56 protein-coding genes (2 of these 56 cut by a window edge) are annotated in these 56,985 nt (G+C 63.1%); 35 read left to right on the forward strand and 21 right to left on the reverse strand.

Going from position 1 to position 56,985, the window contains the following annotated elements; all coding sequences use genetic code 11:
* From AC56LG_RS05250 to AC56LG_RS05260, 3 genes are all read left to right on the forward strand, one after another.
* Positions 1-116, forward strand: partial view of a PAS domain-containing sensor histidine kinase gene (locus AC56LG_RS05250; RefSeq protein WP_497165072.1) — the 3' portion only. The gene continues 1,354 nt to the left of window position 1, outside the view; the window shows 116 of its 1,470 coding nt (coding positions 1,355-1,470); its start codon lies beyond the left edge, outside the window; the stop codon is at positions 114-116.
* Between the two features lie 6 nt (positions 117-122).
* Positions 123-770 carry a response regulator gene (locus AC56LG_RS05255; RefSeq protein ID WP_497165073.1) on the forward strand — a complete coding sequence of 216 codons (648 nt, stop codon included), beginning with the start codon at positions 123-125 and terminating at the stop codon, positions 768-770.
* Between the two features lie 109 nt (positions 771-879).
* Positions 880-2,457: a GGDEF domain-containing protein gene (locus AC56LG_RS05260; RefSeq protein WP_497165074.1), complete on the forward strand. Its 1,578-nt coding sequence runs from the start codon at positions 880-882 to the stop codon at positions 2,455-2,457.
* Positions 2,458-2,520: 63 nt separating this feature from the next.
* Here AC56LG_RS05260 and fliD read toward each other — a convergent pair whose 3' ends face one another.
* The 3 genes from fliD to AC56LG_RS05275 all read right to left on the reverse strand — a co-directional run bounded on the left by fliD (position 2,521) and on the right by AC56LG_RS05275 (position 5,202).
* On the reverse strand, positions 2,521-3,873 hold the full coding sequence (gene fliD, locus AC56LG_RS05265; protein ID WP_497165075.1) for a flagellar filament capping protein FliD: 1,353 nt from the start codon (positions 3,871-3,873) through the stop codon (positions 2,521-2,523).
* A gap of 36 nt (positions 3,874-3,909) precedes the next feature.
* Positions 3,910-4,242 carry a flagellar protein FlaG gene (locus AC56LG_RS05270; protein ID WP_497165076.1) on the reverse strand — a complete coding sequence of 111 codons (333 nt, stop codon included), beginning with the start codon at positions 4,240-4,242 and terminating at the stop codon, positions 3,910-3,912.
* A gap of 138 nt (positions 4,243-4,380) precedes the next feature.
* A complete protein-coding gene (locus AC56LG_RS05275; RefSeq protein ID WP_497165077.1) occupies positions 4,381-5,202 on the reverse strand; it encodes a flagellin N-terminal helical domain-containing protein in 822 nt (273 codons plus the stop codon).
* Positions 5,203-5,538: 336 nt separating this feature from the next.
* On the opposite strand from AC56LG_RS05275, the gene AC56LG_RS05280 reads away from it, so the two are divergent.
* The 9 genes from AC56LG_RS05280 (at position 5,539) to AC56LG_RS05320 (ending at position 13,966) form a co-directional block, all read left to right on the forward strand.
* On the forward strand, positions 5,539-7,725 hold the full coding sequence (locus AC56LG_RS05280) for a tetratricopeptide repeat protein (protein WP_497165078.1): 2,187 nt from the start codon (positions 5,539-5,541) through the stop codon (positions 7,723-7,725).
* Positions 7,726-7,850: 125 nt separating this feature from the next.
* On the forward strand, positions 7,851-9,722 hold the full coding sequence (locus tag AC56LG_RS05285) for a putative bifunctional diguanylate cyclase/phosphodiesterase (RefSeq protein ID WP_497165079.1): 1,872 nt from the start codon (positions 7,851-7,853) through the stop codon (positions 9,720-9,722).
* A gap of 138 nt (positions 9,723-9,860) precedes the next feature.
* A complete protein-coding gene (locus tag AC56LG_RS05290) occupies positions 9,861-10,058 on the forward strand; it encodes a hypothetical protein (RefSeq protein WP_192051601.1) in 198 nt (65 codons plus the stop codon).
* 287 nt (positions 10,059-10,345) lie between these two features.
* Positions 10,346-10,795, forward strand: coding sequence for a flagellar export chaperone FliS (gene fliS / locus AC56LG_RS05295; RefSeq protein ID WP_497165080.1), 450 nt, complete (start codon positions 10,346-10,348; stop codon positions 10,793-10,795).
* Positions 10,795-11,124: a flagellar protein FliT gene (locus AC56LG_RS05300; RefSeq protein WP_497165081.1), complete on the forward strand. Its 330-nt coding sequence runs from the start codon at positions 10,795-10,797 to the stop codon at positions 11,122-11,124. The genes fliS and AC56LG_RS05300 overlap by 1 nt, the downstream gene beginning before the upstream one ends.
* Positions 11,125-11,138: 14 nt before the next feature.
* The gene (gene fliK, locus AC56LG_RS05305; protein ID WP_497165082.1) at positions 11,139-12,179 is read left to right on the forward strand and encodes a flagellar hook-length control protein FliK; all 1,041 of its coding nucleotides are present in this window, start codon (positions 11,139-11,141) and stop codon (positions 12,177-12,179) included.
* The gene (locus tag AC56LG_RS05310) at positions 12,176-12,556 is read left to right on the forward strand and encodes an EscU/YscU/HrcU family type III secretion system export apparatus switch protein (protein ID WP_497165083.1); all 381 of its coding nucleotides are present in this window, start codon (positions 12,176-12,178) and stop codon (positions 12,554-12,556) included. The genes fliK and AC56LG_RS05310 overlap by 4 nt, the downstream gene beginning before the upstream one ends.
* Entirely contained in the window at positions 12,549-13,298 is a 750-nt protein-coding gene (locus AC56LG_RS05315) for a flagellar brake protein (RefSeq protein WP_497165815.1), read from the forward strand. Before AC56LG_RS05310 ends, AC56LG_RS05315 begins: the two co-directional genes overlap by 8 nt.
* A gap of 128 nt (positions 13,299-13,426) precedes the next feature.
* Entirely contained in the window at positions 13,427-13,966 is a 540-nt protein-coding gene (locus AC56LG_RS05320; protein WP_497165084.1) for an REP-associated tyrosine transposase, read from the forward strand.
* 91 nt (positions 13,967-14,057) lie between these two features.
* Here the strand turns inward: AC56LG_RS05320 and fliE are convergent, their stop codons facing one another.
* Entirely contained in the window at positions 14,058-14,444 is a 387-nt protein-coding gene (gene fliE / locus AC56LG_RS05325; RefSeq protein ID WP_497165085.1) for a flagellar hook-basal body complex protein FliE, read from the reverse strand.
* A gap of 188 nt (positions 14,445-14,632) precedes the next feature.
* Here fliE and fliF point away from each other — a divergent pair, with 188 nt between their 5' ends.
* The 17 genes from fliF to AC56LG_RS05410 all read left to right on the forward strand — a co-directional run bounded on the left by fliF (position 14,633) and on the right by AC56LG_RS05410 (position 33,514).
* On the forward strand, positions 14,633-16,330 hold the full coding sequence (gene fliF, locus AC56LG_RS05330; protein WP_497165086.1) for a flagellar basal-body MS-ring/collar protein FliF: 1,698 nt from the start codon (positions 14,633-14,635) through the stop codon (positions 16,328-16,330).
* Entirely contained in the window at positions 16,330-17,334 is a 1,005-nt protein-coding gene (fliG, locus tag AC56LG_RS05335) for a flagellar motor switch protein FliG (RefSeq protein ID WP_497165087.1), read from the forward strand. Before fliF ends, fliG begins: the two co-directional genes overlap by 1 nt.
* Positions 17,335-17,365: 31 nt before the next feature.
* Positions 17,366-18,088: a flagellar assembly protein FliH gene (locus tag AC56LG_RS05340; RefSeq protein WP_497165088.1), complete on the forward strand. Its 723-nt coding sequence runs from the start codon at positions 17,366-17,368 to the stop codon at positions 18,086-18,088.
* Positions 18,076-19,500, forward strand: a complete 1,425-nt coding sequence (gene fliI / locus AC56LG_RS05345) for a flagellar protein export ATPase FliI (protein WP_497165089.1) — start codon at positions 18,076-18,078, stop codon at positions 19,498-19,500. The genes AC56LG_RS05340 and fliI overlap by 13 nt, the downstream gene beginning before the upstream one ends.
* A 33-nt stretch (positions 19,501-19,533) precedes the next feature.
* Positions 19,534-19,974: a flagellar export protein FliJ gene (fliJ, locus tag AC56LG_RS05350; protein ID WP_497165090.1), complete on the forward strand. Its 441-nt coding sequence runs from the start codon at positions 19,534-19,536 to the stop codon at positions 19,972-19,974.
* Positions 19,975-19,981: 7 nt separating this feature from the next.
* Complete coding sequence (locus AC56LG_RS05355) at positions 19,982-21,256, forward strand: flagellar hook-length control protein FliK (protein WP_497165091.1); 1,275 nt, start codon at positions 19,982-19,984, stop codon at positions 21,254-21,256.
* A gap of 384 nt (positions 21,257-21,640) precedes the next feature.
* Complete coding sequence (gene fliL, locus AC56LG_RS05360; RefSeq protein ID WP_497165816.1) at positions 21,641-22,153, forward strand: flagellar basal body-associated protein FliL; 513 nt, start codon at positions 21,641-21,643, stop codon at positions 22,151-22,153.
* Between the two features lie 21 nt (positions 22,154-22,174).
* A complete protein-coding gene (fliM, locus tag AC56LG_RS05365; protein ID WP_497165092.1) occupies positions 22,175-23,155 on the forward strand; it encodes a flagellar motor switch protein FliM in 981 nt (326 codons plus the stop codon).
* Positions 23,156-23,170: 15 nt separating this feature from the next.
* On the forward strand, positions 23,171-23,590 hold the full coding sequence (fliN, locus tag AC56LG_RS05370) for a flagellar motor switch protein FliN (RefSeq protein WP_192051588.1): 420 nt from the start codon (positions 23,171-23,173) through the stop codon (positions 23,588-23,590).
* On the forward strand, positions 23,587-24,453 hold the full coding sequence (fliO, locus tag AC56LG_RS05375; RefSeq protein WP_497165093.1) for a flagellar biosynthetic protein FliO: 867 nt from the start codon (positions 23,587-23,589) through the stop codon (positions 24,451-24,453). Before fliN ends, fliO begins: the two co-directional genes overlap by 4 nt.
* A 12-nt stretch (positions 24,454-24,465) precedes the next feature.
* Positions 24,466-25,209: a flagellar type III secretion system pore protein FliP gene (fliP, locus tag AC56LG_RS05380; RefSeq protein WP_497165094.1), complete on the forward strand. Its 744-nt coding sequence runs from the start codon at positions 24,466-24,468 to the stop codon at positions 25,207-25,209.
* A gap of 9 nt (positions 25,210-25,218) precedes the next feature.
* Positions 25,219-25,488 (forward strand): flagellar biosynthesis protein FliQ, encoded by a 270-nt coding sequence (gene fliQ / locus AC56LG_RS05385; RefSeq protein ID WP_497165095.1) that lies wholly within the window; start codon positions 25,219-25,221, stop codon positions 25,486-25,488.
* A gap of 9 nt (positions 25,489-25,497) precedes the next feature.
* On the forward strand, positions 25,498-26,340 hold the full coding sequence (gene fliR / locus AC56LG_RS05390) for a flagellar biosynthetic protein FliR (protein WP_497165096.1): 843 nt from the start codon (positions 25,498-25,500) through the stop codon (positions 26,338-26,340).
* Between the two features lie 181 nt (positions 26,341-26,521).
* Positions 26,522-28,156 carry a methyl-accepting chemotaxis protein gene (locus AC56LG_RS05395; protein WP_497165097.1) on the forward strand — a complete coding sequence of 545 codons (1,635 nt, stop codon included), beginning with the start codon at positions 26,522-26,524 and terminating at the stop codon, positions 28,154-28,156.
* Between the two features lie 173 nt (positions 28,157-28,329).
* Positions 28,330-30,726, forward strand: a complete 2,397-nt coding sequence (locus tag AC56LG_RS05400) for a sensor domain-containing protein (RefSeq protein WP_497165098.1) — start codon at positions 28,330-28,332, stop codon at positions 30,724-30,726.
* A gap of 71 nt (positions 30,727-30,797) precedes the next feature.
* Positions 30,798-33,257 (forward strand): putative bifunctional diguanylate cyclase/phosphodiesterase, encoded by a 2,460-nt coding sequence (locus AC56LG_RS05405; protein WP_497165099.1) that lies wholly within the window; start codon positions 30,798-30,800, stop codon positions 33,255-33,257.
* The gene (locus tag AC56LG_RS05410; RefSeq protein ID WP_497165100.1) at positions 33,254-33,514 is read left to right on the forward strand and encodes a DUF504 domain-containing protein; all 261 of its coding nucleotides are present in this window, start codon (positions 33,254-33,256) and stop codon (positions 33,512-33,514) included. The genes AC56LG_RS05405 and AC56LG_RS05410 overlap by 4 nt, the downstream gene beginning before the upstream one ends.
* A gap of 1,089 nt (positions 33,515-34,603) precedes the next feature.
* Here AC56LG_RS05410 and AC56LG_RS05415 read toward each other — a convergent pair.
* The 6 genes from AC56LG_RS05415 to AC56LG_RS05440 all read right to left on the reverse strand — a co-directional run bounded on the left by AC56LG_RS05415 (position 34,604) and on the right by AC56LG_RS05440 (position 41,841).
* Complete coding sequence (locus AC56LG_RS05415) at positions 34,604-34,867, reverse strand: PAAR domain-containing protein (protein ID WP_497165101.1); 264 nt, start codon at positions 34,865-34,867, stop codon at positions 34,604-34,606.
* 33 nt (positions 34,868-34,900) lie between these two features.
* Positions 34,901-35,893, reverse strand: coding sequence for a hypothetical protein (locus AC56LG_RS05420; RefSeq protein ID WP_497165102.1), 993 nt, complete (start codon positions 35,891-35,893; stop codon positions 34,901-34,903).
* A gap of 17 nt (positions 35,894-35,910) precedes the next feature.
* Complete coding sequence (locus AC56LG_RS05425) at positions 35,911-36,876, reverse strand: hypothetical protein (protein ID WP_497165103.1); 966 nt, start codon at positions 36,874-36,876, stop codon at positions 35,911-35,913.
* Between the two features lie 28 nt (positions 36,877-36,904).
* The gene (locus AC56LG_RS05430; protein ID WP_497165104.1) at positions 36,905-38,455 is read right to left on the reverse strand and encodes a hypothetical protein; all 1,551 of its coding nucleotides are present in this window, start codon (positions 38,453-38,455) and stop codon (positions 36,905-36,907) included.
* Entirely contained in the window at positions 38,455-41,316 is a 2,862-nt protein-coding gene (locus AC56LG_RS05435; protein WP_497165105.1) for a type VI secretion system Vgr family protein, read from the reverse strand. The genes AC56LG_RS05430 and AC56LG_RS05435 overlap by 1 nt, the downstream gene beginning before the upstream one ends.
* Before the next feature lie 105 nt (positions 41,317-41,421).
* Positions 41,422-41,841, reverse strand: a complete 420-nt coding sequence (locus AC56LG_RS05440) for a hypothetical protein (RefSeq protein ID WP_497165106.1) — start codon at positions 41,839-41,841, stop codon at positions 41,422-41,424.
* 75 nt (positions 41,842-41,916) lie between these two features.
* Here AC56LG_RS05440 and AC56LG_RS05445 point away from each other — a divergent pair, with 75 nt between their 5' ends.
* Positions 41,917-42,279, forward strand: coding sequence for a MerR family transcriptional regulator (locus AC56LG_RS05445; RefSeq protein WP_497165107.1), 363 nt, complete (start codon positions 41,917-41,919; stop codon positions 42,277-42,279).
* A 130-nt stretch (positions 42,280-42,409) separates the two neighbouring features.
* On the opposite strand, the gene flgL is transcribed toward AC56LG_RS05445, so the two are convergent.
* The 11 genes from flgL to flgB all read right to left on the reverse strand — a co-directional run bounded on the left by flgL (position 42,410) and on the right by flgB (position 53,198).
* A complete protein-coding gene (gene flgL / locus AC56LG_RS05450; RefSeq protein WP_497165108.1) occupies positions 42,410-43,633 on the reverse strand; it encodes a flagellar hook-associated protein FlgL in 1,224 nt (407 codons plus the stop codon).
* Between the two features lie 21 nt (positions 43,634-43,654).
* Entirely contained in the window at positions 43,655-45,613 is a 1,959-nt protein-coding gene (gene flgK / locus AC56LG_RS05455; RefSeq protein ID WP_497165109.1) for a flagellar hook-associated protein FlgK, read from the reverse strand.
* A 73-nt stretch (positions 45,614-45,686) separates the two neighbouring features.
* The gene (flgJ, locus tag AC56LG_RS05460; protein ID WP_497165110.1) at positions 45,687-46,616 is read right to left on the reverse strand and encodes a flagellar assembly peptidoglycan hydrolase FlgJ; all 930 of its coding nucleotides are present in this window, start codon (positions 46,614-46,616) and stop codon (positions 45,687-45,689) included.
* Positions 46,617-46,628: 12 nt separating this feature from the next.
* A complete protein-coding gene (locus tag AC56LG_RS05465) occupies positions 46,629-47,693 on the reverse strand; it encodes a flagellar basal body P-ring protein FlgI (protein ID WP_497165111.1) in 1,065 nt (354 codons plus the stop codon).
* Between the two features lie 10 nt (positions 47,694-47,703).
* Entirely contained in the window at positions 47,704-48,351 is a 648-nt protein-coding gene (locus AC56LG_RS05470) for a flagellar basal body L-ring protein FlgH (RefSeq protein ID WP_497165112.1), read from the reverse strand.
* Positions 48,348-49,130 (reverse strand): flagellar basal-body rod protein FlgG, encoded by a 783-nt coding sequence (flgG, locus tag AC56LG_RS05475; RefSeq protein ID WP_497165113.1) that lies wholly within the window; start codon positions 49,128-49,130, stop codon positions 48,348-48,350. The genes AC56LG_RS05470 and flgG overlap by 4 nt, the downstream gene beginning before the upstream one ends.
* A gap of 64 nt (positions 49,131-49,194) precedes the next feature.
* Positions 49,195-49,935 carry a flagellar basal-body rod protein FlgF gene (gene flgF, locus AC56LG_RS05480; protein WP_497165114.1) on the reverse strand — a complete coding sequence of 247 codons (741 nt, stop codon included), beginning with the start codon at positions 49,933-49,935 and terminating at the stop codon, positions 49,195-49,197.
* Positions 49,936-50,081: 146 nt separating this feature from the next.
* Positions 50,082-51,605, reverse strand: a complete 1,524-nt coding sequence (locus tag AC56LG_RS05485; protein WP_497165115.1) for a flagellar hook protein FlgE — start codon at positions 51,603-51,605, stop codon at positions 50,082-50,084.
* Between the two features lie 42 nt (positions 51,606-51,647).
* The gene (locus tag AC56LG_RS05490) at positions 51,648-52,340 is read right to left on the reverse strand and encodes a flagellar hook assembly protein FlgD (protein ID WP_497165116.1); all 693 of its coding nucleotides are present in this window, start codon (positions 52,338-52,340) and stop codon (positions 51,648-51,650) included.
* 21 nt (positions 52,341-52,361) lie between these two features.
* Entirely contained in the window at positions 52,362-52,763 is a 402-nt protein-coding gene (gene flgC / locus AC56LG_RS05495; protein WP_497165117.1) for a flagellar basal body rod protein FlgC, read from the reverse strand.
* Positions 52,764-52,775: 12 nt separating this feature from the next.
* Positions 52,776-53,198, reverse strand: coding sequence for a flagellar basal body rod protein FlgB (gene flgB, locus AC56LG_RS05500; protein WP_497165118.1), 423 nt, complete (start codon positions 53,196-53,198; stop codon positions 52,776-52,778).
* 158 nt (positions 53,199-53,356) lie between these two features.
* On the opposite strand from flgB, the gene flgA reads away from it, so the two are divergent.
* From flgA to AC56LG_RS05525, 5 genes are all read left to right on the forward strand, one after another.
* Positions 53,357-54,061: a flagellar basal body P-ring formation chaperone FlgA gene (flgA, locus tag AC56LG_RS05505; protein WP_497165119.1), complete on the forward strand. Its 705-nt coding sequence runs from the start codon at positions 53,357-53,359 to the stop codon at positions 54,059-54,061.
* A gap of 140 nt (positions 54,062-54,201) precedes the next feature.
* Positions 54,202-54,507, forward strand: coding sequence for a flagellar biosynthesis anti-sigma factor FlgM (gene flgM, locus AC56LG_RS05510; RefSeq protein ID WP_497165120.1), 306 nt, complete (start codon positions 54,202-54,204; stop codon positions 54,505-54,507).
* A gap of 6 nt (positions 54,508-54,513) precedes the next feature.
* On the forward strand, positions 54,514-54,981 hold the full coding sequence (locus AC56LG_RS05515) for a flagella synthesis protein FlgN (protein WP_497165121.1): 468 nt from the start codon (positions 54,514-54,516) through the stop codon (positions 54,979-54,981).
* Between the two features lie 521 nt (positions 54,982-55,502).
* Positions 55,503-56,528, forward strand: a complete 1,026-nt coding sequence (locus AC56LG_RS05520; protein WP_497165122.1) for a M35 family metalloendopeptidase — start codon at positions 55,503-55,505, stop codon at positions 56,526-56,528.
* 174 nt (positions 56,529-56,702) lie between these two features.
* Positions 56,703-56,985: the beginning of an acyltransferase family protein gene (locus tag AC56LG_RS05525; protein ID WP_497165123.1), read on the forward strand. The gene runs 1,670 nt beyond the window's last position; only the first 283 of its 1,953 coding nucleotides appear in the window; the start codon lies at positions 56,703-56,705; its stop codon lies off the right edge, out of view.

A 56,985-nucleotide genomic window follows, 5' to 3' on the forward strand; every position in this document is an offset into this window, starting at 1 on the left:
GGGCGCGCGCGCTGGGCGGCACATTGACCTTGTCGGCGGCGCCCGGAGGTGGCACGATGGTGACGATCAAGATCAGGCTGGCGCCGTTGACAGCTGCGCGTAGTGAAAATACATAGGGAACAATGACCGACAAAGCCACCATCCGCGTATTCATCGCCGACGACCATGCCATCGTGCGCGAGGGTTTGAAACAGATCCTGGCCGAGCAGCGCGACATCGTCGTCGCCGGCGAAGCCGAGAACGGGCTGGACGCCATCAAGCTGTTCCGCAAATCGCGCTGCCACGTGATGCTGCTCGATATCTCGATGCCGGACCGTAACGGTATCGAGGTGCTGAAACAGATCAAGCAGGAACGGCCCGACCTGGCCGTGCTGATGCTGTCGATGCACCGCGAAGACCAGTACGCGATCCGCGCCTTGAAAGCGGGCGCCGCCGGCTATCTGACCAAGCAGAGCGCGCCGCGCGAACTGGTCACCGCCATCCGCCAGGTCGCCGGCGGCCAGAAATACGTCAGCGCGACGCTGGCCCAGGCGCTGGCGAGCCAGGTCGGCACGGACCACGACGCGCCGCCGCACGACGCCTTGTCCGACCGCGAATTCCAGACGCTGACCATGATCGCCTCGGGCAAGACGGTGAGCGAAATCGCGCGCGAATTGTCGCTGTCGGTCAAGACCGTCAGCGAATACCGCGCCCGCCTGCTGGCGAAAATGAACCTCAAGACGAGTGCGGAACTGACCCACTACGCGATCCGCAACCAGCTGGTGGAGTAATCAGCTCATCCATTACCCCTAAGTAAAAGACTTTTCCGCCTCTAATCGAGCGATGACGGAATGAAAAGGTGCTTATCATTGCGAGATAGTAAATACGTGCCGTCGCATCATGCCTAACCCTCCCGTCCCGCCCGCCCAGAACCCCGTCGCGCAGAACCCTGTTGAAATCGCCAGGGAAGCCTTCCGGCGCCTGGCCACGCGCCGCATCGCGCCGACGCCCGACGCCTACCGCGATATCTACGACGAGATCGCCGGCGTTCCGAAGCCGGCGGCCGCGCCCGCCCCGGCCGCGGTCGAACTCGTCCTCGGCGACTTCGCCACCCAGCTGACCGATACCCCGGGCGAGCTGGCCGAATACGGCCGCCGCCTGAACCGTGCCGTCAAGGCGCGCGACTGGGACGGCTACGCGCGCGCCCTGTCGCAACTGGTCGAAAAACACTTGCGGCGCGGCATTCCGCCGGGCGTCACCTACGGCATGGAAAGCAACGACACCAAGCTGCTGCGCGACCTGCTCAGCCGCACGCTGGCCTTTGCGCTGGCCTCGCTGCTGCCGGCCAGCCCGACGCTGGCGAGCGAAGCCGAGTCGCTGGGCGCGGCGGTGAAGGTCGCACATGGCGAAGCGGCGCTGCAGGAAATCGCCGCGCGCCTGAAGGAACTGTGTTTCCAGATCGAGCTGCACAGCGGCGACGCCGGCGAACAGCAGGAACTGCTGCTGCGCCTGTTCAAGCTGCTGCTGGAAAACGTCAGCGAACTGCTCGAGGACGACAGCTGGATGCGCGGCCAGATCGACGCCGTGCAGGAACTCATCGCCGGCCCGATCGATACGCGCGCGCTGGAAGACGTCACGCGCAGCCTGAAGGACGTGATCTACAAGCAGGGCCAGCTGAAGCACGGCCTGTCGGACGTCAAGGCCACCGTCAAGAACATGATGATGACCTTCATCGACCGTCTCGGTTCGTTGGCGGCCTCGACCGGCGACTACCACGACAAGCTGGGCGGCTTTTCGGAGCGCATCCGCCATGCCGCCGACGTCACCGAACTGAACGGCGTGCTCGACGAAGTGCTGCGCGAGACGAAACAGGCGCAAGCTGAGGCGCTGGCCTCGCGCGACCGCATGCTGGCCGCCCACCGCGACGTGCAGGAAGCGGAAAACCGCATCCGCGAACTGGAAGCGAAGCTCCAGCACATGAGCGAACTGGTGCGCGAAGACCAGCTGACCGGCACCCTCAACCGGCGCGGCCTGGACGACGTGTTCGAGCGCGAAAGCGCGCGCGCCGACCGCCGCAACACGCCGCTGTGCGTGGCCCTGCTCGACCTCGACAATTTCAAGAAGCTCAACGATACCTATGGCCACCTGGCCGGCGACAATGCGCTACGCCACCTGGCCAAGGTGGTGAAGTCGACGCTGCGCTCGATCGACGTGATCGCCCGCTTCGGCGGCGAGGAATTCATGATCATGCTGCCGGAAACCCCGGTCGAGGCGGCGGTGCTGACCATGACCCGCCTGCAGCGCGAGCTGACCAAGCATTTCTTCATGCACGATAACGAGAAGCTGCTGATCACCTTCTCGGCCGGGGTGGCCTTGCGCCTGCCCAACGAAGACCAGGCGACGCTGCTGGAGCGCGTGGACCGGGCCATGTACCAGGCCAAGCAGAGCGGCAAGAACCGGGTCGTCGTCGCGGAATAACGCTTGCACCCATCAAAAAAAATGCCCGCATCCGCGGGCATTCTTCATTCGACCGATTAAAACTCAATACCCCGCATTTGCCGCCAGCGCCGCCAGCTGCTGCGTCATGTAGCTGCTCATGCTCTGCATGTTCACCATCGAGGTGTCGAGCGCGGTGAACTGGGCGCGGTAGCGCTTTTCGGTCTGGGCCAGTTGCAGCTCCATCCGGTCCTGGCTCTTGCCGAGGCCCTGGATCGTCGCGTTCAGGCCGTCGGTGCGGGTTTTAAAGACGCCTTTCGAGCCCAGCATCTCTTCGGTGACCTTGGCCAGGCGCGTGCCGACGCCGTCTTCCGCCGAGAACAGGCTCGAGACGCCCTCGAAATTGGTTTCCAGCGCGCTTTTCAGCTTGTCCGGCTTTTCCAGCTTGAGGGTGCCGTCGCGCTGGAAGGCGATGCCGATGTCCGACAGCGTCTTGAGGCCGCTGGCGCCGCCGACCGCCTTGCCCAGTTCGGCGCGGATGCCGGTGAGGATCGAGCGCGCACCGGCGTCGCCGTTCAGGACGGCCGCGCTCTTGGTGGTGGCGTTGTAGGCGGTCTGCTTGTTCACCGCGGTGGCCAGCGTGTTGTAGGCGTCGACGAAGGCGTTGATGCTGGCGGTGACGGCCGTGTTGTCCTTCGCCAGGCTGATCTTGACCGGGCTGCCGACGTTGGTCTGGGCCAGGTTCAGGGTCACGCCCTTGATGGCGTCGGTGACGGTGTTCGACGGTTTCGAGACGGCGATGCCGTCGATCGTCATTTCGGCGTTCTGCGCGGTTTGCGACTTGGTCATGGTGCTGCCGGCGCCGGTGGCGAACTGCGCCAGGCTGCCGGTGGCGGCAATGCTGACGCTGTTGGCGGTGCCGGTATCGTTGCCGGTGATGACCAGGCGGTCGCTGGTGCCGTCGTTGAGCACGGTGGCGGTGACGCCGGCATTGGCCTTGTTGATCGCGCTCGACAGGCTGGCCAGCGAGCCGTCGGTGAGCGTCAGGTTGGTGGTCTTGCCGCCGATCGAAATCGCCATCGAACTACCGGCGGCGCTGAAGGTGGTACCAGGGGCGACGCCGCCGGACACCAGCTTGTCGCTCTGCGCCAGCTTGCTCACTTCGATGGCATAGGTGCCGGCGGCGGCGCCGCTGCCCTTGACGGTGGAGACGCCGATCGTGTCGGTCTTGCTGGAAGTGGCCGTCAGGGCCGCCAGGGAATCGCCCGCGACGTTCTTGACCGCGGTCTGGAAGGTCGAGACGGCGCTTTTCAGGGTGCCGAAGGCGGACAGCTTGGAGTTGAAACTCGATTGCTTCGACTGCAGGTTGGCGAGCGGTTGCCGCTCGATCGACATCAGCGACGAGACGAGGCCGTCGACGTCCAGTCCGGATAACATGCCAGCAGCACTGATTGCCATCTGATTCTCCCTTCAAGTAGGCCGGGCGCTTACGCCTCAGGCCGTGTCGCGCAACATCACGCCTTGCATCTGCTCGATCGAGCGCCACAATTTCAGCGCCTCGACCGTCGGAATCTGGCGCAGCACCTTGTCGGTCTGGGTATCGACCACCTTGACCACGGTGCGGCCGGTATCTTCGTCGACCGAAAAACGCACGCCCTGCGCGGCGGCCTGGGCTACCTTGTTGAGGTCGGCCACGGCGTTGCTCAGTTCGGCGTGCCGGGGTTCCCGCTCAGGCGCCGTGGCAGGGACAGCGGCCGGGGTGGCGACTGCGCCCGTTTTCGCGGTGCCATCGACAGATGGCCGTGCGCCGTTGCCGGCGACGGCCATTGGGATTCCAGCGTTTAACGGTTGCAACATTGCGCCTCCTCAAGAACGACTATGCGGGGCTCAGCCCCGCATAGCAAGTTCGTCATCCGATTCAACGATTATACCGTTGGCTCAATCGTTGACTTCAAGCTTCGTCGATTAACCGCGCAGCAGCGACATCACGCTGTTCGGGGCCGAGTTGGCCTGGGCCAGCATCGCGGTACCGGCCTGCTGCAGGATCTGCGAGCGGCTCAGCTTGCTGGTTTCGGCAGCGTAGTCGGTGTCGGTGATGCGGCTCTTCGCGGCCGACTGGTTCTCGATCGAGGTTGCCAGGTTGCTGATGGCGTAGCCCATGCGGTTCTGGGCGGTACCCAGCGACGAACGCTCGGTGTTGAGCGACTTCAGGGCGTTGTCGATGGCGCTGATGGCAGCCGATGCGCTGGTCACGTCGGTGACGACGATCGCGCTTTCCGACAGGCCGGCGTAGGCGGTGTTGGCGCCGAAGCTGACGGTGATCTTCTGGCCCGAATCGGCGCCGACCTGGATGTCTTTCGAGACGGCGGTTGCGGTCAGCAGCGCGGTGCCGTTGAACTTGGTGTCCGAAGCGATACGGCCGATTTCGGTGTTCAGCGCTTTCATTTCGGTGTCGATGTTCGACCATTCCGACGAACCGTTGGTGGCGTTGGCGCCCTGGACCGCCAGTTCACGCATACGCTGCAGTGCGTCCGAGATGTTCGACAGCGCGCCGTCGGCGGTCTGGATCATCGAGATGCCGTCGTTGGCGTTACGCGATGCCTGCGACATGCCGCGGATCTGGGCGTCCATCTTGGTGGCGATCGACATGCCGGCGGCATCGTCCTTGGCGCTGTTCACGCGCAGGCCCGACGACAGGCGCTGCATCGAGGTCGACAGTTCGTTGTTCGACTTGGTCAGGTTACGTTGTGCGTTCAGCGAGGACAGGTTGGTATTGATGGTCGACATGGTTATTCTCCAGTGGGCAGTTCAGTTTTGGTGCTGCTATCAGGGTTCGGTTGGTTTCTTGCGTGGCGTTTTCCGCTCGCTTGAATCCTTTAACGGAGGCCTCTGCAAAACCTTGAGGAAATTTTTAAAAAAATGTTTGTGAGCAACTTTGCATTGAGGCGTTTTACTGTCCTGCCCTGCCTGCAACAAGGACGTCAACGGCAGCGCCAGCGGAATATTTAGCCGTTGTTTCCCCTTTTATTCATTGCTTCAATTCAAGACCCCCGGAGCTACACTGCTGGCCTACCAGCATGCGGATCGTCCGCATTGCGTCGTTCTACCAGCGAAAGCCGCGCCATGAAGAAAAAGCAAACTCCCGCAGACCGCCTGTTCGCCACCGGCCTGGCCGCGCACCAGAAAGGGCAATTCGATGCCGCCTTCACCAGCTACGAGGCCGCCCTGCAGCGCGATGCGCGCCACTTCGATACGCTGCACCACATCGGCATCCTCGGCTACCAGAACGGCGACCATGCGCTGGCCCTGCAGTTCATGAGCGAGGCGATCAGCGTCGATCCTGGGGTGTCTTCCGTGTACAGCAACCTCGGCAACATTTTCAAGGCGATCGGCGAGCACGAATCGGCCCTGCAGAGCTATGGCCAGGCGCTGGCGCTGTCGCCGGGCAATGTCGACGCCCTGTACAACCGCGGCAACGTGCTCGAGCGCCTCAAGCGCTACGAGGAAGCGCTGGCCAGCTACCGGCGTGCGCTCGAACTGGCGCCGCGCGACGTCGCCGCCTGCAACAATTGCGCGGCCGTGCTGCTGCACCTGAAGCGTCATGAAGAAGCGCTGGAGCACGTCGAACGCGCACTCAAGCTCGACCCCAACCACGCCGAAGCCTTGAACAATCGCGGCAACATCCTGATCGCCGCTGCACGCCACGACGAAGCGCTGGCGGCGTATGACCTGGCCTGCGCGCGCCATCCCGGCCATCTCGATGCCAAAGTGAACCGCGCCAAGGCGCTGCGCATGCTCGGCCGCCTCGACGAGGCGCTGGCCGACTACGACACCATCCTCGCGCAGGAACCGCAAGCGGCCGAGGCTTGGCACGGCCGCGCCAACGTGCTGCGCCACCTGCGCCGCCGCGCCGATGCGCTCGAGGACTACCAGCGCGCCGTCACCATCGATGCGCAGTCGGCGGTGTTTCGCGTCAGCCTGGGCCACCTCCTGATCGAACTGGGCCGGCTCGACGGCGCCCTCAAATGCTTCGACGTCGCGCTCGTGCTCGACCCGACCTTCACCGCGGCCCTGAACGGACGCGGCATCGTCCTGCAGCGCCTGCGCCGCCTCGACGACGCGATGGCCTGCTTCGCGCGCGCGGTCGAGATCGATCCGGAGTTCATGGACGGCATGCTGAATCATGCCAACGTGCTGCAGGACATGGGCCGCAGCGAGGAGGCGCTGGCCGCCTACGACGTGGTGCTGGCGCGCAGCGGCGACAGTGCCGCGACCTGGAACAACCGCGGCAACGCCTACGAGGCAATGCGCCGCTACGAGGAGGCACTGGCCTGCTTCGACAAGGCCATCGCCATCCTGCCGAACTACGCCCCGCCGCACTGGAACCGCGCCCTGCTCAACCTGCAATACGGTAATTTGCTGGAAGGCTGGCGCGGCTACGAATGGCGCTGGAATAACGAAGTGCTGAGTTGCTACGCCGAAAAGCGTACCTCTCCGGAACCGGTGTGGGACGGTAGCGCCCCGCTCGCCGGCAAGACCATCCTGCTGTACGCCGAGCAGGGGCTGGGCGACACGCTGCAGTTCTGCCGCTATGCGCCGCTGGTGAAAGCGCGCGGCGCGCACGTCGTGATGGAAGTACAGGCGCCGCTGCGCGGCCTGCTCGCCGGCCTGGAGGGCGTCGACCAGGTGGTGGCCAAGGGCGAGCCGCTGCCGCCGGTCGACTTCCAGTGTTCGCTGATGTCGCTGCCGCTCGCGTTCGGCACCGAACTCGATTCGATCCCGGCGGTCGCGCGCTACCTGCAAGCCGATGGCGAGCGCCGCGCGGCGTGGGAAGCGCGCCTCGGCCCCCGCCGGCGTCCGCGCGTCGGCCTGGTCTGGAGCGGCAACGCCCAGCATGCCAACGACCACAACCGCAGCCTGCCCTTCGCCCAGTTGGCGCACCTGTTCGACCTCGATTGCCAGTTCGTCTCGCTGCAGAAGGAATACCGCGACGCCGACCGCGCGGCGCTGGCTGCGTCTCCCGTGCTGCGCATGGATGCGCACCTGAACGATTTCGCCGACACCGCCGTCCTGGCCGACCTGATGGATGTTGTGATCGCGGTCGACACCAGCGTCGCCCACCTGGCCGGCGCGCTCGGCAAGCCGCTGTGGGTGCTGCTGCCGCAGGTGGCCGACTGGCGCTGGCTGACCGAGCGCACCGACTCGCCGTGGTACCCGGCTGCACGCCTGTTCCGCCAGGAGCGCAAGGGCGGCTGGGATGGCGTGATCGATGCCGTGCGCGGCGAACTGGCTGCCCTGCGCCTGGGGTAACGAACCGGCCTCGGCCGTAGCCGATTTCACAATTGTGCGGTAATTGCAAATTAGCGCCCGTTCTGGCGTAATGCAGGCTGGATCACGAACCCAACCGTATCGTCAAGATGCGGGTCGCCCAGTACATGATGACACCACCCATCCCGGTAGACGAGGCGCGGCGCCTGGCCGCGCTGCATGCGACAAACCTGTTCGGCACCGGTCCCGAAGAAGCCTTCGACCGCATCACGCGCATGGCGGCCAAGCTGCTCAAGGTGCCGACCGCGCTGATCTCGCTGGTCGGCAGCGACACCCAGTGGTTCAAATCGCGCTGCGGCTTCGCCGCGCAATACACCTCGCGCGACGTCTCCTTCTGCGGCCATGCGATCCTCACCGACCAGGCGATGGTGATCGAAGACGCCACGCGCGATCCGCGCTTTGCCGACAACCCGATCGTTACTGGCGAGCCGCATGTGCGCTTCTATGCCGGGGTGCAGCTGTATTCGGTCGAGCGGGCCAAGCTGGGCACCCTGTGCATCATCGACAGCGAGCCACGCACACTCGATGCGGCGGCGCTCGACGAACTGCACGACCTGGCGCGCATGGTCGAGGAACTGATCTACCACCGCCAGCTGGCGATCGCCTCGCAGCGCCTGCACGACGGGATCCAGCAGAACGTCTCGGGCGCCCAGCTGGCCGACGCCGCCGGCCAGGTCGAATTCCTGCTCACGCACGACACACTGACCGGCCTGGCCAACCGCCAGGCCCTGCTCGGCGCGATCCACGACAGCGTGGCCGGCTGGCGCCGCCGCGCCGCGCCGGCCGCGGTGGCCTGCCTGAACATCGACCGCTTCAAGCGCATCAACGATGCCTTTGGCCACGCCGCCGGCGACGAAGTGCTGGTGGCCGTCACCCGCTGCCTGCAGGCCGGACTCGACCCGCAAGACTTGCTGGCGCGCATTGGCAGCGACGAATTCGTGCTGCTCCTGAACCACCCCGGCGATGGGGGTGCGGTGCAGGCGCGCCTGCGCCGGCTGATGGACAGCGTCAACGGCAGCGTCTCGTGGGCGGGCAAGGACATTGCGATCACTTGCAGCCTCGGCTTCGCCTGCTTCCCCGCCGATGGCGAGGATGCCGATACCCTGCTCAGCAACGCCGCCACGGCCATGCGCCACGCCAAGGAAACCGGCGGCGCGCGCCTGCAGCACTTCGCGCCCGCGCAGCGCCGCGAGATGGGACGCCGCCTGGCGCTCGAACACCAGCTGCACCGCGCGCTCGAACGCGAAGAGCTGTTCCTGCAATACCAGCCGAAGATCGACCTGCACAAGGGCAGCCTGGTCGGCTTCGAGGCGCTGCTGCGCTGGCGCCATCCGCAGTACGGCGTCGTTTCGCCGGAAGAATTCGTGCCGATCGCCGAGGAGACTGGCCTGATCGTCCCGATCGGCGACTGGATCGTGCGCAGCGCCGTGCACCAGATGGCGGCCTGGCATGGCGCCGGCCTGCCCGCCATTCCCGTGGCGGTGAACCTGTCGGCGCGCCAGTTCCTGCAAGGCGACGTGGTGGCCCTGGTCGAGGAACTGCTGCACGAGGCCGGCATTGCGCCGCACCTGCTGGAACTGGAACTGACCGAAAGCCTGTCGATGGCCGACCCGGAGCGCAGCCTGGCGCTCATGCACCGCCTGCGCGCATTGGGCGTCACGCTCAGCATCGACGACTTCGGCACCGGCTACTCGAGCTTCAGCTACCTCAAGCGCCTGCCGATCGACAAACTGAAAATCGACAAGTCGTTCGTCCACGACATGGTGCACAGCGCCGATGCGCGTGCCATCGTGCAGGCGATTGTCGCCATGGCGCACCGCATGGGGCTGCGGGTGGTGGCCGAAGGGGTCGAATCGGCCGAGCAGGCGATGGCGCTGCGCGACACCGGCTGCGATCAGGGACAGGGGTACTTTTATGCACGCCCGCTCGATGCCCATGAAGCGGGCGCCTTCCCGGCGTCCGGCGCTGGATCAAGCTGATGCCTGGTCACAACAGAAACAATTTCTCACAAATGTATGTCGCACGCGGCCCCAACATGGATATCATTGTGCTAACGCGACACGGAAGACGTATATGACGTTTGGCCGGCTGTCGACAGAGTCCCTTGGCTGAGCTTTATGATGCAACGAAGAACCGACGAGCAAACGGCGCTGACTGCCGAATACGCTCTTTACCTGGTGGACATCCGCGGGGTCGAGTTCGCCCTCAACTATCTCGACACCTGTAACGTGTCGCGCTCGATCCTGACGCGCGCGCTCGAATCGCCCGACTCGCGGCGCCATCACGAGCGCCGCAAGCAACCGCGCAACGACTGATTTTCTTCAAGCTGCGCGCCGGTCTTTGCCGGCGCCGCGCAAAACGCCTCTTCCTTCTCCGTGAATCGCCCGCCGGCTTTATCCCGATCCGTTATCGGCTTGATAAAGCCTGAAAAAGCCGGGTAATCATGCCTCTCAAGTCCGGTTAGAACCTGCCGTTAAGCAAGTAAACTACCCTCGCTGAAGAATGGCAGGCCGGCAGACAAACCGCCCCGACCAGTTGCAGCACGAACTTGGAGGAACGCCCAGCGGAGCGTTCCTCGCACAATGATGTATTGGAGAGCACGATGTTTGGATCGATGCAGCGCGGCGTGAATGCTTACGCCAAAGTAGGAATGGAAACCTCGGTGATTTCGGCTTCGCCCCATAAACTGATCGTTTTGCTGTATGACGGCGCCCTGACCGCCATCAAGAATGCGGCAAACCACATGGCGGCCGGCCACATCGCCGAGAAAGGCGCCGCGATTGCCAAGGCGCTCGATATCATCAACAACGGCCTGCGTGCCAGCCTCGACAAGAAGGCCGGCGGCGAAATTGCCAGCAACCTGGATTCTCTGTACGTGTACATGACCGAACGCCTGCTCACCGCCAGCCTGCAGAACAAGACCGCCCTGCTCGACGAAGTGCAAACCCTGCTGGTCGACCTGCGCGACGCCTGGAACCAGATCGGCGAAAAGCCGCTGCAGGCGCCTTCGCCAGCAACGATGCAGAATTATCCTGTCATGGCGAGCGCCTGATGATGACCGGCCAGGAAGTCGTGCTGGAATACACCGCGGTTGCCGACCTGACCGGCCAGATGCTGGCCGCCGCCGAAGCCGGCGACTGGGACCACCTGACGGTCCTCGAGCAAGCCTGCACGGCGCACGTGAACACCTTGAAATGCCAGGAAGCCGCGATCGAACTGACCGCCTCGCACCGCCAGACCAAGATCGACTGCATCCGCCGCATCCTGGCCGACGACCGCAAGATCCGCGACCTGACCATGCCGTGGATGGCGCAGCTGTCCGCCCTGATCAGCAATTCCGGCACCCAGCGCCGCCTTGCCACCGCCTACGGCAGCGTGTAATTAGTTAGTTTCGTATGGTCGAGCGCATTCCCGGTCCCGGCCTCAAGGGCCCGCTGCCGGTCCAGCCAGCTGCGCCGCTCGAACGCGCCGGCGACGCCCGCCTCGACGCCTTCCAGCGCACGCTTGCCACCATGCTCGGCAGCCAGGTACCGGTCTCGGTGCTGGCGCGCATGCAGGACGGCAGTTTCATGGTGCGCGTCGCCGATACCGCCGTGCGCATGGCGCTGCCGCCCGGTACCCAGCCCGGCGCGCAACTGAGCATGACCGTCCTCGCCGCCACGCCGCAGCCGACCTTCGGCCTCGGCGACGCCGCCCTGCAAGGCAAGCTGATGCCGCTGTCGGCGAACGCCGCCGCGCTGGCCGCCGGCGTCGCCGCTGCCACGACTCCCCTGTTCTCCTCCGACGCCCATGCCAACGCCGCCGACCTGAGTTCGGCCGCGCGCCTGCTGGGCCAGATCCTGAAAAGCGCCGCCGGCGCACCGCTGGCTTCCCTGCACGGGACGGCGCCGCTGGCGCCGGGAGGGGCGCCCGACCCGGCGCAGCTGGCCGGCCAGTTGCAGCAAGCCGTCGCCAAAAGCGGCCTGTTCTACGAGTCGCACCTGGCCCAGTGGGCCGACGGGCAGCGTCCGCTGACCGAACTGATGGCCGAGCCGCAGGCGCAGAAAGCGCCGGGCACGCCACCGACCGATCCGGCCACCGCCCAGCTGATCAACCAGCAGCTGGCGACCCAGGAATCCGGCCAGCTGGTGTGGCAGGGCCGGCTCGGGCCGGACCAGCCGCTGCGCTGGGAAGTGCGGCGCGAGGAAGACGGCGCATCCGGCCACCGCGATGCCGACGCTCCCGGCTGGCAGAGCAGCCTGCGCCTGCGCTTCCCCCTGCTGGGCGAGGTGGAAGCGAGCGTCAGCTTGCGCGGCACACAGCTGCACATCGAACTGCTGGCGGCGCCGGATGCCGCCGGACAGCTGCGCGCCGGCGCGCCGGGCCTGCAGGACGCGCTAGCCGCTAGCGGCAACGAACTGGCGGCCTTGCGCATCAACGAGCGCGAGCGTTCATGACCGAGTCTGCGCCCGGACGCCAGCAGCGCGCAGTCGCGCTGGCCTATGCGGCCGGCTCCGCCGCACCGACGGTCGTCGCCAAGGGCCGCGGCCTGGTGGCCGAGCAGATCATCGCGCGCGCGCAGGAGGCTGGCGTATTCGTCCACGAATCGAAGGAACTGGTGGCGCTGCTGATGGAAATCGACCTCGACGGCCAGATTCCGCCCGCCCTCTACCGCGCAATTGCGGAACTGTTAGCATGGCTATATCATATTGAGTCAGCGCAACAACTCGGCCGTCCGCTTTCTGGGTCGACTCCGCCTGACAGCGCTCTCCTGATTGATTTACCAGCAGGCTCACCTGCACACTCGGCGGAACAAGATGCAAGCAATGCATGATGCGGAACCGGAAAACTGGCACGACTACGAAGTGCAGTCGCGCCGCGAGATCGTGGCGCTGCTGCGCCAGATCGGCGAAAAGAAACAGCTGATCCGCATGAAGATCAAGGGCGAGGCCGACGTCTGCGTCACCTCGATCCTGGACGTCGATGCCGACGAAGGCATGTTCGTGCTCGACCGCTCGATCAACCGCGAACAGAACGAGCGCATCGTGCAGGCCAAAAGCGTGCTGTGCGAAACCTACCTCGACAAGATCCGCATCCTGTTCAGCGTCGGCGGCGTGCAGGACACCGAGCACCGCGGTTCTGGCGCCCTGGCCGCGGCGATTCCCGACTCGCTCATCCGCCTGCAGCGGCGCGAGTTCTACCGCATGCCGACGCCGCTGACCAATCCGGTGCCGGCCCTGATCCCGCTGCCGCCGGCCCTGGGCGGCGGCAACGCCAGCTTCCCGCTGGCCGACATCAGCTGCGGCGGCATTTCGCTGCTCGACAACAAACTGCAATTGAACTCGACGGTCGGCCAGACCTTCACCAATTGCCGCCTCGACCTGCCGGACATCGGCCAGGTCACGACCTCGCTGCAGGTACGCAACGCCCTCGACCTCACCATGCTCAACAACAAGCCGACGCGCCGCATCGGCTGCATGTTCGTCGACATCTCGCGCGCCAACATGGCGGCGGTGCAGCGCTACATTACCAGGCTCGAACGTGAACGCAATGCCAGGCTTGCCGGGCTTTCGTAGGGTGGGCACTCGTGCCCACGCGGTCACACACTCTACAAACCGGCCGCTCCTGCATTCTCGCCGCCGTCCGCGTCACGATTGATCCAACACATCCATAACCGCCTGGTGCCGCACTACGATGCCGCACCATGTCACGCTACCGCCGCCTTCTCACTGGCTCTACCTACTTCTTCACGGTCGTCGCGCACCGCCGGCGTCCGATCTTCTGCAATCCGTTAATCCGATCGAACCTCGCGCAAGCAATCCGCTTTGTCCGCGGCATCCGGCCTTTCGTGATCGATGCGTGGATCCTGCTACCGGATCACATGCATTGCATCTGGACTCTTCCGGAGGACGATGTCGATTATTCGACGCGCTGGGCGACCATCAAACGCTACGTGTCGAGCTACTCCGGGCAAGTACTGCACGATGATGCGATTTCTACACCATCACGTCGGAATCGACGCGAGTCGACCATCTGGCAGCGGCGCTTCTGGGAGCATCAGATTCGCGACGACGAGGATTTTGGACGGCACATGGATTACATCCATTTCAACCCGGTGAAACATGGATATGTCGAACAGGTCGTGGATTGGCCACATTCGACGTTTCATCGGTATGTGCTCGATGGGACGTATGCGCGGGATTGGGGTGGATCGGTTGAGATTGCGGGGATGTTGATCGAATAGGCGATTGTGGTGTGCATACGTAGGACCGCGTGGGCACAAGTGCCCACCCTACAAAAGCAAGCAACCGTTTCGGATGCGTTGACTACCCGGATCACACCTGCATATTCATGATTTCGTGATACGCCGACACCAGCTTGTTGCGTACCTGCACCGTCGCCTGGAAGGAGATGCTCGATTTTTGCATGGCGATCATGGTGTCGGACAGGCTGACGCTGTCGTCGCCCATGGCGAATTTCTGGCCGAGTTCTTCGGCGTGCTTCTGCGAGTTGCTGACCTGTTCGAGCGAATTCTTCAACGCGTCGGAGAAGCTGACCTTCGACGGGCCTTCGTTGACGGCGCCGCCGCCGATGCCGCCCAGGGCGCCGGGGCCGCCGGGGGCCAGCGAAGGCGCGGCCGGCTTGGTGGCGGCAGCCTTGAGCTGGGCCATCATCGCCTCGATGCGGCTGCTGTCGATACCGCCGATTCCGCCTATGCTCATGGGTTCTCCTGTTATGTTCGTGCGTGCCCCGGCAAGGTGTACCGGAGCGATGTCAGGCTTACAGGTTACCAGCGTGCGCGCAAGCTACTGGGTCGAGCAGGAGGGGAAAGCGGCCCCTATTCCCGCGTTTGAATGTTGCCGTATGGCTTCATAATTCGGCCCTGACCTCTTCTCTCTCCTGGACAAACATGGCCGCGACCGCCGACGACCTGCTCGACAATCCTGCTGCTCCACAACCGTTCCTGAAAACCCCGATGGGCCGCAACGTGCTCATCGGCGGTGGCGTGGCGGCCGTGCTGGCCGTTGTCGTGGCGATCTGGATGTGGAGCAGTACGCCGGATTACCGTGTGCTGTACGCCAACTACAGCGACAAGGATGGCGGCGCCCTCACCGCCGCGCTCGACCAGATGGGCGTGAAGTACAAATTTTCCGAAGGCGGCACCGCGATCCTGGTGCCGGCCGAGCAAGTGCCCGACCTGCGCCTGAAACTCGCGTCGCAGGGTCTGCCGAAAGGCGGCAACGTCGGCTTCGAGCTGATGGAAAACCAGAAGCTGGGCGTCTCCCAGTTCCTCGAGCAAGTCAATTACCAGCGTTCGCTCGAGGGCGAGCTGGCCCGTTCGATCCAGTCGCTCGGCTCGGTGGCCGGCGCGCGCGTGCACCTGGCGCTCCCGAAACCGTCGGTGTTCGTGCGCGACCAGCAAAAGCCGACCGCCTCGGTGCTGCTCAACCTGCAATCGGGCCGCGCGCTCGATCCGGGCCAGGTCAGCGCCATCGTGCACCTGGTGGCGTCGAGCATTCCAGAGCTCACCATCGGCAACGTCACCGTGGTCGACCAGAACGGCAACCTGCTGTCGGAACAGCCGAAGCAGAACGGGCTGAACAAGCAGCTCGACGCGACCCAGCTGAAGTATGTCGAGCAGGTGCAGCAGAACATCATCAAGCAGGTCGAGTCGCTGATCACCCCGATCGTCGGCAAGGGCAATGTGCGCGCCGAAGCGACCGCCGAAGTCGATTTCGCCCAGGTCGATACCGCCGCCGAGATGTACAAGCCGAATTCGCCGCCGGAACCGCAGGCGATCCGCAGCCAGCAGACCTCGGAGCAGCTAGGGGCCACGACCGGCCCGGCCAACGGCATCCCGGGCGCGCTGTCGAACCAGCCGCCGGGCGTGGCCACCGCCCCGCTCGATGGCGGCGCACCAGCCGCCGCGCCGCAAACGACCACCGGCCCGGCCAGCAAGAACGCGACGACCAACTATGAACTCGACAAGACGATCCGCTACGAGCAGCGTCCGATGGGCGGCATCAAGCGCCTGACGGTGGGCGTGGTCGTGAATTACCGCCGTTCGGTCGACCCGAACACCGGCAAGATCACGGTAAAACCGCTGGCCGCGGCCGAAGTCGCCCAGATCAACGAACTGGTCAAACAGGCGATGGGCTATTCGCAGGCGCGTGGCGACACCATGAACGTGGCGAATGCCCCGTTCGACGGCGTCGACCGCCCGGACGAGAACGGCCCCGACTGGTACAAGGACCCGGCAAACCTGCCGCTGGCCATGGAAGTCGGCAAGTACCTGTTGATCGCCGCCGTGATCGCTTTCCTCTACTTCCGCATCCTGCGCCCGCTGCTGCGCCCCGTGGTGCGCAAGTTCGACGAAGCGACCGCCGAGCCGGAAGAGGAAAAGAAGGACGAGGACGAAGAAGACGAAGATGCGATCGTCGCCCTCGACGGCAAGCCGGCACTGGGACCGGACGGCATGCCGCTCGAAGAGGAAGAAGCACCGCGGGAGCGCAGTTACCGCGCCAACCTGGCGATGGCAAAAGAGATGGCGAAGAATGATCCGCGCATCGTGGCAAACGTAATCAAGGCATGGGTGGGACAGGAATAATGAGCGACAAGGACAAGGACGGCATCACCAAAGCGGCAATCCTGATGCTCGCCATGGGCGAGGAAGAAGCGGCCGAAGTCATGAAATTCCTGGGCCCGCGCGAAGTGCTGAAGCTCGGCGCGGCGATGGCGGCAATGAAATCGGTGCAGCACGAGCAGGTGGTCAGCGTGCTCGAATCCTTCCGCGACGAAGCCGACGCCCACTCGACGGTCGGCCTCGATTCGGACGAATACATCCGCGAAGTGCTGACCAAGGCACTGGGCGACGACAAGGCCGCCGTGCTCTTGAACCGCATCCTGGGCGGCAAGGACGCCTCGGGCATCGAAAGCCTGAAGTGGATGGATGCGCAATCGGTGTCGGAACTGATCCGCAACGAGCACCCGCAGATCATCGCCACCATCCTGGTGCACCTCGAGCGCGACCAGGCCTGCGAGATCCTCAGCCATTTCTCGGACCGCCTGCGCAACGACGTCGTGCTGCGCATCGCCACGCTCGACGGCGTGCAGCCGGCCGCACTGCGCGAACTGAACGACGTGTTGACCAAGCTGCTGTCGGGTAACGAGCACATCAAGAAATCGTCGCTCGGCGGCGTGCGCACCGCGGCCGAGATCCTGAACTTCATGGCCGGCGAGCAGGAAAGCGCCGTCATGGAAAACATCAAGAACTACGACAACGACATGGCGCAGAAGATCATGGACGAGATGTTCGTGTTCGACAACATCATCGACATCGACGACCGCGGCATCCAGTTGCTGCTGCGCGAAGTGCAGTCGGACATGCTGATCATCGCGCTGAAAGGCGCTTCGCAGGACTTGCGTGAGAAAATCTTCCGCAACATGAGCCAGCGCGCCAGCGAAATGATGCGGGAAGACCTGGAATCGAAAGGTCCGGTACGCTTGTCGGAAGTGGAAGCGCAGCAGAAGCAGATTCTGCAAATCGTGCGCCGCCTCTCGGACGAAGGGCAGATCGTGTTGGGTGGCAAGGGCGACGATTCCTTCGTCTAACAGGTAGATTCACGGGCAAATTCGGCTACAGATGAGCAAAGACACGCAGGGCGCCTTCAAGCGCTGGGAAATGACCTCCTTCGGCGACGAACGGCCTAGTTCGCTGGCGGCGCGCATCCAGGCCGAAGAGCGGGCGGCCGCGATCAGTGCCGCCGCCGCGGCGGCGGCCACCGTGCCGGCAGCCCCGGCGGCGCCGGCGATGCAGTTCCCCACTGCGGCCGAACTCGAAGCGCTGCGCGAAGGCGCGCGCGCCGAGGGCTATGCCGAGGGCCTGGAAGAAGGCCGCGCCGCCGGCCGCGCTGAAGCCTACGAGGCCGGCCGCGCGGACGTGGCGGCCGAGATGGACACCTTGCGCGCCATGGCCGCCAGCTTCAGCGGCGCCGTCACCGCCGCCGACGAAACCATCGCCGCCGACGTGCTCGACCTCGCCCTGCACCTGGCGCGCTCGATGGTGCGCACCGCGTTCACGGTCCGTCCTGAACTGATCATCCCGATCGTGCGCGAAGCGATCGACTACCTGCCGGTGCTGCAGCAGCCGGCGATCCTGGCGCTGAACCCGGACGACGTCGAGATCGTGCGCGCCGCCCTCTCCGACGAACTCGACAAGGGCGGCTGGCGCGTGGTGGCCGATCCGCAAATCGGCCGTGGCGGCTGCAAGGTCGATACCGCCAGCAACCAGATCGATGCCCAGGCTGCCGCGCGCTGGGAACGCCTGACGCATGCGCTGGGCAAGAACGTCGAATGGCTCGGCTGATGAGCGCCAACCTCGACCGCTCATTGGATCGCCACACGGCGCGCTGGAAGTCATATCTTTCCGACTGCGACTCGCTGCTGAATTTCGTCGAGCCGATGCAGGTCTCGGGCCGCGTCACGCGCGTGGCCGGCCTGGTGATGGAATGCGTCGGCTTGCGCCTGGCGGTCGGCAGCGCTTGCACCATCCCGCTGCCCAACGGCGCCCGCATCGAGGCCGAAGTCGTCGGCTTCGAGGGCGAGCGCCTGTTCCTGATGCCGCAATCCGACGTCGAGGGCGTGGTGCCCGGTTCGCGCGTGTTCCCGGTCGAAACCCCGGTGCCGCGCCCCGGCACCGTCAACCACCCACGGCGCCGTCCGAGCGACCGCGCACGCCACCTGCCGGTCGGCTGGAGCCTGCTCGGGCGCGTGGTCGACGGCGCCGGCCGTCCGCTCGACGGCAAGGGTCCGCTCGGCACCGACGAGGTCGCGCCGATCAATGCCCGTCCCGTCAATCCGCTGGATCGCGCGCCGATCAAGGACACGCTCGACGTCGGCGTACGCGCAATCAATTCGATGCTGACCGTCGGCCGCGGCCAGCGCCTGGGCCTGTTCGCCGGCACCGGCGTCGGCAAGTCGGTCTTGCTCGGCATGATCGCGCGCTACACGACCGCGGACGTGATCGTCGTCGGCCTGATCGGCGAACGCGGCCGCGAAGTGAAAGAATTCATCGAACAGATCCTGGGGCCGGAAGGCATGGCGCGCTCGGCCGTGGTGGCCGCACCCGCCGACAGCCCGCCGCTGATGCGCCTGCAGGGTGCGGCCTACGCCACCGCGATTGCCGAGCACTTCCGCGACCAGGGCAAGAGCGTGCTGCTGATCATGGATTCGCTGACGCGTTATGCGATGGCGCAGCGCGAAATCGCGCTGGCGATCGGCGAGCCGCCGGCAACCAAGGGCTATCCGCCTTCGGTGTTCGCCAAGCTGCCGGTGCTGGTCGAGCGTGCCGGCAACGGGCTCGAAGGCGGCGGTTCGATCACGGCGTTCTATACGGTGCTGTCGGAGGGCGACGATCAACAAGACCCGATCGCGGATGCCGCGCGCGGTATCCTGGATGGCCACATCGTCCTGAACCGCCACCTGGCCGAAGCCGGCCATTATCCGGCGATCGACATCGAACAATCGATCAGCCGCGCCATGCATGGCATCACCACGCACGAGCACCAGTTGGCCGCGCGCAAGCTGAAACAGTTGTATTCGCGCTACCAGCGTTCGCGCGACCTGATCAGCGTCGGCGCGTATGCCCCGGGCAGCGACCCGGTACTGGACCAGGCGATCGCCCTGAACACGCAGATCGAGGAATTCCTGTGCCAGGAAATTTTCGAAAACACGAATATGGGCCAGAGCTTGGGGCAATTGACCTCTCTGTTCAGCTGATCGGTTTGAGTTTGCCCTGGCTATACTTTCACCATGGCAAAGACTTCCGCTCTTGAAACACTGATCGAACTGGCGCAGCGCGATTCCGACGACGCCGCCAAGCGCCTCGGCGCGGCATTGAAAGATGTCGAGAATGCGCAACAGAAGCTGAACATGCTGCTCGGTTACCGCGACGATTACGCGAACCGCCTCGACCAGGCGCAGATGAACGGTATCACGCCCTTTGCCTACGCCAATTTCGTCGCCTTTGTCGGCAAGCTCGACAATGCGATCAATGGCCAGCAGGAAGTCGTCAAACACGCGAAATACAAGAGCGACCTTGAAAAAGCTACCTGGCAGGAAAGCGAACGCAAGCGGTTGTCCTACCGCACCCTGAACGACCGCGCCGCCGCCGAAGCCTTGAAAATCGAAAACAAGCGCGACCAGAAAATGATGGACGACCACGCGGCACGCACCGTCCGCACCAACCGCTAAAGCTACCATGCACACCAACTCCCTCCCGATCCAGTTCAACGCCCCCGCTGCCCCGGCGCCGAACCTGCGCACGACCACGCCGGGCAACAGCGAAGCAGTGAATTTCGGCGCGGCGCTGACCCGGCAAATCGAGCAGCGCCAGATGGAACAGCGCCAGGCGCAGGTGCGCCCGCAGGTGCAGGCCCAGCCAGCCATGCCGCAGCCCGCCATGCCGCAGCAGGCCGCCGCGCCCAAGCCGCAAGCCGCCGCCAAACCGGCGCCGAACGAAGCGAAGCCGGCCTCGCGCGAGATGGTCAAGCAGAGCGCGAAGGAAACCGAACACCCCCCTTCCACGTCCAAGGCCGACGCCGCGGGCGGCGCCGACAAGACGGCTGCAACAGGCAAAGGGGAAGGCGAAGACACCGAAACGTCGCCGGACGCCAGGGCCGCCGACGCCGTCGTCGACATGCTGGCGCTGGTGGCCAGTTTTAATCAGGTGCAGCAGGCCGCCGCGCCGGTGACGCCGGTTGCGACACAGGTTGCGGCGGCGCAGCCTGACGACCTGCTGGCGCAGGGCGGCGGCAAGGACACCGGGGTGTTGACGGGCGACGCCCTGGCCGCAGCGACCGATGGGCAGCAGGACAAGGCCACGCCGGGCATCGACCTGCGCGCACTCGACATGGGCAAGGCCGGCGAGAACGGCAAGCTGCCGACGGAACACGCCGATTTCGCCTCCGCCTTGCGCGACAGTGCAGCGCACGCCGCCAGCACGAAGGAACCCGCACCGGCCGAGGCCTTGACCAGCCTGACGGCCCAGGCCACCGCCCTGCAGACCGCGCAGGCGGCCGGCAGCGCACCGACCGACCGCCTGAGCGCGCGCGTCGGCACCCCGGCCTGGGACAACCAGGTCGGCCAGAAAGTGATCTGGATGGTCGGCGGCGAAGACCAGAGCGCCACGCTCGAGCTGAACCCGCCCGACCTCGGTCCGGTGCAGGTGGTGCTGAACGTGTCGAACGACCTCGCCAGCGTGACCTTCTCGTCGCAGCAGCTGGAAGTGCGCCAGGCACTGGAAAACGCCCTGCCGCGCCTGCGCGAGATGATGAACGAGAGCGGCATCGCGCTTGGTAACGCGACCGTGAACGCCGGCGCCGAGGGACGCCAGGGCCAGGATGGGCAGGGTTCGGGCCGTCCGGGTGGTCGTGGCGGCGACGGGAATGGCGGCGATGGCAGCGTGGCGGAAGTGGCGCCGCGTCAGGGGTCGCGCATTATCGGCGGGGCCGGGGCAGTGGATACCTTCGCCTAACATTAAGGATTTCCGTCTACGGCCGCCATTGTGCGGCCGTTTTTATTGGCGTTGTAGGGTGGGCGGCTCGTAAGTCAGGCCACTGGCCTGACTTACCCCACGCGGTGATAGTTAGCAGAAAGATCATCCGGAACGATATCGGAGCCATCAGCGATCACCGCGTGGACGGGAAACCCGTCCACGCTACGACGTTGTATTGAGGGCGGCCATATACGCGAACTCAGCACCCTGGGCTCGAGAGCCCAGGCGACGAGATGGAGGAAACCTCAATGTGAAGCCCCTTCTCCTCTCTGTTCGAAGCTTGCCGCTGCGCACTTTTTCTCGATAATGACATAATCACGCAACCCCATCAGGCACCCGAGGTAAATGAAAGCGAATCCGAAAATGAAGGCTGACCCGAAGGCGGACGCAGCACCGGCATCAGGCTCCAAGAAAAAGCTCATGATCATGGCGATCGCGGGCGTGCTCGTGCTCGGCGGTGGGGGCGGCGCCGGCTGGTACTTCCTGCACGGCAGCGGCGACGCCGAATCGGCGCATGCCGAAGATGCGCCCAAGAAGAAGAAAAAGAAGGACAAGGCCGTCAAGGCCGAGTACGTGCCGATCGAAGCGTTTACGGTGAACCTGCAGCCCGAGACGGGCGACCAATACCTGCAAGTGCAGTTTACACTGCAGGTCGAAGGGCCGGAACAGGTCGCGCTCATCAAGGACAACATGGCCAAGGTGCGCAGCCGCGTGCTGCTCCTGCTGTCGGGCAAAAAGGCGTCGGAAATCAATACGGTCGAAGGCAAGCAGCAGCTGGCGGCCGAGATCAAGGCCGTGGTGCAAGTGCCGTTCGACGAAGGCGGCGACGAACAGGACGTGGCCGACGTATTGTTTACCTCATTCATCATCCAGTAAGCATCAAAGCAAGCACATACCATGGCCGATAATTTCCTCTCACAGGAAGAAGTCGATGCCCTCCTCAAAGGGGTCAACGGCGATCAGGACGACATTTCCGCGCCTGAAGACACCTCGGGAGTCCGCACCTACAACCTGGCGACCCAGGAGCGGATCGTGCGCGGCCGGATGCCGACGCTCGAGATCATCAATGAGCGTTTCGCGCGTTTGTTGCGCATCGGCCTGTTCAACTTCGTGCGCCGCAGCGCCGAGGTGTCGGTCGGGTCGGTGCGCGTTTCCAAGTACAGCGAATTCATCCGCAACCTGGTGGTGCCGACCAACCTGAACCTGATCCACATGAAACCGCTGCGCGGCACCGCGCTGATGGTGTTCGATCCGGGCCTGGTGTTCCTGCTGGTCGACAACCTGTTCGGCGGCGACGGGCGTTTCCATACCCGCGTCGAGGGTCGCGACTTCACCCAGACCGAGCAGCGCATCATCCTTCGCATCCTCGACATCGTGTTCGAGGCCTATACCAAGTCGTGGGAGCCGGTGTATCCGATCGAATTCGAGTACATCCGCTCCGAGATGAACACGCAATTTGCGAACATCGCGACGCCCAACGAAGTCGTGGTATCGTCCACCTTCACGATCGAGCTGGGTCCGGTATCGGGCCAGATCCACTTCTGCATGCCGTATTCGATGATCGAGCCGATCCGCGATGCGCTTACCTCCAGCCTGCAGGGCGAGGCGCTCGAAGTGGATAAACGCTGGATCCGCCTGATGACGCAGCAGATCCAGGTGGCCGAAGTCGAACTCGTGGCCGAACTCGGCCACGGCAAGGCGAACTTCGACGAGATCCTCAACATGAAAATCGGCGACGTGATCCCGATCACGGTGCCGGAATCGGTGCAGGCGACGGTGGACGGCGTGCCGGTGATGGAATGCTCATATGGCGTCTTCAACGGCCAGTACGCGCTGAAGGTCGAAAAACTGCTGGCCAACAGCGACAGCTTCAAGTAATTCAGGAGAAACACCATGTCTGACAACCAGGACGATCAATTCCTCGACGACGATTGGGGCGCCGCCATCGCCGAGCAGGCCGCCGCCGAGGCCGCTGCGCTGCAGAAGCAGCAGACCGCCAGCGCCGCCGTGTTCCAGGACTTCGGCACCAAGAACCCGCGTCCGGACACCCCGAACGACATCGACTTCATCCTCGACATCCCGGTGCAGCTGACCGTGGAACTGGGCCGCACGAAAATCGCCATCAAGAACCTGCTGCAACTGGCGCAGGGTTCGGTGGTCGAACTCGACGGCCTGGCCGGCGAGCCGATGGACGTGCTGGTAAACGGCTGCCTGATCGCCCAGGGCGAGGTGGTGGTCGTGAACGACAAGTTCGGTATCCGCCTGACTGATATCATCACGCCTTCGGAACGGATCAGAAAATTGAATAAATGATGTCCACGCGCGCCCCCGCCTGCCCTCCTGCCACCTCCTCCGCGGCCAGCACCCGGGTTGTACGCCCCGACAGCTGGCCAGTACGCATGGCGCGGGGCGGCGCGGGCGCGCTGCTGGCGTCGAGCTTCCTGCTGCCGCTGGCGGCGTGCGCGATGCAGCCGGCCAGCACCGGCAGCGGCGCTACGGCTGCGCCGGCCGCGGTCCAGCCGGTGACGCCAGACCCGGCGGCGCGCCAACAGGATGGCGGCACGGCAGCGCCAACCCAGGCGCCGGTGGCATCGACACCTGCGGCACCCCGCACTACCGCTCCCGCCTCATCCCCGACTACCCCGGTCTCCGAACGCGCCACCACGGTCGGTGAAGTCCCGACCACCGCCGGCGTCAGCGACGCGCCCGCCCCCGCCGTGGCCAGCATGCCCGCCGCGCCGGCCGCGATTCCCGGCACGCCGGCCAATCCCACGAGCACCGCCACGCCTGCGCCGATGGTACAAGCGGCGCCCGGCCCCTCCACCGGCAGCCTGCTGCAAACCATCTTCGCCCTTGTGCTGGTGCTGGCCCTGCTGGCCGCGCTGGCCTGGGCCGCGAAACGCTACGGCCCGCGCGTGACCGGCAGCACCGCCAACCTGCGCATGGTCGGCGCCCTGAATATCGGCGGACGCGAACGCATCATGGTGGTCGAAGTGGGCGATCAATGGATCGTGGTCGGCGCTTCCCCTGGCCGCGTGAACGCGCTGGCGACGATGCCCAAGGGCGACTCAAGTGCCAACACTGCGGCCAGCGCCACCCTCGCCGGCCACACGCCGTCAGCCTCGAATTTTTCCGACTGGCTCAAGCAGACGATCGACAAGCGCAACGCGAAATAAGGTAACACCGTAATGCGACACAAGAAAAAACTCCTGCTGGCAGCCGGGCTGGTGCTGCTGCCGCTGGCGGTACTGGCGGCGCCCGGCGTGCCCGCCTTTACCACCGCACCGAGCCCCGGCGGCGGCACCACCTATACCCTGCCGGTGCAGACGCTGCTGTTAATGACGGCGTTCACCTTCCTGCCGGCGGCGCTGCTGATGATGACCAGTTTTACCCGCATCATCATCGTACTGTCCCTGCTGCGCCAGGCGATCGGCACCCAGACCGCACCGCCGAACCAGGTGATGGTCGGCCTGGCCCTGTTCCTGACCCTGTTCGTGATGGGCCCGACCTTCGACAAGATCTATACCGACGCCTACCTGCCGCTGCAGGAAGACCGCATCCAGATGACCGAAGCGATGAGCCGCGGCGCCCAGCCGCTGAAGGACTTCATGGTTAAGCAGACGCGCCAGTCGGACCTTGCCATGTTCGTCAAGATTTCGAGGACGCCCGCCCTGCAGGGTCCGGAAGACATTCCGCTGCGCGTCCTGATCCCGGCCTTTGTCACCAGCGAACTCAAGACGGCTTTCCAGATCGGCTTCGCGATCTTCATCCCGTTCCTGATCATCGACATGGTGGTGGCCTCGGTGCTGATGGCGATGGGCATGATGATGATGTCGCCGGCCGTGATTTCGCTGCCGTTCAAGATGATGCTGTTCGTGCTGGTCGACGGCTGGCAGCTGCTGCTGGGCTCCCTGTCCCAGAGTTTTAACTAGGAACGCACGATGACCCCGGAATCCGTCATGACGATGGGCCGCCAGGCCATGGAAATCACGCTGCTGGTGTCGGCGCCGCTGCTGTTCGTGGCGCTCGTCATCGGCCTGGTGGTCAGCATCTTCCAGGCCGCCACCCAGATCAACGAAGCGACCCTCTCCTTCATCCCGAAACTGGTCGGCGTGTTCGTCGCCCTGGTCATTGCCGGGCCCTGGATGCTGTCCGTGATGCTCGACTACATGCGCCAGGTGTTCACCGGCATCCCGGGCATGGTCGGCTAAGCTGGTCCTGTGCTGACCCTCACTTCGCTGGAGATCAATGCCTGGCTCGCGGGCCTCTTGTGGCCGCTCACGCGTATCCTCGGCATGCTGGCCTCCGCCCCGCTGTTCGGCCATGCCAGCGTGCCGAACCAGGTGAAAATCATCCTCGGCGTACTGCTGGCGCTGATCATCGCGCCCACCGTGCCGAACATTCCCGCGGTCGACCCGATGTCCTATGCGGGCCTCCTGATCCTGCTGCAGGAATTGCTGGTCGGGCTGGGGATGGGCTTTGCCATGCGCCTGGTGTTTGCCGCCATCGAATACGCCGGCGAGCTGGCCAGCTCGACGATGGGATTTTCCTTCGCCTCGTTTTTCGACCCCACCACCCAGGGCCGCTCGGCCGCGATCAGCCAGTTCCTGTCGATGGTGGCGACCATGGCCTTCCTGGCCGTGAACGCACACCTGGTGCTGCTGGCAGCGCTGTCGGAAAGTTTTATCAGCCTGCCGATTTCGAGCACGCCGCTGTCGTCCGCCGCGCCACTGGAACTGGCGCGACTGGGCAGCCGCATCTTCTCGGCCGGCCTGCAGATCGCGCTGCCGATCATCGCCGCCCTGCTCATCACCAACGTCGCCCTCGGCATCCTGACCCGCGCCGCGCCGCAACTGAACATCTTCGGCATCGGCTTTCCGATCACCCTCGGCATCGGCATGCTGACCCTCTCGGTGGCGCTGCCCTACCTGAACACGCCGGTCCAGAACCTGTTCAACGAGGGCATCGAAGCCGGCCGCCGGATCCCCAGGGCGGCTGCGGAACGCGTGCCCCCTACGCTCCCTGCGCAAAGCCCGGCGCCTGCCACCCCCTCGCGTCCGTAGGCCCATGCGCCCATGCCTGGCGAGGCTTCCTTTGCGGCACGCTCCAACATGGGGCACAGGCGCAGAAATGCGACAATTTCGTCAAATATTTATCGAACTATCAAATTCAAGTTAATTATTTGCTGAAATTGGTTGTTTTAAGTGTAGAATTTGTTTCCTTATAGAAACACTCTCGCACATCATGAAAAACCTACGTATCAAGAACCTCATTGCCCTCATCGTGGGCGTGCTTGTCCTCATGATGATTGCCGTTGGCGCGCTCGGTTATCACGGCACGCAGCGCGCGGTCGTCTTGCTTGAAGATCATGCGCTTTACTCGAGCCGGCAGCAATTGATCCTTGCCAGCCTGGTTTACCGGATGGAATCGAACCGCAGCCAGGTATTGCAGGCGCTGCAGCACAACCCCTCGAGCGAGTATGCGGTCATGCACGACCATCCGCTTGCCAACCATTTCAAGAATATCGCCGACAACAGCGCCGAACTGCGCAAGGAACGCGCCGCGCTGCTGGCCTCGCTGCGCCGCCAGAGTATCAAGGATGCAGTCCAGAACTGGCTCGACGAAAGCCAGGACCTGGGCCAGGACATGACCGCCGACGCCGCCCGGGCAATGGAGGCCGGCAAGTGGACCCTCGCACAGGAAACCCTGATCCGCCGTATCAATCCTGCCTATGTCAAGGGCCACAACGCTTACAAGAGCTTGCAGGAGTTGATGTCGGCTCGGAATGCCGAGCAAAACAAGGAATTGCACGGCGAACTTGACGATATCAACCTGCTGATGGGTGCTGCGATCGGATTCGCAGCCTTGCTCGCCCTGGCGGCAGCCGTGTACCTGGTGCGCGCCGTCACCGGCCCGCTCGACACTGCCGTCACGCTGGCGCGGCGGGTTGCCGATGGCGACCTGAGCACGCGCATCGAGGTCGCTTCGACCAATGAGTTCGGCCAATTGCTCGGTGCCTTGCGCGACATGACGGCCAGCCTGGCGCGCATCGTTGGCGAAGTACGTTCCGGCAGCGAGTTGATCGCGACTGCGTCGAACCAGATTGCCGCGGGCAACATGGACTTGTCTGCGCGTACGGAGCAGCAAGCCAGCGCGATCGAGGAAACCGCAGCATCGGTCGAAGAACTGACCGGCACGGTGCGTGCGAACGCCGACAATGCACGCCAGGCGAACGACCTGGCGGCCACCGCCTCCACCATGGCGGCCCGCGGCGGCACCGTCGTCGGCGAGGTGGTCGGCACGATGGGCGCGATCAACGATTCGGCCCGCAAGATTGTCGACATCATTGCGGTCATCGATGGCATCGCCTTCCAGACAAACATCCTTGCGCTTAACGCAGCCGTCGAGGCCGCCCGCGCGGGCGAGCAGGGCCGCGGTTTTGCGGTGGTCGCCAGCGAGGTGCGCAATCTCGCCCAACGTTCGGCGGCAGCGGCAAAGGAGATCAAGGAACTGATCACCGATTCAGTCGGCAAGGTCGACAGCGGCAGCATCCTGGTCAACGAAGCCGGCGCCACCATGGAAGAAATCATCCTCAGCGTGCGCCGGGTGGCGGCGATCATGGGTGAGATCAGCACGGCCAGCGCAGAGCAAAGCGCAGGCATCGAGCAGATCCACCAGGCGGTCAGCCAGATGGACCAGGCAACCCAGCAGAACGCCGCGCTTGTCGAAGAAGCCGCGAGCGCCGCTCAATCCTTGCAAAGCAGCGCAGCCGGATTGGCGCAACAAGTGAGTGTTTTCCAGCTGGAACAGGGAACCCAGGCGCTGCGCCAGCCAGGGCGCGCACAGCGCACCGCACTTGCGCCGCCACTGTTAGCATAACGCAAGCGCATCCGCATCGGGAAGGCCAGCATGTCGGCTTCGGCCGATTGGACCGTACGTCCTGCTGCACATGCAATTGATATTTTCCGTTTAATATCTTCAAACGAATCTCCACTCGCTCAGGCCCGTGCGCTGGACTATCATGGCTTGTGCATGCCAGCCGGAGAACGCGTTTGAATTTTTCACCGTTACCCCTCGCCGTCTTCGTCGTCGATGCCAGCGGCGCCATCGCCAGCTGGAACCGCGCCTGCGAAAAACTTGCCGGTTATACCGCGGCGGACATCCGCAGCAAGACGCTGGAAGAGATCATCGAGTTCGATACCGTTGCCGGAGCGACGCTGTCGCCGCCGATGTCCATCACTGCGCGCGTCGAGATCGACTCGACCGGCCAGCTGCGCTGTGCGGACGGCAGCAGCCTGCCGGTACGCATCACCATTGCACCGCAATCGCTCGACCCCGACCAGCCCGGCACCTTCAGCGTGATCGTCATTCCCCGGGCCGGCCTGGTGCCGCCGCGCTATGCGCTGATCCGCGATTTGCCGACCGCCGACATCATCGAGGGCCTGCCCTGCGTGTTCTACGTGATCGACCAGAGCGGCCACTTGCTGCTGTGGAACCGCCAGCTCGAAATGGCGTTGGAGATGACGAGCGAGGAATTGCCGACCTGCGATGTCCAGCATTTCTTCGACGAAAGAGAGAGGGCCGTGGTCTTGCGCGCCATCCTCGCTGCCTTCGAAAACGGCCATTCCACGCACGAGGCGGAACTGGTCGGCAAGCACGGTAAGCGCACCAGCCTGCTCTTTCACTGCGCGCGCACCAGCCTGGGTGAACTGCCCGTCATTTTCGGCACCGGCCTCGACATCAGCGACCGCAAGCAAACCGAGCAAGGCCTGCGGGTGCGCGAGCGCGCCATCTATTCGAGTGTGAACGCCATCGTCATCACCTGCTGCGAGGACGGCAAGAATCCGATTGAATACGTGAACCCGGCCTTCGAGCAGATGACCGGCTATACGCTGGCGGAAATCAAGGGCCGCGATCCACGCTTCATGCGCATCGAGGGTTGCGACACGGCCGAGCACAAGCGCATCCACGACGCTTTGCTGAAACGCGAAAGCGTGCAGGTCGTCCTGCGCAACAAGCGCAAGAATGGCGAGGTGTTCTGGAACGATTTGCGGATCGACCCGGTCAGCAATATCGATGGCGAAGTCACCCATTTCGTCGGCGTCATCAGCGACATCACCGAGGCGCGCCACTACGAGCGGCGCCTGCACCACCTGGCCCACCACGATCCGCTGACCGGCCTGGCGAATCGCACCCTGCTGCAGGACGAACTCAAGTTCTCCATCGATTTCGCCGTGCGCAACAAGGCGCTGGGCGCGCTCGCCTTTCTCGACCTCGACAATTTCAAACACATCAACGACAACTTCGGCCATGAAGCCGGCGATGCGGTGCTGCGCGAGATCGCCGGCCGCCTCAGGGCCAGCGTGCGCGACAACGACACCGTGGCGCGCGTCGGCGGCGACGAGTTCGTGCTGGTGATCAACGACCAGCCCGGCGACGAGCAGTTGGGCGACCTGATGGAACGCATCCGCCAGCGCGTGAGCGCCCCGATCACGGTCGGCGGACGCGAGATCCTGCCCGGCACCAGCATCGGCGTCGCCCGTTTTCCAAACGATGGCGACACGGTCGACCGCGTCATGCGTGCGGCCGACGCGGCGATGTACCACGCCAAGGCCATGGGCAAGAACAACTGCCAGTTCTATTCGAACGAACTGAGCCAGAGCGTGCACCAGCAGCTGATGCTCGAAGCCAGTTTGTCGAAAGCGATCGGCAACCGCGAAATGGTGCTCGGCTACCAGCCCAAGGTCGACCTGCGCACCGGCAAGGTGGTCGGCGCCGAAGCGCTGGTGCGCTGGAACCACCCGCAAAACGGCATGGTGCCGCCGGACGAATTCATTCCGGTGGCCGAGGAAACCGGTCTCATCGTCCCGCTCGGCGAATGGGTGATCGTCGAAGCCTGCGGCGCCCTGAAAGCCCTGGAAGCGCTCGGCATTACCGACTTCGTGATCTCGGTGAACCTGTCGCCGCGCCAGCTGCGCCAGCGCCAGTTTGCCGCCGGGCTCGGGCGCACCCTCGCGCGCCTGGGCGTGAATCCGGCCAGCCTCGAACTGGAAGTGACGGAAAGCCAGCTGATGGGCCATCCCGACGAAGCCATGCAGGCGCTGGCCGACCTGAAAGCCCTGGGCGTGCGCCTGTCGATCGACGACTTCGGCACCGGCTATTCGAGCCTGTCGCACCTGCAGAAATTCCCGGTCGATTTCATCAAGATCGACCGCTCCTTCCTCGGCAACGTCGCCCTTGACGAGCACGCCGTGATCGCCCGCGCCATCATCGCGCTCGGGCACAACCTGAAACTGAAGGTGATCGCCGAGGGCGTGGAAACGCTGGAACAGCTCAACTTCCTGCGCAACAACGACTGCGACCAGATGCAGGGCTGGTACTTCAGCCCGGCGCTGTCGCAACGGTCACTGGAACAGATGCTGTGCAGCGACGCGCGGCTGCCGGGCTAGGCATTGAAAGGGTGCAGGACCGGTGAGCGCCGTGCTACGATCCCGCACCGCACTCAAATGACCCACTTCACGTGACTTTCGGCTCCCGCTTCACCACTCGCTACATCGCTGCAATCCGCTGGTTCATTCCTGTCGAGGTGCGTGAGAATGCCGCCACCCTGACGCGTGCGCAGAACGTCATCAATGCCGTCGTCATGGCCGCCCTTTCGGGCCCCTTCTACGCCTGGGTCTACGCTGCGCTCGGCTATGGCGCGGCGGCGCGGGTGATCCTGACCTGCTGCGCCGGCATGTTCGTCGCGCCCTTCCTGATGCGCGCCACCAAAAGCATCGTGGTGGGCCGCGAAGTGTTCCTGTGCGCGGTGTTCTTCAATTTCAGCTGGCTGACCTATGCGATGGGCGGCGTAGGCGCGCCGACCGCCGGCTGGATGGTGATTCCGCCGATGGTCGCCATGTTCCTGGGCGGCTTCGCCACCGCCATGTTCTGGCTCGGCCTGACCTGCGCCACCATCGTCCTCATCTACGCCCTTCCCTTGCTCGGCATCCCGCTGCCCGCGTACCCGATCGAAGACATGGCGCTGCTGCACGTGCTGTGCGACGTCGGCCTGTACATCGTCATCGTCCTGTTCGTGCTGCTGTTCGAGCTGACCAAGACCCAGGGTTTCATCCAGTTGCAGCATGCGCTCGACTTCCTGCACGAACTGGCGACGCGCGATGCGCTCACCGGCGGCCACAAGCGGCGCCGCATGCTGGAGCTGGCCGACGAGGAAAGAGACAGCGCCGGTTTCGGCGTCTGCCTGCTCGAGGTCGACGGTATCCGCCGCATCAACGCCAGTCACGGCCAGGCCGCCGGCGACCAGGTGCTGCGCGAGGTGGCGCTGTGCCTCAAGGCGGCCCTGCGCGACATCGATTCGTTCGGGCGCTACGGTGGCGCGCAGTTGCTGGTGCTGCTGCCACGAGCGACGCAGGAAGAAGCGCTCGTGCTGGCCGAACGGGTGCGCCACGCCGTGGAGCAGCTGCGTTTCACCGGCATCGTGCCGGCGCCGACCGTGACGGTCTCGATCGGGGTAGCCGCCTTCCGCGCCGGCGAGTCGATCGGCCAGACCATGGCGCGCGCCGACGAAGCCCTGCTCCAGGCCACGGCAAACGCGGGCAACCGCGTGGTCGCGTACGGACAGGCGCCGCAGCCGCCCGCGCCCTGTGGCGACGCCGCCGTCCCCGACCTGTCCGACGCCACCCGGGTCGATGCCCTCACCGGCCTGCTCAGCCGGCGCGTCTTGCGCGACCGTCTCGGGCACGCCATGGCGCGCGCGCTGCGCAACGGCCGCCCGGTCGCGCTGATGCTGCTGAACCTGAACAAGCTGAACGACATCAACGCCTCCTTTGGGATCGCCGGCGGCGACGCGGTGCTGGTGCAGGCCGCCGCCCAGGTGCGCGCCTGCCTGCACGTCGCGGACACGATTGTCCGCGCCAGTGGCGACGAATTCATCGTCATCCTCGAAGACCTGGAGGGCGCCGCGGCAGCGCAACACGTCGCGCAACGCATCCTGGACCGCTTCGCCTTTCCACTGCTCGTGGCCGAGCGCGAATGCGTAGTAGACCTGTCGATCGGCATCGCCATCTTCCCGGCGCCGGGCTGCGACATGGACGCCTTGCTGGAACGCGCCCGCGTCGCCATGACGCGCGCCAGGAACTGGGGCGGCAACCACGTCCAGCTGTATGCGCCCGATGCCGCCCTGGCGCCGGACGAACGCCTGGCCCTGAAGAACGACCTGCGCGACGCGCTCGGCGCGCACCAGCTGCGGCTCGCCTACCGGCCGCGGGTCGATCTCGCCGGCGGACAGCTCGTCGGCGTCGAAACGCTGGTGGACTGGGTCCACCCCGTGTATGGCCGCCTGGACGCGGCGCGCTTCCTGCCGCTGGCCGAGGAAACCGGCCTGGTGCTGCCGATCGGCGAATGGGTAGTGCGCGGCGCCTGCCTGCAACACGCCGCCTGGCGCGCGGCCGGCCTGGCGCCGCTGCGCACGGCGGTCGGCCTGTCGGCGCGCCAGCTGGCGCATTCCGGCATGGCCGAGAGCATCCTGGCGATCGTCAGGGAAACCGGCATCGATCCGCGCTGCCTCGAACTGCAGGTGCTTGAAACGGCCCTCGCCGGCGAGCTGCCCCTGTACGCGGCGGTGCTGGATAAACTACGCCGCGCCGGCGTGCGCATCGCCATCGACGGCTTCGGCCTGGGCGGCGCCGGCGTGCGCCTGCTGACCGGCCTGCCCGTGGACACCCTGAAACTCGACCGCAGCTTGATTGCGCCGCTCGTGCACGATGAACGCGCCTGCGCACTGGCACAGTCGATTGTCGACCTGGCGCACCGCCTGCAGATCGAGGTAATCGCCGACGGGGTCGAGACCGAGGCCCAGCTGGCCGCGCTGCGCGCCATGGGCTGCGACGGCGCGCAGGGCGACCACGTCGGCCTCCTCTCTGGCGCCGCCGCAATCGCGCAGCTGTATCATGTGCCATCGACCTGCCCGACGCCATGACACCCATCCACGAGATCATCCACCGCATCCTGTGGGACGTCGACTTCGGCAACGCCGACTTCGTCATCGGCTACTACGACCGCGTCTTCAAACGCGTCGTGCGCGTCTCGTTCGAGCGCATCCGCATCGAGAAGGGCCAGCATTTCGGCTTCGACCTGATCGGCCGCGACGGCGAAGCGCGCATGGTGCCGTATCACCGGGTGCGCGAGGTGGTGCGTAATGGGGTCGTGGTGTGGAGCCGGCCGGAGCCGGTGTGACTGGCGCCTGCCCTATGCTTGCGTAGTGTGAACATATTTCCTTCGGGCCATAGAACGCGGATTGGAGATTCGGTTCAAATGTGCGCATGATGCACACCAATGCCCCCTTGTCACCGCTCCCTGTATTGCATACCACTGGTGGCCGCGGTGACACTCCCACTGTAACTTCGTCACGGAATTCGTTTAATGCCCGGACAAGCAACGGCCACCACGCTTTTGTGCCAATTCGCGCATCTCCTCGATGCTCTTCCTTAAACCGTCGTGTGCACAGGCTGGAAATTAGTTGTCGCGAAAAATCCGGTGACCGGCGGTTTCCCATTCGTGGCCCTTCTGGCAGCGAAACTGGTAGCGACTGCGCGCCACGATATATTCCGACGACAGGCAGACACCCTGTTTAGCCAGTGCTACGGCCCGCAGACGCGCAAGCCCGTCCGGTAACCGATACTGAATACGCTTGTCTGCGATTGCGCACTCCCTACACCGTGAACCGCGTATGATCTCTGCCCCTTTCAGCCTGCCAATGATGACCTTCAGCACAAGAAAATCGGTAGCGTAGATGCATGCCGGCATAAACAGTATCGAGTAATGCGCCGCCACGTTGCCCGGCAACATCCTGTAAAGCGAGCAATCCATCCTTGCGCATTCGTTTCTGACTATGGTCTTGCTGGGCACAACGCCGACACCAACTTCATTCGTTGCTCACCTTCATGGGCATCGCCTGCCAAACGTGTCCACGCCCGCACTGAAATCGATGTCGCACGCCACTGCCTTGCCACGTCGTTTCCAGGCATTCGCCGCCTCTGGTCTTTGCAATATGCTTGAGGCTTGCCAAACTCCGCGTTCCGGTATTCGGGACAAGAAATCCGATGCTGAACGACAAACGAAGCGCTGCGCATGAATCGATGGCCGTGGCGGCATTCAAATGGATGGCTGGCTGGCTTGCCAATTATCCCAAGCCGATGCCAGGCAGGTAATCCCCTCTACCTCTGCGGCATGGCGTAATCTGCCTAAAAACAAGGTTGCAGCTAGCGATTTCATTTCAAGTCCAGTTAGGATCTGACTGTTTTTGCTTTTAACACAAATGCGAAATCAAACCTTGCCCGAGGTTAACGCAGACGAGATAAGTGTAGCGCCGCAAGACGTCTTATGGCCTTGAAAGGCCACAGGTTTACCTCCATTCAAAACCAAAGGATCACCCTCAGCAATGACGCAGGATACGTGTCCTTTGACCGGACAAATACAGGCGTCTCCCTGCCGTGCTACAGGGATGCCGTGCACGAATGACGTCCCGGAGGCAGCGATTACCTTACCGCCGTGACTAGTTAAGTCATTAAGTCGGATCACACCTTTCATGTTTCTCCTCAGTAAAGGCAAAGAATAAATCGATCAATCCGCTATCCACATCCAGACGGTAATTCCATATGCGGACCCAAGGCTGGCCATCGTTTCGCCAAATTTATAGACACGCTGCACAGCGCCTGGCTCCATCGGCTGCCATGTGCCAGCTTTCGGACAGGGTTCGCCTGCTTTGGCTCGCAACTCTTGACCGATCTCGACATGTCGACCTGACAGCATAACGGGATGCCAGGATGTGGCTATCGCAACTGTTTCAGGTGATGAGAATATGGCTCCCTCACTTTCGCGCTCGCGTTCTTGCACCGTTTTGGTAACTTGATACACGGGTTGCATTCTTAACCCTTCGATAGCGAACGTCAGGCTATGCCCTTCCAGTCCAACCGATGGATACCAAACGCCAGTCCAAGGTACTTCTTCTCCAGTTCGGCAGACTACGGACCAGTCAATCACACATTCCGGCAATGGATTCGGCAATGTTTGAAATGATCTCTTGTCATGCAACGATGTGTACGATTGATAGGCCTTGACGATTTTATCTCCAGGAAATCCACCATCATCATTACTACCTTCGGGCCACTCTGGATCCGGATCAAAAAAGCTATCTGCGCCAACAAATGCATTATCGAGCGCGTGCGATATCGATGAGTCATATGCCAGCAGCCGACTTAACCTTATCCCGCTGAATTCCTGGTATTGGGCATCTGTCATCCAGCTATGCAACGGCTGTTCCATCATGCCGCGCGCATCGCCCCTCATGCAATCCGAGATTTTCCAGATAAATTCGTAATTACCCTGCCTTGCTAACTGGGCACCCAACCTGAATTCATTTGCTCGTTGCTTAAACTTATCAAAGATTTGATTATTTCTTCCAAGATTCGCTACATCGCGCAAACCCAAAATATTTTCAAACCATTCCGCTATTTCGTCGCATTCGCTTGCTGCTGCTGCGAAAAATTTTGGTGATGAAAAAAATTTCCAGATGGCGGCTTCCAGATGCAGATTTCGCATATGTTCTTTCGGCAAAAGACAACTTCTTAAGATCAGCGCTCCGCCACCCAGCACCACACTGTGATTCCATATGCAGATCCAAGATTAGTCATCGTTTCGCCAACTTTGTAGACTCGCTCTGAGGCGCCAGGCTCCATCGGCTGCCAAATACCAGCTTTCGGACAAGGTTCACCTGCTTTTGCTCTAATTTCTTGATCAGCCTGGACGTAACATTCCGACGGTACAAGCGGGTGCCAAGTAGCGGCTACTGCAAGTGTTTCCGGACTTGCGTATGAACTCTCTTCGGTTTCGCCCTGTTCCGAAGGCTTGATAACGCGATATGCGGGTTGCATCCTTAAGCCTTTGATAGCGAAGGTCAAACTATGGTGCTCCAATCCAGTACTGGGATACCATACGCCTGTCCAAGGCACCTCGTATCCGGTCTGGCACGCGATTGACATGTCAACCACGTATTCCGGCAACGGATCTGGAATCCTCACAAATAATGGATATTTGGACGAATTGGCGTATTCGTTAAACCACTCAACAATTTCTGCTCCTGGAAAACCATTATCCTCACATTCCTCCTTGGAAAATTCATCAAGGAAGCTTTCTGCTCCACCCATCGCATTGTTAAGGGCGCTTTCGATTTGCCCAGCATAGAATAGAAGGCGGCTAATCCTAACGCGTTCGAATTCCCTATACTCAGCTTCGGTCATCCAGCTGTGCAACGGCTGCTCCATTATCCCGCGAATATCGCCGTTAATGGAACCGGCAACTTCCCATATCAGCTCGTAGTCGCCAAGCTTGGCCAATTCGGTGCCACGCCTAAAATCGCGGGCACGCTGTTGGAATTTGTCAAACATTTGATTGTTCCGGCCAAAATTAGCGACGTTACGTGAAATAGCCAAGGCACCGAACCATTCCATTGTCTCCTCACACTCACGTGCAGCGGCTTCGAAGAATTCCGCCGAAGTAAACAAATACCAAATGGCGGCTTCCAAATGTAGATTTCGCATTTATTCTTCCCAAGTGTTCAGTATTAATTTAAGGTAATGTGGGAACAGTCAAAAGGATGCGCCTGGCCTCTTCGGGCGAGTAGTCTGTTGCCCCCCACCCGGTTTCAAATGGCCCTTTAATACGTGGCTCTGTTATTCTTGAACGTATTTTCGTGGGAACCACCTCTCCGGTAACGTCAGTAAACTCTATCCGTTTATCGGGACTACCCCCGGCCATAATAGATTGTCCTGTATCAGGATCAACTCTCGGCATTGCTTGAACCATATCATCGCGCCTACCGGGATAGAAAACAATTTGCTCATGGCCACCCTCTAAATAATAGTCCGTCCCCTCGAGCTTTTGGCTACCTGCCGGCCCCTTCCAAACAGGCAATGTGTCCCCAGCTTTAACCTCATACTCCACATACCAACCATTTTGGTTCCATTCTGGTTTTACTGCAAATTTGCTACGCCACTCATCCCTATTCTTGATCGCCTTGAATTCTGCTTCAGATATCCAGAAAATTCCGCCTCCCTCATTGGAAGGATCGACAATGCGATAAAGCTTGGTCGGCCCCGTAATCGCGGCAGCGCGCATCCCGCCTCCCTTCCTTGAGAACGTACCAACAACCCAATCTTGAATCTTCGGGTGATCTGGATGTGCTCTTAACAACGCCTCAAATTTTGAATTTGTAAGTTTCAGAGGAGGAAATGCCATCGTTTTTGTTCGTTTTTTGACCCACTTCGGCGGCTTTGCATTGATTAACTTTGCCGACCCCGATTCTGTAATCGGTGCAATCCATCCCCGATTAGTCCGACGGATTTCTGCCCGCCACGCTTGATCATCCAGCTTTTTGGCAACGACCTTCAGCACGGCACGCACCGGCTGAGTGAACTCTTGTATCGTCTGAGCGATGACACGCCGTTTTGCATCAATGAATTTCAGAAGGTCGTCGATCGGCTCGCGGATGTTACTTGGCACAATTGACCGTATTTTTTGCAGCAGCTTCTTCAGATCGTCGAATTTTTCATTCAGCAAGCTGCTCAGCTTTGCAGGGGTAATCTTTTCCGTCGCCTCGCGAATAGTTTTCGCAACGAACTTGTAGACATCCGGCAGTTTGCCATTCGTCGCCCATTGCACTACCCGGTTGTGCTGCAAATACTCGGTGATTTTCGGAAGCGCGGTATCGCAGGCGCGGTTGGCGGCCGCTACCAGTTTGCTGGTATTATTGATATCGTCGGCATGCTTGATCAGTGGCTTCAGATAGACCCAGACCAGGCGCAGGACACTCTTGACGACAGTGCCAAGTTCCGGAATGAACCCGATGACCGTTGTTGCCATGAAGAACAAGGTGATCTTGTTCGTCGAATCCTTGCGGTATTGCCGGATATTTGCGATCAGATCGCGTATGTCGCACAGGGTATCGACAACCGGAATCAGGGAAACCACCATGTCGAATCCGATCTGCCCGGTTGACCGCTCCGCATTGAAATCACCCTGGAGTGCGCCCCATATCCACTCACCCAGTCCTACGTCATTGGGCTTTTCCTGTCCGTGGACCTGATTTAGCCCTTCCAGTGTTTCGTCAGCGCCTGCCATTATTCGCCTCCATGAGTGCGTGGCGCATTCACCATGTTTGGCTCTTGGGCTACGAGTGGATCGAGCTTGGCCAGCAGGTCGCCGACCGTTGGCCGTGCTTCGTCTTTTGCCGACGGCGAGTTGTGATAGACGACCTTGTCGATCGTGTCGGGAAGATTGCGCTCTTCTGCCGTGCCATTGCCGTCGAGCGTGCCTTGTTTTTTCTGGCCGTTCGCGAAATGCAGGGTGTACGGCACGCCCGCCATGGCTGCGCCTTCATAGCCATCCAGGTCGAGTTTGAGCCAGTTGGTGTGTTCAGCTGCCGGAAAAAATGGCAGCTCTGCTTCTTGCCGGGCGGGTCCATCCCATTTGTGCATGCCAGCTTTGACAAGAAAATCACCCGCGCACCGCTGCTCGATTTTGCCGTCCGAGATCTTGATATAAGCACCGCCGCATGACAGCGTCAGGCTCTTTTTGGCGGCAATCACGATCTCGCCTTGACTGGCAGTGATTTTCACGTCGCGGTCTGCTGCGATGCCGATACTGTCCTGCTGCGCCTGAATGTCGAGTTTGCCGGCACGCGCAATATGCTTCATGCCATCCTGGTGCGCAAACAGCGAGATGCCCTTGCCCGCATTGATATTCACGCGCTGCCCGGCGACCGCCTGAATATGTTGTTGCGCCATGATGTTTTGCTGGCGGCCGCTATAGCTGATGGACGAGTTCGGAGTAGCATTGACGAAGCCACCTGCGGCGTATTGCGCAATCAATGGCTCGGAAATTTGCCCTGCCCCTTCGGATTGCGTATTACTGCCTTGCTCGGCATTTTTCAGGTTGTCCGCCAACTCTTGATGCACGGCTAGATCGACCGGCATGGCCTGGTGCTGCTCGGCGAACTCGCCCAGCTCCTTGAGAAGCCCTTGCGAGCCTTCGAGCAGCGCTTCCAGCGGCTCGCGCTCCAGCTGTTTGCCCGCCGCTCCCAGCATTGCCTGGGTCGTCAGCAACATCAGCCGCGCCGCACGCAGCACGACAGACTGGTCGCTTCGCAACTCGGCCCCTTCGCCACGCGCCTTCCCTTCTCCACCGCATCTCGGCTGCGTCAACCATCCGAGGTTCAGTTGACTATGTCCATGCTCGCTGGCCAGCTGCGTACTGATTTGTCCGGGAGTGTCGTCCAGCCGTAGCTGGTTATAGCGCATGCCTTGCACTTCCTTGCTCTTGATCCCAGCAAGAAAGCGGTTGCCCGGTAGCTCACCCGTATGGCTGAACGTTGGTGGAGGCGTCGTCCCGCCGTAGACACGGCCTACGACGATCGGCTTATCCGGGTCGCCGCCCAGAAAATCCACCAATACCTCATCCCCGACCCGGGGCAGACTAATACTGCCCCAGCGGTCGCTTGCCCATTGCGTGGCAACGCGCACCCAGGCCGAATCCCTATCGCTATTGCTGGCGCCGGCACCGGCCCCGCCTTGATGGTCTTGCTCGCGCGTTCCGGGAAAGCGCAGCTTGATGCGTCCGTGTTGGTCGCAGTGGATCTCTTCGCCAGGCGGGCCGACGACCAATGCGGATTGCAATTGCACGCGCGGCAAATCGACACGTGGATCATAGGCCGGCACGATCGGTACACCACGCCTTACGCAAATGAAGCGGTTGGTGTATTTGACATCGCGCTCGTCGCTTGCCTGTTCGAGGCCACTCTCCGCTCCAGCATGGCGCCAGCCATTGGCAGCAAACAGGCGCTGCGCCCGTTCATCGATGTCTCCAGGAAGATTGTTTTCGGCAGCGACCGAGAGTTCCGTAAGCACAAACTCGCGTTCGTCGTCTGGATGTGTGTCGATCTCCGGGTGGTCATCGAGCTTGAACCATTGCCCAACACATAAATCACGCACGCCGCTTTCGCCATGAAAGCATTTGGCTTCATATTCATGACGCCGAATTCGCAGCTCTCCCAGCCGGCGATAATCGTTGCCGTCATCACGGACGTATGGAGAATCGATCAGGTAGTCATCCAGACTGAACGCAAATTGATTTCCCGCTTCGCCTTGTTTCATGGTACTAGGCAATTGAGTCAACATCATCCTGCCTTGCAGGTGATCCCAGCTTTGCCGGGTGATGCTGCCCGCACTCAACGTGCGGACAGCGCTCCAGTTGATGACGCCATCACGCGCCTCGGTAGCGGCATCGCGATGAAAGCGCACTGTCCCGGCAGCATTCTGGGCCAGGGATTGCGGCGCATCGAACAGTACAAGTGTATGGACAGGCGTGGCCGATCTGCTGGACTTGCCAAATTGGCCCGGCCGCATGAACCAGGCGATCCCCTCCCGCTTCCACAGTCGGCGAAGAAAGGCAGAATCCGACTCGTTATGTTGTTTCGTGAATTCTCGACCAGAATAGCTTTCGGCAATGCCGGAGGTATCGATATCAAACGTCGCAGCCAGGATCGGATTGATGTTGCGCCACTCGCGCACCAACGCTGTGGATATCTCGATGACGTTCATATCGCGAAATATGCGCGTATTAATGCGTTGATGCATCAACGTCAACGCATCGCGCACTACCAGCTGATAGGTGGCCAGTCCGCCATCACTTTGCCCGGCTGCTGCTTGCTCCACGATGCCGCACACGGAGCGCAACTGACCACGGTCGGTAACAAATTGCAGCTCTGCGGGCAATGCAATGAAGTCTTTCAGCGGAATGGCTGCTTGCTTCGAAACGCAGTGCAATTTGTATTCAATGCCGCTGCAAAGAGCTTCATGGCCAGTGACATGCTTGACAAGTATCACATCGTCCAGGACGGCTTGTTGATGCCACAAGCGCAAGCGGATTGGACGATTCGACTGGGTCAGATCGGATGACAGCTTGATCTCGTTCAGCAAATTCATATGAGATTTCTTCCTTTAAAAAGATCTACTCAAGAAAGTGCCATGCAGAACACCTGCATACCTTGACCAATGTCATTGCCGCTTTGAAAGAGTTTCCTTCCTCGCTCATCCACCAGCTTTTGTGGTTCGGTTAGTGAATGGTTCCACCCGCGACCACTGCGCCACGCCCCAGGCAAACTCGGGAACCAGCAGCAGCCACAGTACCGGTGCATCGGCCTGCGCCAGTCCCCACACCATGCAGCCCGAGAACAGGAAGCGCGCCACGCCGTCATGGCGGCCGAGCAGCAGGCTGGGCGTGCGCAGGCGCAGGAAGGACCAGACCAGCACCACGCTGCCCAGCAGACCGCCGATGAACATGTGAAATGGCGCAAACGCCGGCAGCGCCGCGCCGCCGAGTTGCTGGTTCAGGTACGACATCAGGCCGTGCCCGAGCGGCAGGGTCCAGGGTGTGGCGAGCGCGCCGGTCATGAGGACGTCGTAGGCGGCGCTGGCGCGCACCAAGCAGGTGTAGGTGGAAAGGTGCATGGCTGGTCTCCGGAAGTCGAGATCGGATCATCAACCCTGGAGTACACTCGAAGGTCAAGCAATTTTGGAGAGCGCATGCGCATCGGCGAACTGGCGGCGGCGACAGGCCTCAGCCGCGACACCCTGCGGTTCTATGAAGAGCGCGGCCTGCTCGGCGCGCGCCGCCGCGCCAATGGCTACCGCGACTATCCGCCCGAGGCGGTGGAATGGCTGTGCTACCTGCGCAGCGCCCAGGCGCTCGGGTTCACGCTGGCCGATATCGAGGCGGGCATGCCGCTGCTGGCCGATCCGGCAAATGCGGGCGACGAACTGCGTGCGGCCCTGGTGCGCAAGCTGGGGGATATCGATGCGCGGATTGCGGGGTTGGTGCAGTTGCGGGTGGCGCTGGCCGGCAAGATCGATGATGTAGGGGCGGATTGTCCTTTGCGCCCTGCCTGATTTCGTATCGAAACGTACTCGCAAGCGTTGCAGTGTGCAAAGGTACGACCGCGTGGGCTGAGCCCACCCTACGGACCGCGCCATTCAAGTACCACCATGCACATCGAATGTGAAACGTCAGTCGCGCCGATCAACCGATGTAATTGAACAGCGACAGACTCGACATCGTCTTGAACGATTTCTGCGCCGCTTCCAGCGTCGTCTGCTGGGTCGCGTACTGCGAGATCGCCTTGACGATGTCGAGGTCCTGCAGCTTCGACAGGGTGGCGTCGTACTGGATGCCGAGGTCGGAACCGGAGCTGTCGAGGTAGTCGAGTTCCTTCATGCGCGAGCCGACCGAGGCACGTACCGTGAGGATGTTGTCGAGCGAGGATTTCAGGCCTTCGCTGGCCGTGTTCAGCTTGTTCGACAGCGTGGCGCGGCTGTTGGTGTCTTCGCCGGAGTCGCGCAGTGCATTGACCAGGTTGGTCATGGTGGTAAAGATCGATTCCTTTTCGCTCGGCTTGACTTCGAACTTGTCGCCGTGGGCCGGGGCGCCGGTGATCGAGAACGAGGTGCCGTCGAAGGCGATCTGCTTGCCGCTCACATACGGCTCGTCGGCCAGCACGCTGCTGTGCGGCGTGGTGCTGGTATCCGTCACGCTGTAGGTGGTCACCGCCGGGGTGCCGGCGACCTTGAATTCAAGCGTGTAGTTATGGCCGGTCAGTTTGGAGGAGTCGGCGACGGAACCGGTGACGGCGACCGCGCCGCCCTGGTTGCCGTCGACCATCCTGGTCTGGTAGCTGCCGTTGCCGGTGCGGTTGTTTTCGAAAATCGAACTGCCCGAGTCGCTGATCGCGATCGCGCGCGAGGAGCCGACCTGGAGTTTGCGCTGGCCCTGGTCGCCCTGGTAGGCGGCACCGCTGTCGGTCTGGATGAAGGGGGCCGTGGTGCCGCGGTAGCCCGAGAACAGGTAGCCGCCCGAACCGTCGGCGGTATTGGCCACGCCCAGCAGATCCTGCATGCGCCCTTCGATCTCGGTGGCGATCATCAGGCGGTCCGATTTCGACAGCGTGCCGTTGCCGGCCTGGACCACCAGGGTCTGCACATCCATCAGCAGGTCGCCGCTGTCGCTGAGCGCGCCTTCGACCAGCGACAGCGAGCTGTTGGCGTTCGAGCGGTTGGTGGCGTACTGCTCGTTGAGCGACTTCGACTGGGTCACCTCCAACGCGCGCGCCGAGGCGATCGGATCGTCGGCCGCGGTCAGCATGCGTTTGTTGGTGGCCAGCTGCATCTGGGTGCGCGCCATGTTCGACTGCAGCGTGTTGAGCTGGGTCGTCGCGTTTTCGTAGATGCTTTTTGTGCTGATGCGCATGGCTTACTCCTCGTGGAACGCTTAGCGTCCGATCGACAGCAGCGTGTCGAAAATGGTATTGGCGATCTGCATGACCTTGCCGGCGGCCTGGTAGGCCTGCTGGTACTTCAGCAGATTGGTTGCTTCCTCGTCCAGGTTCACGCCCGAGACGTCCGAGGCCGCGCCCTGCACCTGCTTGAGCAGGGCCTCGCCGGCGCTGGCATTGACCTGCACTTCGCGCGTCTTGTTGCCGACCGCGCTGACGGTCTGGGCAAAGGCCGACTGGTACGTTGCGCTGCCGCCATTGAAGATGTTCTTGGTCTGCAACGCGCCCAGCGCCTGGATGTTGCGCGTGTCGGCGGTGCCGGCGGTGTTGGCGTTGACCGTAAAGGTGTCGCCCTGCTGCGGCACGCCCGACAGCGTCAGGTTCACGCCGGAAAAGCTGTAGCTGGCGCCGGACTTGAAGGGCGCACTGCCGCCCGTGTGGGTGGTCGTGGCGCCGTTCAGGGTCATGGTGACCGTGGCGCCGGCCGGGAAGCCGGTCAGCTGGCCGCCGCCGGCGGCGTCGAAACCGAGCGACACCGGCAGGCTGGGCGGCGCCGTGAAATAGTTGGCGCTGACGCTGCCGGCGCTGACCTGGCCAGTGCCCTTGTTGGCGATCGGCGCGGCGGTGGCGATCGGCGAACCGGCCGCGATCTGGCTGACGTCCGACAGCGCCACGCCGAAGCCGGAAGCGCCGTTCGCGGTCGGGCGCACCAGGTAGTTGTCGCCCGCGGCGGCGTTGCCGGAAAAGGAAAACTCGACGCCGTCGATGGTGCGCGTGGTGCCGCCCGGGTTGTACGGATCGACCTTGGTGCGCTGGTTGTCGGACAGGCGCGTGACGAAGAAATTGCTGCCGTCGGACTCGACCTTGTAGTCGCTGTCGGTCAGCTGGGTCGGATCGGTGACGACGGCGCCGACTTTACCGGTGCTGGTACGCGCATTGTCGGCCGCCGCGCTGACAAACGCCGGCGCCTGCACGAAGAAATCCTTGCCCTGCTGGCCGCTGCCGTCGATGCCGAGCTTGTGCTGCGAGTTGAAGGTGAACGCCATGCCGATCGCCAGGCGGCCGATGGAATTCTGCACACGGTCGAGCGTGCCGCTGCGGAATTCGAGCAGACCGCCCAGTTCGCCGCCCGACAGCGCGTTTTCCGGCAATTGCGTGACCTTGTCGCCGGTGACGTAACCCACGGTCAGGCGCGTGAGGTCGGTCGGCGTCTGCATCGCCGCCAGCTGAAAGGCTTGCTGGCCCACGACCAGCGGCTGGCCGTTGCCGATCGAGACGTTGTAGGCATTGTTGCTGCCGGCGGTGACGCTGGCCTTCACGTGCTTGTTCAGCTCCATCACGATCTGGTCGCGCTGGTCGAGCAGGTCGTTCGGTGCGCGGTGTTCGATCGATCCGTAGGAGCCGATCTTGACGTTGATCTCGGCAATCTGCTTGGCGTAGGTATTGATCAGGTTGACGTTGGTTTCGATCTGCGTGTTCACGCCGGCGCCGATTTCTTCCAGGCGCGCGTCGATCTGCTGGAAGCTGCCCGCCAGCGTTTCCGACGAGGACAGCAGCGCCTGGCGCGACGGGATCGAGGCGCCGTTGCCGGTCACGTCCTGCACGCTCGAGAAAAAGTTCTGGATCGCCGGCGACAGGCCCGAGGTCGTATCGGCCAGCAGGTTGTCGATCTGGCTGATCTGCGAGTAGTACGAATCGAGCGACGAGGTCGAGGCCGTGGCCGTGCGCACCTGGTTGTTCAGGAAATCGTCGCTGTAGCGCTTGATCTCGGCGACCCGGGTGCCGGTGCCGACGAAACCGGCGCCCGTCTCCATCGTCGTCGAATTGGCCTGCACCACGCCCTGGCGGCTGTAGCCTTCCACGTTGGCGTTGGTGATGTTATGGCCGGTCGTCGTCAGCGCGGTTTGCGCTGCGAACAATCCGCTTTTGCCGATGCTGAGGAGGTTTCCGGACATGATTTTCTCTGGGTGACTATTCTTCTACGGCAGCAAATTCAAGAACTTGAGCTTTAAATACTGACTGTTATTCTTATGCCAACGAGTGCTTGATGATCTTCGACAGCTTGGCGCCATACTGCGGATCGGTCGCGTAGCCGGCGCGCTGCAAGCCGTGCGCAAAGGCGGAGGCGTCGCCGGCGTGGTCGAGCACCTTTTCGTAGCGCGGGTTATTCGCGATCATGCGCGCGTAATCCTTGAACGAATCGGCCGGGGTGTCGTAGGCGCGGAACTTCTCCACTTTCTGGTGCGCGCGGCCGTTCACGTATTCGGTGGTCACGGCGGTGGCGACCTTCCCTTTCCAGTTCGGGCCGGCCTTGATGCCGAACAGGTTGTTCGCATTGCTGCCGTCGGCATTGCGGATCATGCGCTTGCCCCAGCCGGTTTCCAGCGCCGCCTGGCCGAGCATGAACTTGGCCGGCACGCCGGTAACGGCTTCCGCCTCGGCCGCGTGCGAGCCGAGCTTTTCCTGGAAGGCGCGCACGTGCGGTGCCTGGGTACGGCCGCTGGCGCTGATACCGTTGGTCTGGGCCGCGCCCTCCAACCCCTTCAACGGGCCGGACTGCTTCTGCAGCATCGGGATGTCGATCATGCTGGCCGCGCCATTGGTGCCCGCGGCGCCGTCGGCGCCGCCACCGATGGCCAGCGCCTTGGCATCGTTCTGCGCCGACAACTGGCGCACCAGCACGTCGGCCAGGCCCATGCCGCGCTTGGACATGTTCTGGCTCAGCTGCTGGTCGAGCATCGAGGTGAACATCTTGGTCTGCTGGTTGTCCATCACCCCTTCCGACGGCGTGGCGTCGCGCATGCTCTTCATCATCTGGTTGATGAACAGCGCCTCGAACTGCTGGGCGGCGCCGCGCGTGGCCTCGGCGGAACCCGCCTTGGCGGAACGCTTCAGGTTGCCGAGGCCCTGGGTATCGAGCGCGAAGCTGCTGTTGACGTCGTTGCGGGAAGGAGTCATCGACATGGCGGCTTAAATGATTTCGAGTTCGGCGCGCAGCGAACCGGCGGCCTTCAGGGCTTGCAGGATGGCGAGCAAGTCTTGCGGCGTGGCGCCGATCGAGTTCATTGCCTTGACGACTTCCGCCAGCGAGGCGCCGCCTTTCACCAGCAGCACCTTGCCCGGGTCTTTCTTGACTTCGACGGCGGTCGCTGCCGTAGCTGGATCGGAACCGACCGTCACCGACAGGTTGCCGTGCGAGATGGCGCAGGTGTCGAGTTTCACGGCCTGGTTCATCACCACCGAACCGGTGCGCGCGTTCAGGATCACCTTGGCGGCGGCCATGGCCGGCTTGACCTCGACGTTTTCCATCAGGCCGATGAAGCTGACGCGCGCGTCCGACGAGGATGGGGTGCGCACGCGGATCACGCGGCCGTCGAGCGCGGTGGCGGTGCCGACGCCGAACTGGTCGTTCAGGGCGCTGACCACGCGGCTGGCGGTGGCGAAATCGGTCTTGTTCAGTTCCAGGCGGATCTGGTTGTTTTCGCCCAGGTTCGAGGCGACCGCCTTCTCGACGGTGGCGCCGCTCGAGATCTTGCCGACCGACAGGTGATTGACCTGCACCTGGGCGCCGCCGGCCGCGGCGCCGACGCCGCCGACCAGCACGTTGCCCTGCGCCATGGCATACACCTGGCCATCGGCGCCATGCAGCGGCGTCATCAACAGGGTGCCGCCGCGCAGGCTTTTCGCGTTACCCATCGACGACACCGTGATGTCGAGGTTCTGGCCCGGCTGGGCAAATGCCGGCAGCGAAGTCGTGACCATCACGGCGGCGACGTTTTTCAATTGCAGCTGACCGGTCGGCGGCAGGTTCACGCCCTTTTGCTGGAGCATGGCGATGATCGACTGCACCGTGAACGGGGTCTGGCTGGTCTGGTCGCCGGTACCGTCGAGGCCGACCACGAGGCCATAGCCCGACAACTGGTTTTCGCGCACGCCGGCGATGCTGGCCATGTCTTTCAGGCGCTCGGCCTGGGCGGCTGGAGCAACGGCGGTCAGGGCGGCGCAGAGGGCCAGCAGCGGGAAAGCGAAACGCATGGTCATTTCCTTAGAACGGCAGCAGGGACTGGAAAAAGCGCGACATCATCGAATTGACTTCGGCGCGGTCGATACGGCTGTTGGTACGGTATTCGACACGGGCGTCGGCCACCAGGGTCGAGGACACGATGTTGCCGTTCTGGATCGTATCGGGGCTGACGAGACCCGAGAAGCGGATGAACTCGATGCCCTTGTTCATGGCGACCTGCTTTTCGCCGGCGACGATCAGGTTGCCGTTCGAGAGCACTTCGGTCACGGTCACGCCGATGGTGCCGGTGAAGGCATTGCTGGCGCTCTGGTTGTCGCCGTCGGCGAACTTGATGCCGCCTTCGGTGGCGACATTCGCGCCCAGCTTCGACTGAAGCGGACCCGGCAAACCGAAGCTGGCGCTGCCCGACTTGTTGCCCGAACTGGTGCCGGCCTTGTTGGCCGAGGTTTTTTCCACGATGTTGATCGTCAGCAGGTCGCCGATCTGGCGCGCGCGGCGGTCTTCGAACATCGGACGGTAGCTGCGGGCGTTGTAGATCGCGCCGTCGCTGGGCGGCGCCAGTTCGGCCAGCGCCGGACGCGCGCTGCGCGTTTCCTGCACGATGGTGCCGGGAGTGACGGCGCAGCCGGTGAGTGCGGCCAGGATGATCGAAAAAATCAGTGTTTTCATAGCTGGGACAGTTTCGCAAGCATCTGGTCGGAGGTGGTGATCGCCTTGCTGTTGATCTCGTAGGCGCGCTGGGTCTGGATCATGTTGACCATTTCCTCGACCACGTTGACGTTCGAGGTTTCCACGAAACCCTGCATCAGGACGCCGGCGCCGTTGGTGCCCGGGGTGTTCGCGTTCGGGTTGCCCGAGGCGGTGGTTTCCAGGTACAGGTTCTCGCCCTTCGATTCCAGGCCGGCCGGATTGACGAAGGTCATCAGCTGCAGGTTGCCGATTTGCGTGGTGGCAGTGGTGCCGGCGACCTTGACCGAGACGGTGCCGTCGCGGCCGACCGTGATCGATTCGGCATTCGCCGGCACGGTGATCGGCGGCTGCACCGGGTAGCCGCTGGAGGTGACCAGGGTGCCATTGGAGTCGGTCTGGAAGGAGCCGTCGCGGGTGTAGGCCTGGGTGCCGTCGGGCAGCAGCACCGGGAAGAAACCGGCGCCGTTGACCATCACGTCCTTCGAGTTGCCCGTTTGCTGCGGGTTACCCTGGGTGAAGATGCGTTCGGTCGAGACGGCGCGCACACCGGTGCCAAGCTGCAGGCCGGAGGGCAGATTGGTTTGCTGCGAGGATTGGGCGCCGGGCTGGCGCACGGTCTGGTACAGCAAGTCCTCGAACACCGCACGCGAACGCTTGAAGCCATTGGTGCTGACGTTGGCGAGGTTGTTGGTGATGACGTCGAGGTTGGTTTGCTGCGCCTCGAGGCCGGTCTTGGCGATATACAGCGAACGAATCATGGGTTTCTCCTATGGGCAGTAGCCGAGAGCCACCGCGTATAGGAGAATTATGCTGGAGAAACACTTAATTCAAAGCAAGGATCTGACTGGCTTTCGCGGCGTTATTCTCGGCGTTCTTCATCAGGCTCATTTGCGTTTCAAAACTACGCGCCAGGCCGATCATTGACACCATGGCATCGACCGCATTCACGTTGCTGCCCTCGAGCGCGCCGCCGGCGACGCGGATGGTCGGGTCGGCCTGGGCCGGCGATCCGTCCTTTAACCGAAACAGGCCGTCGTCGCCGCGCACCAGGTCTTTTTCGGGAGGATTGACCAGTTTTAGACGGCCGAGGATCACCGGCGCGGCCGGGCGTTCGGCATTCGAGACGGTGGAAATGGTGCCGTCGCCGCCGACGGTAACGGTCACGTCCGGCGGAATCGTGATCGGACCGCCCTCGCCCGCGATGGTCTGGCCGCCGGTGGTGGTCAGCACGCCGTTCGGGCTCATCTGCAGGGCGCCGTTGCGGGTGTAGGCTTCGGTGCCGTCCGGGTTCTGCACGGCGATCCAGCCCGGTCCCTTGATGGCGACGTCGAGGTCACGCCCGGTCATCTGCAGCGGGCCGGCCGTGAAATCGGCGCCGACGGTGTTGTTGACCACGAAGGCACGGGTCGGCAAGCCTTCGCTTTGCACCGGCACGGCGCGGAAGGTGTCGAGCTGGGCACGGAAACCTGTGGTATTCAGGTTGGCCATGTTGTTCGAGGTCGTGGCCTGCTGCTCGAGGATGTGCTTGGCGCCGGAGGCGGCGGTATAGATTAAGCGATCCATATTCTTCCTTCGTGTTAGTGCCGGATGTGCTGCGGTGCGTTGACGCGTGGAGTCAGGACTCCACCCTACGTATCGCGGGTTTCGTAGGGTGGAGTCCCGACTCCACGCGGTTCACCGGTTGAACCCCGGCGAATCAACCTACGCGATTAACGCATGCTGACGAGCGTCTGCAACACCGAATCCTGCGTCTTGATCGTCTGCGCATTCGCCTGGTACACGCGCTGGGCGGTGATCATGTTGACCAGTTCCGCCGTCAGGTCGACGTTCGAGGTTTCGACCGCCGACGACTGCATCACGCCGAAGCTGCCCGAATTCGGGGTGCCGATCAGCGGCGTGCCCGAGTTGGCCGATTCGGCCCAGGCATTGTTGCCGAGCGGTTCGAGGCCGTTCGTATTCGCGAAGTTCGCCAGCACGACCTGGCCCAGCGGCTTCGACTGGCCGTTGCTGTACTGGCCGAGGATGATGCCTTCCTTGCCGATCGAGAAGCGCTGCAGGTTGCCGGCGGTGTAGCCGTCCTGGATCAGCTTCTTGTCGCTGGTCGTGCTGCCGTACTGGGTGGTGCCGGTATAGGCCAGTTCCATCGACTGGGTCTGCTCGGCGCCGGTGGACGGGAAGATCGGCAGGGCGACGGTGAACTTGCCGCCGTTGGCCGTGGTCGCCGCGTTCAGCGCGCCGTTTTCGTCGAAGCGCAAGGTGCCGACCGGGACCGCGGGCACGCGCACCGAAGCGGCGATCGCCTTGTCGACTAGTTCCGGCGTGTTCCCGGCGACACGCGCCGCATCGCCGCCGGCGGCCACGATCGCCGCCTGCGCGGCGGCATCGGCGCCGGCCGTGCCGGCCGCATCGGCCACCTTGCTCGATGCCGCAGCGGCATAAGTGGCCAGGGCCGAGGCAATCGTCGCGGCCACCGGCGGGATCGCCTTGGTGGCCGTTTCCCATGCGGCGCGCGCCGTGCTCACCGCGGCGTCGCCCTGGGCGGCCTGCGCCACCTTCAGGTTGGTCACTTCGGTGCCGTCGTTGGCCGCATACACGTCCCAGGTACCGGAACCGTTTTTCACGTAGAAGGTCGACAATACGTGCGGATTGCCCAGCGTGTCGTAGACGTCGACCGGGGTCTGCTTGTTGTAGCTGTTCGGGTCGCTCGCGTCGAACGGCGACACCACCGGGGCGGCCACGCGCGAATCGAGGTTCATCTCAATGCCGACCTTGGTGGTCGAGACCGGCTTCAGGTCGGCCGTGCTGATCTGCACCGGCATCGGTGCGCCGGCCAGGATCTCGCCGCTGGGGCCGGTGCTGTAGCCGGTCAGCTTCGCGCCTTGCGCGTTGGTCATGAAGCCGTCCTTGTCGAGCGCGAACTGTCCATTGCGGGTGTACTGCACCATGCCCGAGGAAACCGTGCGGAAGAAGCCCTGGCCGTTGATTGCGACGTCGAGCGAATTGTTCGACGATTCGATATTGCCCTGGGTGAACTGCTGGGCGATCGTCGAGACCTTGACGCCGATACCGGCCGTGACGCCGCCGGCGCCGTTGAGCGAACTCGCATACACGTCGGCGAACTGCGCCTGGGCGCCCTTGAAGCCGACGGTGCTGGCGTTGGCAATGTTGTTACCGATGACGTCCAGCGATTTGGCTGCGCCGTTCAAGCCGCTCAGGCCTTGTTGGAAAGACATGTGGTGCTCCCAGAATTTATAAAATGCGGATTGGGTAAGTAATTAGAGAACTTGCTTGATGTCGGCCAGGGAGATCGCCCCCTTGCCTGCGAGGTTCAACTTGACCCCGTCCTTGGAATTCGTGCTGACGCTGGCGACCGTGTCGAGCGTCAATGCTTTCACGTCGGTCAGCGGCTGGCCGGCGAGCGTGGCGGCGATGCGGAAGGAATAGCGGCCGTCGGCCAGCATGGCGGCGTCGACGCTGTCGCTGGTGCCGTCCCAGGCCAGCGGCATGGCGCCGGCTTCGGCCGCGCCGAGGTCGATCGTGGCCACGTCCTTGCCGGTGCGCGGATCGGTGACGATCACCTGCACGTTATCGGCCGCGGTGGCGAGATCGACGCCGAACACCGACTTGCCGCCCGAGAGGTTCAGGGTATTGCCTTCGACCAGCACGCCATGGCCGATCAGGTTGGTCGCCTGCATCGACTCGCTCGACTGGTAGCTCGACTTCAGCGTTTCCAGCGTTTCGTTCAGCTTGTTCACGCCGGTCACGGTCTGCAGCTGGGCCAGCTGGCTGGTCACCTGGGCATTGTCGAGCGGATTGAGCGGATCCTGGTTCTTGAGCTGGGTCACCAGCAGGGTCATGAACTTGTCGGTGTCGGCCTGGACGGTGTCGGTCGCCTCCTTCTTGGTGGCGTTCATGGTCGACATCAGGTCGGTGATCGAGGTGCCGCCGGTGGCGTTTACAGTGGTCATGAGGGTGTTCGCTTAATTTGATTATTGGCCGAGCGTCAGGGTTTTCAGCAGCATGCTCTTGGCCGCGTTCATCGTTTCGACGTTGTTCTGGTAGGAACGCGAGGCCGACAGCATGTTCACCATCTCGTCCACCGGGTTCACGTTCGGCATCGACACATAGCCCTTGTCGTCGGCCATCGGGTGCTTGGGGTCGTAGACCTGCTTCATCGGCGACGGGTCGTCGACCACTTCCTTGACCTTGACGCCGGTGCCGCCGGTCTGCATCGGCACCGCCTCGAACACGACCTGCTTGGCGCGGTAGGCTTCGCCGGTGCTGGAGGTGGCGCTGTCGACGTTGGCGAGGTTGCTGGCCACCGTGTTCAGGCGCTGGGCCTGGGCGCTCATGGCCGAGCCGGAGACGTTGAAGATATTGAAGAGGGACATGCTTGTTTACCCTTACTGACCGTTCTGGATCGCCGCCATCAGGCCGCGGATCTGGTGGTTGATCATGGTGATGCCGGCTTCGTAGCGCAGCGCGTTGTCGGCGAACTGGTTGCGCTCGACATCCATGTCGACCGTATTGCCGTCGACCGCGCCCTGCACCACGCCGCGGTACAGCACCGGGGTGCCGTCGGGCAGCGCCTTGCCGTCGGCCGCCGGCTGGAGGTGGCCTTTGTTCGTCGCCGCCAGCGGATTCGCCGCGGCCGGGTTGGCTTTTGCGAGCGCGCCCTGCATGGCGCTGGCGAAATCGATGTCGCGCGCCTTGAAGTTGGGCGTGTCGGCATTGGCGATATTCGACGCGATCAGTTCCTGGCGCTGGGCGCGCAGCGAGAGCGCGGATTCATTGAAGCGTAAGTAATTATCGAGTTTGCCGATCATGCCGCCTCCGGGCCGATTTCTTGTTGGGACAGGCTGAATCATACGTTTGGGCAACACTAGCCCATCGAAGGATCAGGCCCTCATTACCCCCCTTATTCAAAGTTTCGCTACGGCATCACTCAACCTAAGATGGTAGCCATTACGAAAGGCTGCTCGTCATGTTCAAGAAGCTCAAGCTGTTCTCTTTCCTGTTATTGGCGGCGCCGCTGGCGCTGGCCCAGGCCCAGACCCAGACCGGTACGCGCCAGGACGGCGCCGCGCTGCGCAAGCTCGCCGAAAACTATCTGCAGGCGCAAAGCGCCGGCCTGCCGGGGAAAGTCACCATTAAAGTCGGTGCGGTCGATCCGCGCCTGACGCTGGCCGCCTGCCCGGCGCCGGAAGCCTTCCAGCAGCCGGGCGCGCGTCCCTGGGGCAAGACCACGGTGGGCGTGCGCTGCACGGCGCCGGTGTGGAGCATGTTCCTGCAGGCGCAAGTCAACGTCGTGGCCGATTACGTCACCGCCGCCGTGCCGCTGGCCCAGGGCCAGCCGATCGACGCCAGCCAGCTGGCGACGGTGCAGGGCGACATCGCCGCCATGCCGAACGGGATCATCACCGACATGGCGCAGGCGATCGGGCGTACGCCGACGGTCTCGCTGCCGGCCGGCACGCCGCTGCGGCTGGACGCCTTGAAATCGAAACCGGTGGTGCAGCAGAACCAGGCGGTGCGCATCGTCTCGCGCGGCGAGAATTTCTCGGTGTCGGGCGAAGGCAAGGCGATCGGCAATGCCGGCGAAGGCCAGATCGTGCAGGTGCGCACGCCGCGCGGGGCGATCGTCAGCGGCACCGCCAGGAATGGCGGCATTGTCGAAGTGGCATTGTAATCGCCAGGTTCACGGCCCTGCCCAGCTTGTATTTTGAAAAACCTTCCCTGTTTGGGGTTCTGCGCTAAAGTTTGTAGGCTGACAGCCGTTACACACTGCAGATCCCGGAGTTCCTGCTCCGAACAGAGAAGGATAATGCTGTGAAAATTAACGATACCCTCAAAGGGGCGCAAGCCCAGCAGTTGACGAACACCACGGCAGCGAACGCCAAGCAGGCCGAAAAGGCGGCGGCGACGGCCACCACGGCGCCGACCGACAGCGTCCGCCTGTCCTCGCAGGCGCAGGCGGCGGGCGGCGCCTCGAGCACCGCGCAAGTGTTCGATGCCAAGAAAGTTGAACGTATCAAGCTTGCGATTGCCGATGGGCAGTTCCAAGTCAATTCCGAACGAATCGCGGACGGGTTATTGGACACCGTGCGCGACCTGCTCCACTCACGCAACCGATAACGACCGATGACCCTTCCGCACGCCACCCTCACCTCTGAACACGAGCACATTGCCGCGCTGGTCACATTGATGAAGCAGGAACAGCAATTGCTGGTGGCGGCGGATGCGGACGCATTGGGCGAACTCACCCCGCGCAAGGTAGCGCTGGTGCAAGAGCTGGCGCAACTGTCGCGCCAGCGCCACGGCGCACTCGGCGCCGCCGGCTTCATCGCTGCCGAAGCGGGCATGGAACCCTGGCTGGCCGCGCGTGGCGACGATGCCGCCCGCGCCGCCTGGTCGCAGCTGCTGGCGGCAACCGCCGAAGCCAAGGAACTGAACCGCGTGAATGGCATGCTGCTCAACCGCCAGATGGCGCATAACCAGACGGTCTTGAATGCGCTGCGCACGCCGGCGGCGGCGCCGGAATCGACGCTCTATGGGGCCAAGGGGCAGACCTTCGGCAGCGCGCCGTCGAGGCGGTTCGTGCTGGGGTGATCTGGTAAATCTTGTTGTGATGACGGCCGCCGATGCGGCCGTTGTTGTTTCTGTCGGGTGGGCTGATGCTTACCCGTAAGGTGGGCGGCTACACCTTGGCAAGTGATTGCCTATTGCCTGGATGCCGCCCACGCGTTCAAGCGCACTCTGAAACTTCGCGACAGATCACCGACTGGTTGAACGCGTGGGCGGCGCAGACGTGTCTGGTCCGCAAACTAAGAGGTGGAGCCGCCCGCCTTACGAGTCTACGGATCGTTCTCGAAACCGGTTATACAGCGGGCAGTCTGATGTGGCCGCGTCATCGGTTTTGTAGGGTGGGCGCCCCGTGCCCACGCGGTACGGACGTGTCCTTTTGGCCTGGTGCCATTAATGACGACGCATCACCGCAACGGAGTGTTGCATCGTCACGCAAACGCGTGGGCTCGGGGCGCCCACCCTACGAAACCTTGCTTCGGCGCAAGCTTGGCTGCCTCAACAAGCGGAAAGTATTCCTGAATGTCATCAACTGACGGAGGAATCCCATGGTCCGCACCGCCCTTGCCACCCTGCTGCTCGCCGCCATCCTGCCCGCCTACGCCGACATCGCCGTCACCATCACGCCCGAACGCGCGGCGCTCGGCAAACGCGACGAGGTCATGGTCAACGTAACGCTCACCAATACCGGCACGGCGCCGGAACGCATCCTGAAAGCGCGCACGCCATTCGGCCCGGCCGAATTCCCGCTGTTCGAGATCACGCGCGACGGCCAGCCGGTGCGCTATCTCGGGCGCGAAGTGAAACGCCGCGTGCCGGTCGAGGCCGACTACCTGGTGCTGGCGCCGGGCGAAAGCCGCAGCGCGCGCGTCGAACTCTCGCATTCCTACGACATGGCCGCCACCGGCGCCTATGCGGTGCGTTATTGGGGTACTGCGCGCGGCACCGCTGCCGGGCCGAGCATGGAGACCGGCGCCATCGTATCGAATACGGCCTCGCTCTTCATCGAGGGGCGCCTGCCGCGCGGCACCAGCATGCCGCTGCTGGCCGCCCCGGCCGGCCCGGGCCTGTCCTACGCGCAGTGCTCGAACGCCCAGCAGGAGACGATCGCCGAAGCGGTCGCGGCCGGCAGCGCGATGGCAGCCAACGGCCTCGGCTACCTCACCAGCGGCAAGGAACAGGGCCAGCGCTACAGCAACTGGTTCGGCGCGCTCGACGCCGCGCGCCAGGCGGTCGTGAACAAGAATTTCACGGCGATCAAGGATGCCTTCGACACCAAGCCGGTCAAAGTCGATTGCGGCTGCGACGAGGATTATTTCGCCTACGTCTACCCGTTCCAGCCGTACACGATCTACGTCTGCAATGCCTTCTGGACCGCGCCGATGACCGGCACCGATTCGAAAGGCGGCACCATGCTGCACGAGATGAGCCACTTCGACATCGTCGCCGGCACCGACGACCACGTGTATGGCCAGCAGGGCGCGGCCGAGATGGCGCGCACGGCGCCGCAGCGGGCGATCAACAATGCCGATTCGCATGAATACTTCGGAGAGAATACGCCACCCTTGCAATGATGATGTGCGCGGTACGCAGGCCCTTCCGCGGGCCTGTCGGCCCGCTGTTCGCTTTTTTTTTGCGCGTTAAAACTGTACGGTTGGCGAGACAAGCAGCATCGTTGTTTAGCTACAACTGCTTTGGTTCTACGAAACGTTCCATTGTAGAATGCGCGAAACTTTTGCGGACCCATAATGAATCAACCGAAGCACGTCGCCTACCGGCCCGACATCGACGGTATGCGTGCAATCGCCGTACTGAGCGTTGTCTTTTTCCACATCGACAAATCGCTGGTACCTGGAGGATTTGCCGGCGTCGACATCTTCTTCGTGATTTCGGGTTATCTCATTACCCTTCTTATCTACGGCCAGATGTCGGCCGGCACCTTCAGCTTTTCCGACTTCTACAAGCGCAGGATCAATCGCATTGCACCGGCGCTTTTCGTTTTGATAGCGATCGTATCGGCGATCAGTCTGT

Source organism: Telluria sp. ZB2R32, from assembly GCF_059685715.1.

Bases quoted from the DNA above. Each gene is read 5' to 3' on its own strand.
- fliQ (WP_497165095.1), top strand. From the start codon at position 25,219: ATGACCCCGGAATCCGTCATGACGATGGGCCGCCAGGCCATGGAAATC.
- fliD (WP_497165075.1), bottom strand. From the start codon at position 3,873: ATGGCAATCAGTGCTGCTGGCATGTTATCCGGACTGGACGTCGACGGC.
- fliG (WP_497165087.1), top strand. From the start codon at position 16,330: ATGAGCGACAAGGACAAGGACGGCATCACCAAAGCGGCAATCCTGATG.
- AC56LG_RS05435 (WP_497165105.1), bottom strand. From the start codon at position 41,316: ATGAATTTGCTGAACGAGATCAAGCTGTCATCCGATCTGACCCAGTCG.
- fliE (WP_497165085.1), bottom strand. From the start codon at position 14,444: ATGAGCATAGGCGGAATCGGCGGTATCGACAGCAGCCGCATCGAGGCG.
- fliS (WP_497165080.1), top strand. From the start codon at position 10,346: ATGTTTGGATCGATGCAGCGCGGCGTGAATGCTTACGCCAAAGTAGGA.
- fliI (WP_497165089.1), top strand. From the start codon at position 18,076: ATGGCTCGGCTGATGAGCGCCAACCTCGACCGCTCATTGGATCGCCAC.
- AC56LG_RS05260 (WP_497165074.1), top strand. From the start codon at position 880: ATGCCTAACCCTCCCGTCCCGCCCGCCCAGAACCCCGTCGCGCAGAAC.
- AC56LG_RS05485 (WP_497165115.1), bottom strand. From the start codon at position 51,605: ATGTCTTTCCAACAAGGCCTGAGCGGCTTGAACGGCGCAGCCAAATCG.
- AC56LG_RS05425 (WP_497165103.1), bottom strand. From the start codon at position 36,876: ATGCGAAATCTACATTTGGAAGCCGCCATTTGGTATTTGTTTACTTCG.
- AC56LG_RS05515 (WP_497165121.1), top strand. From the start codon at position 54,514: ATGACCCTTCCGCACGCCACCCTCACCTCTGAACACGAGCACATTGCC.
- AC56LG_RS05300 (WP_497165081.1), top strand. From the start codon at position 10,795: ATGATGACCGGCCAGGAAGTCGTGCTGGAATACACCGCGGTTGCCGAC.
- AC56LG_RS05355 (WP_497165091.1), top strand. From the start codon at position 19,982: ATGCACACCAACTCCCTCCCGATCCAGTTCAACGCCCCCGCTGCCCCG.
- AC56LG_RS05320 (WP_497165084.1), top strand. From the start codon at position 13,427: ATGTCACGCTACCGCCGCCTTCTCACTGGCTCTACCTACTTCTTCACG.
- AC56LG_RS05445 (WP_497165107.1), top strand. From the start codon at position 41,917: ATGCGCATCGGCGAACTGGCGGCGGCGACAGGCCTCAGCCGCGACACC.
- flgJ (WP_497165110.1), bottom strand. From the start codon at position 46,616: ATGACTCCTTCCCGCAACGACGTCAACAGCAGCTTCGCGCTCGATACC.
- fliJ (WP_497165090.1), top strand. From the start codon at position 19,534: ATGGCAAAGACTTCCGCTCTTGAAACACTGATCGAACTGGCGCAGCGC.
- fliN (WP_192051588.1), top strand. From the start codon at position 23,171: ATGTCTGACAACCAGGACGATCAATTCCTCGACGACGATTGGGGCGCC.
- flgC (WP_497165117.1), bottom strand. From the start codon at position 52,763: ATGTCCCTCTTCAATATCTTCAACGTCTCCGGCTCGGCCATGAGCGCC.
- AC56LG_RS05395 (WP_497165097.1), top strand. From the start codon at position 26,522: ATGAAAAACCTACGTATCAAGAACCTCATTGCCCTCATCGTGGGCGTG.
- flgF (WP_497165114.1), bottom strand. From the start codon at position 49,935: ATGGATCGCTTAATCTATACCGCCGCCTCCGGCGCCAAGCACATCCTC.
- AC56LG_RS05415 (WP_497165101.1), bottom strand. From the start codon at position 34,867: ATGAAAGGTGTGATCCGACTTAATGACTTAACTAGTCACGGCGGTAAG.
- flgL (WP_497165108.1), bottom strand. From the start codon at position 43,633: ATGCGCATCAGCACAAAAAGCATCTACGAAAACGCGACGACCCAGCTC.
- AC56LG_RS05490 (WP_497165116.1), bottom strand. From the start codon at position 52,340: ATGACCACTGTAAACGCCACCGGCGGCACCTCGATCACCGACCTGATG.
- fliK (WP_497165082.1), top strand. From the start codon at position 11,139: ATGGTCGAGCGCATTCCCGGTCCCGGCCTCAAGGGCCCGCTGCCGGTC.
- fliF (WP_497165086.1), top strand. From the start codon at position 14,633: ATGGCCGCGACCGCCGACGACCTGCTCGACAATCCTGCTGCTCCACAA.
- fliP (WP_497165094.1), top strand. From the start codon at position 24,466: ATGCGACACAAGAAAAAACTCCTGCTGGCAGCCGGGCTGGTGCTGCTG.
- flgK (WP_497165109.1), bottom strand. From the start codon at position 45,613: ATGTCCGGAAACCTCCTCAGCATCGGCAAAAGCGGATTGTTCGCAGCG.
- flgA (WP_497165119.1), top strand. From the start codon at position 53,357: ATGTTCAAGAAGCTCAAGCTGTTCTCTTTCCTGTTATTGGCGGCGCCG.
- AC56LG_RS05315 (WP_497165815.1), top strand. From the start codon at position 12,549: ATGCATGATGCGGAACCGGAAAACTGGCACGACTACGAAGTGCAGTCG.
- AC56LG_RS05285 (WP_497165079.1), top strand. From the start codon at position 7,851: ATGATGACACCACCCATCCCGGTAGACGAGGCGCGGCGCCTGGCCGCG.
- AC56LG_RS05290 (WP_192051601.1), top strand. From the start codon at position 9,861: ATGATGCAACGAAGAACCGACGAGCAAACGGCGCTGACTGCCGAATAC.
- AC56LG_RS05410 (WP_497165100.1), top strand. From the start codon at position 33,254: ATGACACCCATCCACGAGATCATCCACCGCATCCTGTGGGACGTCGAC.
- AC56LG_RS05520 (WP_497165122.1), top strand. From the start codon at position 55,503: ATGGTCCGCACCGCCCTTGCCACCCTGCTGCTCGCCGCCATCCTGCCC.
- AC56LG_RS05340 (WP_497165088.1), top strand. From the start codon at position 17,366: ATGAGCAAAGACACGCAGGGCGCCTTCAAGCGCTGGGAAATGACCTCC.
- fliL (WP_497165816.1), top strand. From the start codon at position 21,641: ATGAAGGCTGACCCGAAGGCGGACGCAGCACCGGCATCAGGCTCCAAG.
- flgB (WP_497165118.1), bottom strand. From the start codon at position 53,198: ATGATCGGCAAACTCGATAATTACTTACGCTTCAATGAATCCGCGCTC.
- AC56LG_RS05465 (WP_497165111.1), bottom strand. From the start codon at position 47,693: ATGCGTTTCGCTTTCCCGCTGCTGGCCCTCTGCGCCGCCCTGACCGCC.
- AC56LG_RS05430 (WP_497165104.1), bottom strand. From the start codon at position 38,455: ATGGCAGGCGCTGACGAAACACTGGAAGGGCTAAATCAGGTCCACGGA.
- flgG (WP_497165113.1), bottom strand. From the start codon at position 49,130: ATGATTCGTTCGCTGTATATCGCCAAGACCGGCCTCGAGGCGCAGCAA.
- AC56LG_RS05280 (WP_497165078.1), top strand. From the start codon at position 5,539: ATGAAGAAAAAGCAAACTCCCGCAGACCGCCTGTTCGCCACCGGCCTG.
- fliO (WP_497165093.1), top strand. From the start codon at position 23,587: ATGATGTCCACGCGCGCCCCCGCCTGCCCTCCTGCCACCTCCTCCGCG.
- AC56LG_RS05470 (WP_497165112.1), bottom strand. From the start codon at position 48,351: ATGAAAACACTGATTTTTTCGATCATCCTGGCCGCACTCACCGGCTGC.
- AC56LG_RS05275 (WP_497165077.1), bottom strand. From the start codon at position 5,202: ATGTCGACCATCAATACCAACCTGTCCTCGCTGAACGCACAACGTAAC.
- AC56LG_RS05440 (WP_497165106.1), bottom strand. From the start codon at position 41,841: ATGCACCTTTCCACCTACACCTGCTTGGTGCGCGCCAGCGCCGCCTAC.
- fliM (WP_497165092.1), top strand. From the start codon at position 22,175: ATGGCCGATAATTTCCTCTCACAGGAAGAAGTCGATGCCCTCCTCAAA.
- AC56LG_RS05270 (WP_497165076.1), bottom strand. From the start codon at position 4,242: ATGGCCGTCGCCGGCAACGGCGCACGGCCATCTGTCGATGGCACCGCG.
- AC56LG_RS05310 (WP_497165083.1), top strand. From the start codon at position 12,176: ATGACCGAGTCTGCGCCCGGACGCCAGCAGCGCGCAGTCGCGCTGGCC.
- AC56LG_RS05255 (WP_497165073.1), top strand. From the start codon at position 123: ATGACCGACAAAGCCACCATCCGCGTATTCATCGCCGACGACCATGCC.